Source organism: Arthrobacter sp. 001422645 (assembly GCF_059816125.1).
The window spans coordinates 170,818-212,921 of the sequence record NZ_JCBANT010000005.1 but is presented as its reverse complement, the minus strand read 5'-3'; the positions used below and the strand labels follow the sequence as shown (position 1 = coordinate 212,921).

Here is a 42,104-nt window from a genome sequence, read left to right as displayed (position 1 = left end):
GGGTCCCGGCGGTAGGCCGCGGCCCGGGCCGCGGCGATGATGCGCCGGTCCCCGGCGCCGTCGAACGTCCCGGTGTCAGCGGCGAGCTCCTCGTCGACGGCCGCCCGGTCCTCCGCGGTCAGGCACGCGGTCTCCCGGACCAGGAGGGTGGCGCGCCATTCGTTGATCTGCCCGGCTTCCAGCGCCGCCAGGGTGCGCGGCATTTCGGTGACCAGGGCTTTGGCCAGGCCGAGGAGCCTGCCGCCTTTGGCGGGGGATTCGCGCCGGGCCAGGGCGATCTGCGCGGCGACCCCGGCCCCGAGCTGGTCCGCGGGCATCCCGGCGGCGGCCTGTTCACGGCGCTGGGCCAGGTCAAAAGCGACGGACAGGCGGGCCTGCCGGGCGGACAGGGCAGATTTCTGGTCCTCGAGATCACGGATCTGGTCGATCAGCGCAGCACTCTCACAGCCCGTGGCCGTGCTGTCTGTCGATGCTTCTGAAACCCCGCCGGGCTTCTGCTCGCCGTCCATAAAACCAACGTACCGGGCACCACCGACAACCAATGGAAGCCCCCGGAACGGGCCGGTCGGCCCGACGCCCTCTGACACTAAACCGAGCGTGCGTCCGCGTGCTCGGGCGGCCAGACCACGGCGAAGCGCTCAAACACGATCTCGTCGTCTTCTGACCATTCACGCCCGGCGGCGGCGGAGACCCGCGTCCAGTATCGGCGGTGTTCACGCTGCCAACTTTCCAGCGTCATGTCGTCTTCGCCCTCATCACGAGCGAAGGCGCTGTCAGCGCTCGTGAAGGGGCCGATGCGGAGTTCCCTGCTGCGGATGATGATGCGGGGCAGCCCATCGCCGTCGCAGGCAATCCAGTGGGATCCGATCCGGGGCACCTGGTCGCCGCGGGCGATGAAGTCCGCGACGAGTTCCGCCGTCGCGCGTTTCCTTCCGCTGAGAACAATACCGAGGAGATCGTTGGCGAGCCGTTTCGAATCACCGAAGTGCTCCACGGTGTATTCGGGGGACGCGGCAACGGCTTCGGGATGCGCGGCGGCGTAAGCGCCCCACATGCGGTCAGCTGCCTGGACATCGGCTGCGGTGACTGGTTGAGATTCCACGTCACTATCGTCGCAGGCACGGAACGAAAGCCCTCGTTCTGATTGGCCAACTCCCGCCGCCCGGGTTAGCGTCAAGTCATGACTCCTGGACGCCCCGTACCGCCGCCCCTCGCCAAGCCGCTGCCCGATCTGTCCGCGGACGCCGCCGACACCGAAGGCGCCACAGGCACCGCGGACGTAACGGGAACGCCGGGCCCCCGCCTTGCCGCCGCCTACGGTGCCACAGCCAGCGACAGCGGCCTGGTTCCGCTGACGGTGGCGCGCCGCTCGCCGAAAGAGGACGACGTCGAGATCGCCATCGAGTTCTGCGGGCTCTGCCACTCGGACGTCCACGCCACCCGCGGTGAGTGGGGAAGCCAGAACTACCCGCTGGTCCCGGGCCACGAAATCGTCGGCCGGGTCAGCCGGGTGGGCTCCGCCGTCGACGACTTCACCCTTGGTGAGCTGGTCGGCGTCGGCTGCCTGGTGGATTCCTGCCGCGAATGCGACAGCTGCCTCGACGGCCTGGAGCAGTACTGCGAAAACGGCATGACCGGGACTTACGGCGCCAAGGACCGCCGGAACGGCGACGCCATCACGCAGGGCGGCTACGCCACCTCCGTTGTCGTCGACCGCCGCTACGTGCTGCACGTCCCGGAAAGCCTTGATCCCGCCGCGGCCGCGCCGCTGCTGTGCGCCGGCGTCACAACCTACTCTCCGCTGCGCCACTTCGACGTCGAGGAGGGCGACGTCGTCGGCGTCGTCGGCCTGGGCGGGCTGGGCCATATGGCCGTGAAGCTGGCCAAGGCCATGGGCGCCGAAGTGAAGGTCTTCACCACGTCGGAGTCCAAATTCGCCGCAGCCCGCGAACTCGGCGCGGACGAGGTCATCCTGTCCCGGGACGAGGCCGCGATGGACGCCGCGAACCGGAGCATCGACGTCATCATCGACACCGTCGCCGCGCCCCACGACCTCAACCCGTACTTCCGCACCCTGCGGGTGGACGGTGCCCTCTTCCAGCTCGGGCTGCCCTCGGAAAAGATGCCCCCGGTGAACCCCGGCGCGCTGATCCGGCGCCGCATCGCGTACGCCGGGTCGCTGATCGGCGGCATCGCCGAGACCCAGCAAATGCTGGACTTTTGTGCCGAGCACGGCGTCACCTCGGACGTTGAGGTGGTGCGGGCGGACCAGCTCAATGACGCCTACGACCGCATGGTGGCCGGAGACGTGAAGTACCGTTTTGTCCTGGACACCAGTACCCTCGGAACACCCTCGGAAAGGGCAGACGCATGAGCACTCTCTTCACCAGGATCATCAACGGCGAAATCCCCGGCCGCTTCGTCTGGCGGGAGGACGACGTCGTGGCGTTCCTGACGGTTGGTCCGCTCGCCGACGGCCACACCCTCGTGGTTCCCACCGAGGAAGTGGACCGGTGGACGGACGCGTCGCCCGAACTGCTGGCCCGCGTGATGCAGGTGGCGCAGAAGATCGGTGCCGTGCAGGTCGGCGTGTTCGGCGCGGCACGTGCCGGCCTCATCGTGGCCGGCTACGAGATCAACCACCTGCACGTGCACGTGTGGCCGTCCAACACGATGGCGGACTTTGACTTCGGTTCGGCGGACCAGCACCCTGATCCGGCACGGCTGGACGCCAACGCGGAGAAGCTCCGCGAAGGCCTCCGGAACGCCGGGCACGCGGCCCACGTTCCGGAGGCCTGAGGCCCGCTACGCCGGCGCCAGCGCCTTGTTGAGCACCGCGCGGATCCGCTTCTCGGAAACTGAATACGCTGTTCCGAGTTCGACGGCGAAGAGGCTCACCCGGAGCTCCTCGATCATCCAGCGGACCTGGGTTAACTCGGCGCCGGCCCGCCGGCCCGGGATAAGCGCCGACACGGCGTCGTCGTAGTCGTCCTCCAGGGCCTGGACCGCGGCCATGTGCTGCGCATCCCGCTGGACGTTCGTCGGGAGCTTCTCCAGGCGCTTCTCGATCGCGGCGAGATAACGCGGGAGCTGGCTGAGCTGGCTGTAGCCCGTGCGTGCCACAAAACCGGGGAACACGAGCTGCTCCAGCTGGCTCTTGATGTCGTTGAGGGCGCTGATCAGGGCCAGGCTGCTGGTTCCCTTGAGGGCCTTCTCGATCCGGCGGGTGCTGGCGAGGATGCGCTCCACGACCGCGGTGACGGTGAAGACCGTGTCGATCAGCTCGGCGCGGACCTTCTCGTAGAGTGCAGTGAAGGACGCCTCGTCCCACGGCAGTTCGGCCGGGGTGAGCTTGTCGATGGCGGCGAGGGCGCAGTCCGCGATCAGAGCCGTGACCGAGCCGTGCGGGTTCTGGCTAAAGGTCAGCTTCTCGGTGTTGTTCAGGTGCTCCAGGACGTAGCGGTCAGGCGGCGGCACCTTCAGGGCGAGCAGGCGGATAACTCCGCCGCGCATGGCCTGCTCCTGTTCGGAACTGGTCTGGAAGAGCCGGAGGGCCACGGACGTTCCCTCGTCCACGAGCGCCGGATAGCCGGTGACGGTGTGCCCTTTCACCGTGCCCTTGACCTGGCGCTGCAGCGTTCCGAAGGACCAGGAGGTCAGCCCCGACTTCTCGGCGAACCCGGTCGAGGCCGCCGACGCAGCCGCCGCGGAAGCTGCTGAGCTTGGTGCCGCACCGGCCCCGGCGGACTTCCCGCCGGACCTGCCGTTCGACGCGGGCGCCGTCGTCGCGGGCGTGGCGCCCAGCGACTCGGCGATCGCCCGGCGCGTGGCCGGTGCCAGCCTTTCCTGCAGCGCCGTCAGCTCCTTGCCCTCGTCCAGCACCTTCCCCCGGGAGTCCACGACGCGGAAACTGACCCGCAGGTGCGGCGGAACGGCCTCCCAGTTCCAGGAATTCGGCGGGATGACCTGGCCCCGGAGCCGGCGCAGCACCAGCTCGAGGGAGGCCTCCAGTTCGTCGGTGGCCGGATCGAAGTCGGCTTGCAAGGCCGCGACGGCCTGCCGGGCGACGTCCGGGGCCGGCACGAAGTTCTTGCGCACCTGCTTGGGTAGCGATTTGATCAGGGCGGTGACCAGCTCCACCCGCTGGCCGGGAATCAGCCAGCGGAAGGCCGCGTCGTCGAGCTGGTTCAAGAACAGCACGGGCACCTCGGCGGTGACGCCGTCGGACGGATTGGGCGGCGATCCGGGGGCCACGGGATGGAACTCGTAGCTCAGCGGCAGCTCAAATCCCTTGTGCAGCATGGCTTGCGGGTAGGCCGAGTCGTCCAGGGCGTCGGCGTCTTCGCTGATCAGCAGCGCCTGGTCGAAATCGAGCAGGGCGGGGTCCTGCTGCCGCGCGTCCTTCCACCACTTGTCGAAGTGCCGCTCGGACACAACGTCCTTGCCGATCCGGGCGTCATAGAACTCGAAGAGCGTCTCGTCGTCCACCAGGATGTCCCGGCGCCGCATCCGTGCCTCGAGTTCCTCGACCTCGTGGAGCAAGGCCCGGTTGCGGTGGAAGAACTTGTGGTGGGTCTGCCAGTCGCCCTCCACCAGGGCATGCCTGATGAACAGCTCGCGGCAGAGTTCCGGATCCACCCTTCCGTAGTTGATCCGGCGGCTCGGGATGATGGGAACGCCGTACAGCGTCACCTTCTCATGGGCCATCACCGAGCCCATTTTCTTGGACCAGTGCGGTTCGCTGTAGCTGCGCTTGACCAGATCCGGCGCCACCTGCTCAACCCACAGCGGGTCGAACTTCGCCGCCACGCGGGCCCACAGCCGGCTGGTCTCCACCAGTTCCGCGGCCATAACGAAGGTGGGGGACTTCTTGAACAGGGCCGAGCCGGGGAAGATCGCGAAGCGGCTGCCGCGGGCGCCGGCGTATTCACGCTTGCGCTCATCGAGGATGCCCACGTGGCTCAGCAGGCCGGAGAGCAGGCTGATGTGGATGCCCTCATGGTTGCCCACGGGATCGGCCAGGCGCTTGTTGTCCAGGCTGATGCCAAGCGGCCGGGCCAGCTGGCGCAGTTGGGCGAAGAGGTCCTGCCACTCGCGGACGCGCAGGTAGTTGATGAACTCGGCTCGGCAGAGCCGGCGGAAGGCCGTGGAGGAGAGCTCCTGCTGCTTCTCCTGGAGGTAGTTCCAGAGGTTCAGGAAGCCGGTGAAGTCAGAATTCTCGTCCCGGAAACGCGCGTGCTTCTCCGCGGCGAGCTGCTGCTTGTCGGTGGGACGCTCGCGCGGGTCCTGGATGGTCAGCGCGGCGGCGAGGATCATGACCTCGCGAACACACCCGCGCTTGCCGGACTCGACGATCATCCGGCCGAGCCTCGGGTCCACGGGCAGCTGGGCGAGCTGCTGCCCGACGGCGGTCAACCCGCCGCCGTTTCTGCCTGCAGCGCCCGCCGGCCGGCGGCCGGTGCGTCCGTCGCCGTCGCCCGTTTCTTCCTGCGGGCGCGCAGCGCTCAGGGCGCCCAGCTCGCGCAGGAGGGTGACGCCGTCGTTGATGGCGCGGGAGTCCGGGGGCTCCACGAACGGGAAGTTCTCCACGTCCTTCGGCCCGCGGGCCACGCCCATTGCGGTCATCTGCAGGATGACGGCGGCGAGGTTGGTGCGCAGGATCTCCGGATCGGTGAACAGCGGCCGGGACTCGAAGTCCTCCTCCGAGTACAGCCGTATCGCGATGCCGTCGGAGACGCGGCCGCAACGGCCCGAGCGCTGGTTGGCCGAGGCCTGCGAGACGCGCTCGATCGGCAGGCGCTGGACCTTGGTGCGGTGTGAATAGCGGGAGATGCGCGCGGTGCCGGTGTCGATGACGTATTTGATGCCGGGGACCGTCAGCGAGGTCTCGGCGACGTTGGTGGCGAGGACAATCCGTCGCTTGTTGCCGGGGTGGAAGACCTTGTGCTGTTCCTGCAGGCTGAGCCGGGCGAAGAGGGGGAGTACCTCCGTGCCGGCCAGTCTCCGGTTGGACTGGATCCTGCCGTTGAGCGCCTCGGCGGCGTCGCGGATTTCGCGTTCGCCGGAGAAGAAGATCAGGATGTCGCCGGGCGCTTCCTGCGCGAGCTCGTCGACGGCGTCGCACACGGCGTCCAGCGGATCGCGGTCCTCCTCCAGTTCGTCCTCGGAGGCGGCCACGTCATCGTCACCGGGGGCCCCGCCGGCCGGCTGGGACAGCGGGCGGTAGCGGATCTCGACCGGGTAGGTGCGGCCGGAAACCTCGATGATCGGCGAGGGATCTTCCTCGCTGCCGAAGTGCCTGGCGAATCGCTGCGGGTCGATGGTGGCGGAGGTGATGATGATCTTCAGGTCCGGCCGCTGCGGCAGGATCCGCTTGAGGTATCCGAGGATGAAGTCGATGTTGAGGCTGCGTTCATGCGCCTCGTCGATGATGATGGCGTTGTACTTCCGCAGCAGTTTGTCCCGCTGGATCTCGGCCAGCAGGATGCCGTCGGTCATGAGCTTGACCTTGGTGTTGCGGCTGACCTCCCCGGTGAACCGGACCTGGAAGCCCACCTCCTGGCCGATGTCGACGCCGAGTTCCTCCGCGATGCGTTCGGCGACCGTACGGGCGGCCAGCCGGCGCGGCTGCGTGTGGCCGATGAGGCCGTTCTCGCCGAGGCCAAGCTCCAGGCACATCTTGGGAATCTGGGTCGTCTTACCGGAACCGGTCTCGCCGGCGATGATGGTCACCTGGTTGGCCGCGATGGCGGCCATCAGGTCCTCGCGGCGCTCGGAGACCGGCAGCTCGGCGGGGTAGGAGATATGCAGTGTCATGGCTGCACACAGTCTACTGGGAACTGTCCCGGTGGCGGTTCCGCGGCAATCCTCCCGGCAGGGAAGTGCCCGGTCCCTGGCGGGGCCGGGCAGCGGGGGCGGGTTTGTTTCTTGGGTAAGCGTTTCGTTGGGTGCGGCGCGATCCGGCTGCAGGGCCGGATCAGAAAATCCGGAAGGTGTAGTTGCTGCTGGGGAGGTCCAGTGCGGACCAGTAGTCCTCCGAGCGGACCGGGGGGTTGTGGCCCAGGCCGTCCTTGCGGAGGGCTGCGACGGTGGCGGCGACGCCGACGACGATGAGGACGATGAGTGCGATTCCGATGAGTTCCATACCTCCATGGTTCTCCGGTGGCACGGGCAAAAGAAGTGGCAGAAATGCCCAAAAAGCTATAATTTCTGCCACTGTTTCTGCCACAATGGAGTCATGATCAAATCAGTGGCAATGATCGTGGTCCCCAACTTCTCGGTCTTCGAGTTTGCGACCGCGTTCGAAGTGTTCGGCATCGACCGCTCGGCGCGTGGCGACGGCGTCCCCGCGTTTGATTTCCGCGTCTGCACCCCGGTGCCGGGCGACGTCCCGATGAAGTCCGGGCTGTCCATGCAGGTGAGTCTGGGGCTGGACTCCGCAGCGGACGCGGACCTGGTCATCATGACCCCCTTCGGCCGTGACGAGGACGTCCCCGAGTCCGTCCTGGACGCGCTGCGGGATGCCCACGCCCGCGGCGCCTGGGTTATGTCCATCTGCTCCGGGGCGTTTGCGCTGGCCCGGGCCGGCCTGCTGGACGGCCGCCGCTGCACCACGCACTGGCACTACTCCCAGGAGCTCGCCAGCCGGTACCCCGCTGCGATAGTGGATGAGAACGTCCTCTACGTCGAGGACAGCAGGATCATCACCAGCGCTGGCACGGCCGCCGGCATCGACGCTTGCCTGCATCTGATCCGGGTGGAATTCGGCGCGAACGTGGCGGCGGGCATAGCCCGCGACATGGTGGTTCCACCGCACCGCGACGGCGGCCAGGCCCAATTCATCGACCGGCCGATCCCGCGGTGCGGTTCCGAGCCCATGGAGGAACTCCTGCAGTGGATGGTGCGTCATCTGGGGGAAGACCATTCGGTCAACGAACTCGCCGCGCGGGTCCACATGTCTCCGCGGACGTTTGCCCGGCGCTTCCGTTCCGAAACGGGAGCCACCCCGGCCGCCTGGCTCAACTCACAGCGAGTGTTGCGGGCCCAGGAGCTGCTTGAGACCACGGACCTCAACATCGACGAAATCGCCCGCGAATCCGGATTCGGCCACTCGGTGCTGCTGCGGCACCACTTCGCCAAGGTGCTGGACACGAGCCCCCAGTCCTACCGCCGGACATTCCGCGGGCACCTGGCCGCCGCAGTCTAGGGGAGGCGCGGCTCCGGCTCTGCCGCGGCCTGGGCTGTCTCGACGAGATCCCGCCACGGCCCGGTGACGGCCTGCTCGGGCAGGGTTGCACGGTGCTGTCCGGCTCGGATGTTGTACAGGAACCGGTCCGGCTGGCCCACGGAGGCGCCCCGGCCTGCCCGTGGGACGGCGTCCCACGGGCAGGCTTCGATCAGCGGCTGCCAGAGGTCCGTGTCCTCCGGTGGCGTGGGCTGCACGGTCCACGTCCGTTTCATGCCGGCTATGCCGCCGCTGCGCTGGACGGTGATTTTCATGGGACGGTGATTTTCATGGGGCGGTGATCTTACTGGGGACGGTGATTTTCAAGATAGTGATTTTCATGGGGCGGTGAACTTCACGGGTCCCGGATGGTCATGAGCTGGGCTTTCGCCGGGCTCCGGGGAGCTTTACCTTCACAGTTTCCCACGCGGAGCGCACGGCGTCATGCTCGGCGGAGTCCGCCCCGAAGAGCTCCTTGGCAGACGCGGCGGTGGCCTTGGCGAACGCGCCGAACGTGGCGGTAGGAGACAGGGTGCCACCTGTCAGGGTCTCGTACCAGATTCGGCCCGGCGCATCCCACGCGTTGCCGCCGAGGGTCGTGGCAACCAGATAGAACGCGCGGTTGGGGATCCCGGAATTGATGTGCACCCCGCCGTTGTCGGCGCTCGTGTGGACATAGCCGTCCATCGAGTCCGGCTGCGGGTCCTTGCCGAGCACGTCGTCGTCGTAGGCCGTTCCCGGGGCCTTCATGGAACGCAAAGCGGTCCCTTGGACCTGGTCCGTGAACAGGCCCTCGCCGATCAGCCAACCGGCTGCGGCCGCCGGCTGCTGCTGGACAAACTGCTCAACAAGCGCCCCGAAGACATCGGACATCGATTCGTTCAGCGCGCCGGCCTGGTTGCGGTACACCAGCCCCGCAGAGTACTGGGTGACGCCATGGGCGAGCTCGTGGCCGATCACGCTCAGTGACTTCGTGAACCGCTGGAACACCTGGCCGTCGCCGTCACCGAAAACCATTTGCTGTCCGTCCCAGAATGCGTTGTCGTACAGGCGGCCGTAGTGGACCGTGGCATCAAGGTGGAGGCCGTTGCCGTCGATCGAGTTTCGGCCGAAGGCTTCGGCGTAGAGGCGGTGGGTGTGCCCCAGCCCGTCATAGGCCTCATCAGCGGCGGGATCACCGGTGGGCGGTTCCCCCTCTTTGCGGACCGCGCTGCCGGGGAGCTGGTCGGTGAACTTGGCGTCGTAGACCGTCCGCTCCGGCGCGGCCGGCTTGGGCTCGCGCAATCCCGGGTGGCTGCCGGGACCGGGCATTGCCCGGGACGCCTGGAAGCTCGGGACGTGGTGCAGGGCTTCCTTCGCCGCGCGGGCGGCGTCGGAGAGCTCCGGCACGCGCTGGGCCGCCAGGCGGCGGAGCATGTAGGGCGGAATGATGGAACAGTGCATGTGAGACCCCTTTGTGCTTCGGCGGGATCCCGACGTGGTGCGGCAGCCGGCACCCAGTCCAGTCGCCCGGCCGCCGGAATCCCGCTGCCGATGCAGACAGCCTACGAGCGGGCGCCGACAATTGGCAGGGTGCCGCGCCCGCTCCTTCGGTCCGCTGTGCTGCGTCTTGCACTTCGTACTGGTGGCCGGCTGAGCCCGGACGTAAAATCACGCATGGAAAAGTTACGGTATTCGGTGACGATCAACGCCCCCGTGCAGGACGTGTGGACCACCATGCTGAACGAAGCCACGTACCGCGAGTGGACCAGCGTATTCGGCGAGTCCTCCTACGAGGGGGACTGGAACCAAGGGAGCGAAATCCGTTTCCTGGGGCACGACGGCGACGGTTCCGTGGCGGGGATGATCGCCACGGTGGAGGAAAACCGGCCGAACGAGCTGATCTCCCTGCGCTACACCGGGCAGGTCGTCAACGGCGAGGATGACACCACGAGCGAGGCTGCGAAGGCCTTTATGGGTTCCCACGAAAAGTACGCCTTCAGCGAGTTCCAAGGGGCAACCACGGTGGACGTGGAGCTTGACAGCGAGGACGAATTCGTCGCCATGTTCGACGACGCCTGGCCGCCTGCCCTGGAGAAGCTCAAGGAGATCGTCGAAACCCGGAACTGACGCCGTATCAACGGCCGACGCGCGGCATCAACGCCCGACGCCATCAACGCCCGACGCCAGGTCGGGCCGGGTCAGGCGGCCCGGCGGTCGAATGCGTCCTGCCACCGGGCATGCTCGAGGTCGGAGTCCAGCCGACGGCTGGCAGTCCACCTGGGCAGGTAGTCCGGCGTGGGCCTGACCTCTGGCCTGGTCTGTGCGGGCCTAGGTTTGGGCTTGACCTCCGGCCGGGTCTGGACGGGTTTGCGCTTGACCTCCGGCCGGGTCTGGACGGGTTTGCGGGGGCGGATCGGCTTCGGCTTCGCTCCTGCAGCGAACGCGATCCACCACCTGATGCAGGTTACAAGTGCCCAAAGGATGAGCCCCGCCAAGATGACTTGCCAGAGAGCGACCACTACCCCAAGGGCGAGCAGCACGACGATCCACATGGTTACACCATTGCATACGCAACGCGCCTGGAAATAGGGTCTTTTTGCCTTATCCCCAAAGCCGGAGACCAGCATCTCCCGCCACAAACACTGTCGGATGCCAAGAGGTGGTTGCCGGCAAGGTGCCGGGCATTTTCCGGGCAAGGGAAAACCCCGCCGTTTCACTGAAACGGCGGGGTTTTGTGTGTGCCCTCGATTGGAATCGAACCAACGACCTTCTGCTCCGGAGGCAGACGCTCTATCCCCTGAGCTACGAGGGCAGTCAGGGTTCCTGCCGTTACCGGCGGGACGTCCTAGAGCTTAGCAGGAAGGTGGGCTCCAAGGGAAAATCGACACTCCCGGCACCTCAGTACCCGGAGAAGGAGTCCACGCGGACCCGCCGCGCCCCGGCCTGGCGGGCGGCAGTGCGGAGGGAACGGACGCTCGCGGGCGAGCCGGACACGTAGACTTCACGGCCGGCGATGTCAGGGACCAGCTCCTTCAGCGCCGCGCCGTCGATCCGGGCCGCGCCGGCGTCCTGCATAAAGGCGGGCGGCGGGGAGCCGTCGGAAAGCCTCGCGATGACCCGCACCCCGGCACGTTCCAGTTCTTCGGCATAGGCGAGCTCGCCGGTGGTCCGGGCGAGGTACAGCAGGACCACGTCGCGGTCCCCGGCGGAGCCGTCGGACAGCTGGGCAAGGTATGGCGTGATGCCGATGCCCGCCGCGATGAGCAGCACCGGCGTTCCGGGATTCCGCGGCAGGACAAAGTCCCCGCCCACAGTCGTGGCCGTCAGCTCGTCGCCGGCCTCCAGGTCAAGGAGCGCCCGCTTGGCGGTGGACAGCGGACCGGCCGTTCCCACACCGATCCTGAGCTCGGCGGAGCCCGGGGGACTGGTCAGGCTGAACACCCGCCGCCGGCCCTTGTGGTCGGCCTTCCCGTGTGGCAGGTTCAGTTCGATGTACTGCCCCGGGGTGAAGCGGAGCGGGCGCTCGGGCTGGAAGCTGAACTCCGTCGTCGTCGGGGTCAACGGCCGGGAGCTGCGGAAGCGGAGCAGGACGCGGCCGCGCTGCCCGGCGATGAAGGCGAGCGCATTGCCCGCCAGCAGCGCAAGCTCCGGGGAGTTGGCCACGAAGCCCAGGTTGTAGGGGACGGCGAACAGCAGGCCGACGACGGCGGCCAGCGCCAGCTGCTGCCACCGGCGCGGCGGCAGGGTGAGCGGCTCGGTCAGCATAAAGCCGACGAAGAACAGCACCGGGCGCTGGGCGATGGGCTGCCATAGCGCTTCGCCCAGGGACATGCCGGCGCGCAGTAGTTCCACGGCCACGATTGACACCGCCACCAGCGTGAACACCGCCCCCATCAGCAGCTTCCGGACCCGGTACAGAACCAGCAGGGCCCCGGGCAGCACGAGCCAAAGCATCGCGGGGGTCGCGGCCCACCAGGTGGCGATATTGAGTCCCGTCAGCCCGGTGATGAAGGCTCCGGCCGCGGCGGGATTGAAAATGTGCCGGCCGCGCCAGGCCAGGGCGTACTTGGAGGCCGATGCGAGCACGCAGGCCAGGGCAACACCGGCCAGGTCCAGGTACTGCAGCCCTGCCGAGAACTGCGTCGGCCAGAAGAGGAAATAGAGCAGCAACCCCGTGATGAGCGAGGATTCAGAGTGCGGGCGCACGTGGAAGAGCGCTGCAATGGCACGGTTGGAGGCATACGTCAGGCCGAGGCAGAGCGCCAGATGGGCGATCATCTCCGGGAGCCCGAACGTCAGCCACCCGAGCACGTTCAGGAGCAGGCTGTAGCCGGCCAGCACGGCAAGGACCCAGAGGACCAGCCGGTACATCGTGAAGCGGCCCAGCGCCGTGTCCAGCCGTGAACCGATCGGAGTGGAAATTGTGGCGGTCATGAGAACAGCACCCCTTCAAAATCGGCCGAATACTCCGCGTGGCCGTCCGAGTAGACGGTCAGCCACGAACAGTCGAACTCCTGCTGGAGCCGGAACCCGTCGACGAAAAACAGGGCCGTTGCCAGCGCATCGGCCGTCATGGCGCTCGCCGCCATGGCCCAGCTTGCGACGACGGTGCGTACCGGCGCGCCGGTGGTGCCGTCCAGCACGTGATGCAGTCCGTCGCCCCAGGCCCGCCGGTTGGCGGCGGAGGCACAGAGTGCGCCGGTCCCGAGGCTGACGATTCCAATCGCCCGGGCCGGATCGTAGGGATGCTCGAGGCCCACGTCCACCGGCGCGGGCCCGGCGTTGAGCAAATCACCGCTCGCATCGATGAAGTGCTCTCGGACGCCTCCTTCGCGCAGCACGGCCGACAAGAGATCCGCCAGTTGCCCCTTTCCGGCCGCCCCGACGTCGATCACCACCGGGGCGCGGGTGGTCAGCACGGTGCCCTGCCAGTCCAGCACGTCGTCCCAGGGCGGGGCGGGCTGCGGCGGGCCATCCTGGCGCAGGGAGTAGCCGGCGTCGTAGCCGAGGTGTTCCAGGCTGCCGCCAATCAGCGGGGTCATGGCCCCGCCGCTGAGCCGGTACAGGGTTTCGTAGAGCGGCCCCAGGGCCGCGGCCCCGGCGGGAAGCTCGTAGCGTCCCGGCTGCCGCGCGGCGCCCGCGATTAGCGAGTCCGGCCGGAAACGGGACCAGGCGGCGTCGTAATCTGCCACGGTGTCCAGCAGCTGGCGGCGGTGCGCGCCGGAGAGCGGGGACGGCGTCGAGATCTCCCAGCGGGTACCAATCCCGTCGAAGCTGAAGCCCGTCCAGCCCGGATGCGGCACGTTTCCTCCTCCTGCTACTGGCAGGTTACGACTTGCTGCTACGCCTGGGCCTCGGACTTGATCTTTTCCACGGCCTGGTTGAAGCCGCCGCTGGTCAGCGACGAACCGGCCACCTTTGAGACCTTGATCTCGTCGAGCTGCTTGCCGACGATCTGGGACTGGATGCCGCCGGCGAACTCGCCCTGGAACTTCCGGGTGTTCGGGTTGGACGGGTGCTGGGTGATCTTGACGTCGGTCACGGCTCCGCCGGCAAGCGTCAGTTCGACGCCCACGGTCTCGTTGCCGTTCGGTGAGACGTAGTTTCCGTCGGCGCTGTAGGTGCCGTCCTGGTAGCTGCCGCCCGTTGCGGCAGACGGCGCGGCGGAGGTGTTCTGCGGGCCGGAGGCCTGTCCGGGCGCGCAACCAGCCGCGGAACCGGCCAAGGAAAGTCCGGCGATGCCGACGACTACGCTTTTTCGGAGAGAGGTGTTCATGCAGCGGCTCATTTCTCTGGCGACGATCGGATGGGGAGTGAACGCCGAAGCCCGCCAGGGGCGGCCCGCAGCTGACACTCCGATGACGACGTTTCTTTCAGCGTAGTGGTTCACCCTGTGATCCTGCCGCTACAAGCTGTGGTTTTTCCGCAGGCCGCCGGCGGGGTATGACGGGCGCCAAATTCCGCCACCCTGCGGGCCACCGGTAGGCTGGAACTGTGACCCCTGAAGAACTCTCCCTCGCCATATCCGCCTGCCTGAAGGACGCCGTCGCCGCCGGTGAAATCGGGCTTTCCGCATCCGACGTCCCGGATGAGGTGCGCGTTGAGCGGCCGAAGAACCGGGACCACGGCGACTGGGCCACCAACATCGCCCTTCAACTGGCCAAAACAGCCGGCACCAACCCTCGGGAGTTCGCCTCGGTCCTGAGCGCCCGGCTGAAGTCCATCGACGGTGTGTCCGCCGTCGACATCGCCGGCCCCGGGTTCCTGAACATCACCGTTGACGCCGCCGCCGCCGGCGCCCTCGCCAAGGCCATCGTCGAAGCCGGGCCGGCCTATGGCACCAACACCGCGCTCGCGGGCCACACGGTCAACATGGAGTTCGTCTCCGCGAACCCCACCGGGCCGCTGCACATCGGGCACACCCGCTGGGCTGCCCTGGGCGACGCGATCGCACGCGTCCTGCGGGCCTCCGGCGCGGACGTCACGGCCGAGTACTACATCAACGACGCCGGATCGCAGATGAACGTCTTCGCGCACTCCGTGCTTTCGCGGCTCCACGGCCGCGGCGTCCCGGAGGGCGGCTACCCCGGCGAATACATCGCCGATCTTGGCCACGAGGTACTGACCCAGCATCCGGACATCCGTGAACTGACCGACGTCGCCGCGCTGCCGGTGATCCGCGGCGCGGCGTACAAGGCCCAGCTGCACGACATCAAGCGCACCCTCGCCGAGTTCGGCGTCGAATTCGACGTCTACTTCTCCGAGCAGGAACTCCACGACGCCGGAGCGATCGAGGACGCCGTCGCACGGCTCCGGGAGCAGGGCCACGTCTACGACGACGGCGGTGCGGTCTGGCTGCGCACGACGGACTTCGGGGACGACAAGGACCGTGTGATGATCCGCGCGAACGGCGAGCCGACCTACTTCGCCGCTGACGCCGCCTACTACCTGTCCAAGAAAGACCGCGGCTACACGGAAAAGATCTACCTGCTGGGCGCCGACCACCACGGCTACATCAACCGGCTCAAGGCCATTGCCGCCGCCGCCGGCGACGACCCCGAGGTCAATATCGAGGTCCTGATCGGCCAGCTGGTCTCCGTCAACGGCGCCAAGCTCTCCAAGCGTGCCGGAAACATCATTGAGCTCAAGGACCTCATCTCCTGGCTGGGCAAGGACGCGGTGCGTTACTCGCTGGCGCGTTTCCCGGCCGATTCGCCGCTGACGCTGGACCCGGAGCTGCTGAAGAAGCACAGCAACGAGAACCCGGTGTTCTACGTCCAGTACGCGCACGCCCGTTCCCGCGGCACCGCACGCAACGCCGTCGCGGCAGGGGTGGAGCGCCGTGTGGACGGCAAAGACTGCTTCGAGGCGTCCCTCCTGGAGCACGCGACCGAGAACGAACTGCTGTCCCACCTGGGCAGCTACCCGTCGATCGTGGCCAGGGCCGCCGAACTGCGCGAGCCGCACCGCGTGGCCCGCCACCTCGAGGTCATCGCCGGCGCCTACCACCGCTGGTACGATGCCTGCCGGGTGGCTCCGCAGGGCGACGAGCCGATCACCGACCTTAACCGCACGCGGCTGTGGCTCAACGATGCCACGAGCCAGGTGCTGGCGAACGGACTGGAACTGCTGGGCGTCTCGGCGCCGGAACGGATGTAAGCGCCATGACCACGAACCCGTCCAACCCTGCCCCGTCCCACCCTGCCGGCGCAGCCTCCCCTCTCGCGCCGGAGTGGCTGCAGGTCCCCGAGGACCTCAATGCCCTGCACGAGCCGATGTGGGCGGCCGGGGTCACCCGGGACGACTCCGGCGAACTCGCCATTGACGGCATTCCCGTCAGCGAGCTCCAGCGCCAGTTCGGCACGCCGCTGTTCGTGATGAGCGAGAACGATTTCCGGGCCCGTGCCCGCGCCTTTTCCGACGCCTTCAACGACGCTTTCGCGGACATCTGTGGGGGAGTGGACGTCTACTATGCCGGTAAGTCCTTCCTGTGCACCGCCGTCGTCCGCTGGGTGGAGGAAGAGGGCCTGCGGCTGGACACGGCATCGGGCGGGGAACTCGCCGTCGCCGCGCGCGCCGGGATCCCCGGCGCCGACGTCGCGCTGCACGGCAACAACAAGTCCGACGGCGAGATCCACCGCGCGCTGGACCTGCAGCTGGGCCGGATCGTGGTGGACAGCCTCGCCGAGCTTGAGCGCGTCGCCAAGATCGCCGAAGCCCGCGGAGAAACCGCCAGGGTTATGCTGCGCCTGACCCCGGGCGTCCATGCCCACACCCACGAATTCATCGCCACGGCCCACGAGGACCAGAAGTTCGGCCTTTCCATGGCCGGGGACTCCACCGAACAGGCCGGCTTGTCTGCGGCAGAGGAGGCCGTGGCCGCGGCGTCGGCCTACGCCAGCATTGAACTGCTTGGCCTGCACTGCCATATCGGCTCGCAGATCTTCGAACCGGACGGCTTCGCCCTCGCCGCGGAAAAGCTGCTGGACTTCCTCGCCGCGATGCAGGCCAAGTACTCGATTGTGCTCCCCGAACTGGACCTCGGCGGCGGCTACGGCATCGCCTACACCCCTGTGGATACCCCGCGGCCGGCCGCCGAAATCGCCCAGGCGATGGCCGCCGTCGTCCGCTCCAAGTGCGCCGAACTGGGGATCACCGCACCGCGGATCTCGATCGAACCGGGGCGCGCGATCGTCGGCAGCACCACGTTCACCCTGTACGAAGTGGGTACGCTGAAGACCGTCCGGGTCGACGCCCCGGCGGCCGGCGAATCCGGCGACCCGGAGAAAAACGTTACGTACCCGCGCCGGTATGTGTCGGTGGACGGCGGTATGAGCGACAACCCGCGTCCGGTGCTGTACGACGCGGATTACTCGGCGATTCTGGCCTCGCGGTCCTCGGACGCGGCCCCGGAGCTGTCCCGCGTAGTGGGCAAACATTGCGAGAGCGGCGACATAGTTGTTAGAGATGTATATCTGCCCGAGGACGTGGCAGCCGGTGATCTGCTCGCTGTACCGGGTACCGGCGCCTACTGCTGGGCCCTGTCAAGCAACTACAACTATCTGGCCCGGCCGGGCGTAGTCGCTGTGCGCGACGGATCTGCCCGGCTCATTGTCCGCGGGGAAACCGAAGAAGATCTGCTCAACCGCGACATGGGAGTCTGAATGACCGAATTGCGAACCCTGAAAGTAGCCCTCTTGGGCTGTGGCAACGTCGGGGCCCAGGTTGCGCGGATTCTCCTTGACGACGCCGAGATGCTGGCGTCCCGCGCCGGCGCCCGCCTCGAGCTGGCCGGCATCGCCGTGCGCAACCTCGACGCACCCCGGGACGTCGAGCTGCCGCGCGGGCTGTTCACCACCGACGCCGAGACCCTGGTCAAGGACGCCGATCTGGTGATTGAGCTGATGGGCGGGATCGAACCCGCCCGGACCCTGATCCTGACCGCCATGCGGAACGGTGCCTGCGTGGTCACCGGCAACAAGGCGCTCGTGGCCAAGGACGGTCCCACCCTCCACGAGGAAGCGGACAAGGCCGGCGTGCAGCTGTCCTACGAAGCCGCCGTCGCCGGTGCGATCCCCATCCTGCGGCCCATCCGGGACAGCCTCTCCGGCGACCGGATCACCCGGGTGCTCGGAATCGTCAACGGCACCACCAACTTCATCCTGGACCAGATGGATTCCACCGGGGCCCAGTTCGCCGACGCCCTGGCAGAGGCCCAGCGCCTGGGCTACGCGGAAGCCGACCCCACCGCCGACGTCGAAGGCCACGACGCCGCGTCCAAGGCGGCGATCCTTGCCTCACTGTCCTTCCACACGCGCTTTTCCCTCGACGATGTGTACTGCGAGGGCATCAGCTCCGTCACCGCGGCGGACATCGCCGCGGCGAAGGACGCCGGTTTTGTGATCAAGTTGCTGGCGATCGCCGAAAAGCTGGAGGCCACAGGCGGGGAAACAAGCACGGAAGCAGCCGACGGCAACACCGGCGTCTCCGTGCGCGTGCACCCGACGTTGCTGCCGCGCGAACACCCGCTGGCAGCCGTCCACGGCGCCTTCAACGCCGTCTTCGTCGAGGCTGAAAACGCCGGCGAGCTGATGTTCTACGGCCAGGGCGCCGGCGGCAAACCCACCGCCTCGGCCGTGATGGGCGACCTGATCTCCGCCGCCCGCAGCATCGTCCTGGGCGGCCCCGGCCGCGCAGAGACCACAACCGGCCAGGTTGTTGCGCTTCCCATCACCTCCGCGGTCACCAGCTACTACATCGGCCTGGACGTCGCCGACCAGCCCGGTGTGCTGGCAAAAATCGCCCGTCTCTTCGCGGAGCACGGGGTATCCATTGAAATCATGCGGCAGACCATCCACCGCGATGCCGATTCCAACGTTGAATCAGCAGAACTTCGGATCGTGACCCACCGCGCAAGCGAGGCTGCACTGGCAGCCACCGTCGAGGCCGTCAAGGGCCTGGACGTCATCAATTCCGTTACATCCGTACTGCGGGTAGAAGGAGTCTAAGTGGCTCACCAATGGCGCGGCGTCATCCGCGAATACGCTGAACGTCTGCCCGTGACCGAGGAGACGACGGTCATCACCCTGGGGGAGGGTGGCACGCCGCTCGTCTACGCGCAACAGCTTTCCGCGCTCACCGGCAGTGACGTCTACCTCAAGGTCGAGGGGATGAACCCGACAGGCTCCTTCAAGGACCGCGGCATGACCATGGCCATGACGGCTGCGGTTGCCGCGGGTGCCAAGGCCGTGGTGTGCGCCTCCACGGGCAACACGTCCGCCTCCGCCGCCGCCTACGCCACCGCGGCCGGCCTCAAGTGTGTGGTCCTGGTACCCGAAGGCAAGATCTCGATGGGCAAGCTGAGCCAGGCGATCGCGCACGGCGCAACCCTGCTGCAGGTTGACGGCAACTTTGACGACTGCCTGGACATCGCCCGCAAGCTGGGGGAGTCCTACCCGGTGTTCCTGGTCAACTCGGTCAACCCTGCCCGGATCGAGGGCCAGAAGACCGGTGCCTTCGAGGTGGTCGATTGGCTCGGTGACGCTCCGGACTTCCATGTGCTCCCGGTTGGCAACGCGGGCAACATCACCGCGTACTGGAAGGGCTACAAGGAATACTGCGCGCCCTTCGAGTCCATCACCGCCGGCACGCTGGCCGCGGTCTCCACCCGGACCCCGGTTATGTGGGGCTTCCAGGCTGCCGGCGCGGCCCCGTTCGTCGCAGGCCACCCGATCACGGAACCCGACACGATCGCGACCGCCATCCGGATCGGCAATCCCGCGTCCTGGGACACCGCAGTCGCCGCGCGCGACGAGTCCGGCGGTGTGATCGAGGCCGTGACCGACGAGGAAATCCTGTCTGCCCACCGCTGGTTGTCCGCCCGTGAAGGCGTCTTCGTCGAGCCGGGCTCCGCTGCCGGCGTCGCCGGACTGATTAAGAAGCATGCTGCCGGTGAAGTGCCGTCGGGCAAGACCATCGTCATCACGGTCACCGGCCACGGCCTGAAGGATCCGCAGTGGGCGCTCCGCACCGAGGACGGCAGCGAAGTGCAGCCGGTCAAGGTCGCGAACGACGTGGTCACCGTGGCCACAGCCCTGGGACTGGAAGAAAAATAACCGTGGAAACCACCCTCACCATCCCGGCCGAGTCCGCCGCGGACACGCCGGCGGTTCCGGCCGGTCAGCTCGTGACGGTCCGCGTGCCGGCCACGAGCGCGAACCTCGGTCCCGGATATGACAGCCTGGGCCTGGCGCTGACGCTGTTCGACACCCTGACGGTGGAAACCCTGGACAGCGGCGAGCTGGAGTTCGAGCTCAGCGGGGAAGGCGCGGAGTCCCTGCCGCGCGACGCCAGCCATCTGGTGGTCAAGGCCCTCACGGAGGCCCTGCACCGCCTGGGCTTCCGGCACGAGGGCCTGCGAATTACCGCAGACAACATCAATCCGCACGGCAGGGGACTGGGCTCTTCGGCCAGTGCCGTGGTGGCCGCCGTGACCGCCGCCAATGCCCTCGTCCCCGAGGCATCGCGCCGGGACAGGGACTGGGTCCTGCAGCTGACGAGTGAGATGGAAGGCCATCCGGACAACGTCGCACCTGCGATTTTCGGCGGACTGGCGCTGTCATGGCAGGACAGTGACCAGTACAGCAGCACGTGTGCAGAGGTAGCCGCCGCGGTTGTCCCCGTGGTGGCCGTACCTGACTTTGAACTTTCCACCGAAGTGGCCCGGGCGCTGCTGCCCGCCTCGGTGGGCCACCACGCCGCGGCGATGAATTCCGGACGGGCGGCCCTGCTGATCCACGCGCTGACGCATAAGCCGGAATTCCTGCTGGCCGGCACCGAGGACTACCTGCACCAGAGCTATCGCGCGGAGGCCATGCGGCCCAGCGCTGACCTGATCGCCGCGCTGCGGCGCGCCGGCTTTGCCGCCGTCGTCTCCGGAGCCGGTCCCACCGTGCTGGTCCTGGCCAACGGAGAGGCCCAGGCCGAGGCCGCCGTCGAGTTCATCGGCTCCTTCACGGCAGGCAACACGCCGGGCGTGGGCTGGCGTGTGATGAAGCTGGCTGTGGACGTTGAAGGTGCTAAAGTGGAAGTGCACCGGCGGTAATCACGCAGGCGGTAGGTAAAATACCGTTCATAAGACCGCGATGTTGGCCTAGTTGCCTCTCTCATCTTTCACTGCGCAATATTTTCTGGTGCCACCTGCTTTTGGTCTGACGCAGGAATCCGCAGAAAACTATCTCTGCACCCCTGACACGTCAGCCCGCCGTTCCTTATGTTCCGGAACGCGCCAGGTGAATGCAGTATCCGGCCGTGTCGGCCAATATCCATCCGGCAAGGCCGAAATCGCGGCTGCAGATCTGAACTGCAGCCCGGATCAAAATCATCGCGTCCAGCTCCTAGCCTGGACGCCGTCGAGGGGGAAGGATCCTTCGTGACCGAAACCACTGAGCTGTCTTCAGCTGTGGAAACATCATCTTCTGCTGCCGGATCGTCAACGGCAGCACCCGCCAAGAGCAGCGGCCTCGCCGGCCTCAAGCTCGCCCAGCTCCAGGCTCTCGCCAGCCAGCTGGGGATTTCCGGCGGTTCCCGGATGCGGAAGGGCGATCTGGTGACCGCCATTTCCGCCCACCGCGCCGGCACTCCCGTGAGCAAGGCCCCGGCCCGCGCTGCTGAGAAGGCGACCGACAACGGCACCGTCTCCCAGTCCGCGGCTCCGGCTGTTGCACCCGCCACCGACTCCGAGGCCCCGGCCCAGGAAAACCCGCGTGCCCGTGGACGCGGCCGCAGCCGCCGCGCCGGCAGCGACGGCGTCATCACGGCCCCCGCCGCCGAGGCAACATCCGCTCCGGCAGAGGCCCCGGCGGCTCCCGCCGAGTCTGTTGAAACCGGTTCTGCCGCCGAAGTCGGCGAACGCACCCGCCAGCCGCGCACCCGCAACCGCCGCCGCGGCGAAGTGGCCGAGCAGACCGGAGGTCAGGGGACTGGCCAGGGGACTGCCCAGGGGACTGCCCAGGGCACGGCAACCGAGGCTCCTGCCGAGCAGGCGTCCGGCGATCAGCGCCAGGCCGAGCGTGCGGAACAGCGTTCCGAACAGCGTTCTGATCAGCGCACCGAACAGCGTTCCGATCAGCGCCAGGCCGAACAGGGCAGCGAAGACGGCCAGCGCCGTGAAAACACCCGCACCCGGGGCGGCCGCGACGAGGTTGCCGGCAGCCGCGACAACGCCCGCGATAACCGCGACAACGACGACAGCGACGGCGGCAGCCGCCGGAACCGCCGCAACCGGCGCGACCGCAACGACCGTTCCGACCGCTCCGGCGGGCAGGACAGCCGCGACAACACCTCGCGCAACGACCGCTTCCGCGACCGCAACGACCGCCGTCGGGGACGCGCCCAGGGACCGGACGTCGACGACGTCGAGGTCACCGAGGACGACGTCCTGCTGCCCGTCGCAGGCATCCTGGACGTGCTGGAGAACTACGCGTTCATCCGCACCTCCGGCTACCTGCCCGGCCCCAACGACGTCTACGTCTCCCTCGCCCAGGTCAAGAAGTACAACCTGCGAAAGGGCGACGCCGTGGTCGGCGCCATCCGTGCACCGCGCGAAGGCGAGTCCCAGCAGGCAAACCAGCAGCAGTCCGCCCGCCAGAAGTTCAACGCGTTGGTCCGCGTCACCTCGGTCAACGGCAAGACCCCCGAGGAACTCAAGGACCGCGTCGAATTCGCGAAGCTCGTCCCGCTGTACCCCTCCGAGCGCCTGCGCCTCGAGACGGACCCGAAGAAGATCGGCCCCCGCGTCATCGACCTGGTTGCTCCGATCGGCAAGGGCCAGCGCGGCCTGATCGTTTCGCCGCCGAAGGCCGGCAAGACGCTCATCCTGCAGTCCATCGCCAACGCCATCACCACCAACAATCCTGAGGTCCACCTCATGATGGTGCTCGTTGACGAACGTCCCGAAGAAGTCACGGACATGCAGCGCACCGTCAAGGGTGAGGTCATCGCCTCCACCTTCGACCGGCCCGCCGACGACCACACCACCGTGGCCGAGCTCTCCATCGAACGCGCCAAGCGCCTGGTCGAGATGGGCATGGACGTAGTGGTGCTCCTCGACTCCATGACCCGCCTGGGCCGCGCCTACAACCTGGCGGCACCGGCTTCCGGCCGCATCCTGTCCGGTGGCGTCGACTCGGCCGCGCTGTACCCGCCGAAGCGCTTCTTCGGTGCAGCCCGCAACATCGAAAACGGTGGCTCGCTCACCATCCTGGCCACCGCGCTCGTCGAGACCGGTTCCAAGATGGACGAGGTCATCTTCGAAGAGTTCAAGGGCACCGGCAACATGGAACTGCGCCTGTCCCGCCAGTTGGCCGACAAGCGCATCTTCCCGGCCGTGGACGTCAACGCGTCCGGCACCCGCCGCGAAGAGAACCTGCTTTCCGCCGAGGAAGTCAAGATCATGTGGAAGCTGCGCCGCGTCCTCTCCGGACTCGAAACACAGCAGAGCCTTGAACTGCTGACGAACAAGATCCGGGAGACCCAGAGCAACGTCGAGTTCCTCATGCAGGTGCAGAAGACGACGCTTGGTGCGAAGTCCGATAACGACAAGTAGCTGAGCTCACCGCTCGATAGTGGCGGTGCCGCGCGCTAACGCCGCACGGATTCTTCCGCCCCCGCCCCTACGCCGGGTGGCTTGCGATCTACGATCGCAGGCCACCCGGCTCCGGCAGGCCCGATGCCACTCCCGGGGCGGAAGAATCCGTGCGGCTTCGTCGTTAACTCGCCAGCCGCGCTCCAGTTTTGTTGGCGTAACTAGACTTGTAAGAGTCGAAAGAGGTTTTGAAAATGTTTGAGTCCGTACAGGGCCTGTTGGATGAGCATGATGCTATCCAGGCGCAGCTTGGGGATCCTGCTGTCTACGCTGACCAGAAGCTTGCCCGGAAACTGGGGCGGCGCTCGGCTCAGCTTAATGGCATCGTTGAGGCGTACCATGCCTGGCACGGCATCCAGGATGACCTTGCGGCTGCCAAGGAAATGGCGGACGAGGACCCCGAGTTTGCCGCGGAGGTGCCGGAGCTTGAGGCCGCGCTGGACTCTGCTGCGGCGAAGCTGCGCCGGCTCCTGATTCCCCGCGATCCCGACGACGCCCGCAACGTGATCCTCGAAGTCAAGGGCGGCGAAGGCGGCGACGAGGCTGCCCTGTTCGCGGCCGACCTGCTGCGCATGTACACCCGGTACGCGGAATCCCGCGGCTGGAAGACCGAGATGATCTCTGCCAACGAATCCGACCTGGGCGGCTACAAGGATGTCCAGGTGGCCATCAAGGGCACCTCGAACGATCCCGCCGAGGGGGTCTACGCGCGGCTGAAGTTCGAAGGCGGCGTGCACCGGGTGCAGCGTGTGCCCGTGACGGAATCCCAGGGCCGTATCCACACCTCGGCCGCCGGCGTGCTGGTGCTCCCGGAAGTGGACGAGCCCGAAGAGCTCGAGATCAACCAGAACGACCTGAAGATCGACGTGTACCGTTCCTCCGGCCCCGGCGGCCAGTCCGTGAACACCACGGACTCCGCCGTCCGGATCACCCACCTTCCCACCGGCATTGTGGTGGCCATGCAGAACGAGAAGTCGCAGCTGCAGAACCGCGAGGCCGGCATGCGCGTCCTCCGCGCCCGCATCCTGGCGCACCAGCAGGAGCAGATCGACGCCGAGAACTCGGCCCAGCGCAAGTCGCAGATCCGCACCATGGACCGCTCGGAGCGCATCCGGACCTACAACTACCCGGAAAACCGGATCGCGGACCACCGCACCGGTTACAAGGCCTACAACCTGGACCAGGTCATGAACGGCGACCTGGAGCCGGTCATCCAGTCGGCCATCGAGTTGGACGAACAGGCCCGGCTCGACGCCATCGGCGACTAGTCCGGCCGCCGTCGTGATGACAGAAGGAACCGGGCAGAGCCTCGCGGAGGCAGTCCGCGAGGCCGCCTCCACGCTTGCCGCCGCCGGCGTCCCGAGCCCCCGCGTCGACGCCGAACTCCTGGCCGAGCACCTCCTCGGCGTCGGGCTCGGCCGGCTGCGCGCCCTGATGCTGGGCGACACGCCGGCGCCGGAGGGGTACCAGGACCTCATCGCCGAGCGGGCCCGGCGCATTCCGCTGCAGCACATCACCGGCGTCGCGCATTTCCGCTACCTGGAACTGGCCGTCGGACCGGGAGTCTTCATTCCCCGGCCGGAAACGGAATCCGTGGTGCAGCTGGTGATTGACCGGCTGCAGGGCATGGCGCATCCCAAGGTGGTGGATCTTGGCACCGGGTCCGGGGCCATCGCGGGATCGATCGCGCACGAGGTCCCCGGCGCGGAGGTCCACGCCGTCGAGTTCAGCGAGTTTGCGCACGCCTGGGCCGCAAGGAACCTGTTGCCACTCGGGGTCCACCTCATCCGCGGCGACCTGCGTGACGCCTTGCCCGGGCATAACGGGACGTTCGACGTCGTCGTCTCCAATCCTCCGTACATCCCCGCCGAAGCCATCCCCAACGAACCCGAGGTGGCGCTGCACGATCCGCCCGAGGCGCTGTACGGCGGGGGAGCGGACGGCATGGAACTTCCGACGGCGGCGGCCACCTCCGCGGCCCGGCTGCTGGTCCCCGGAGGGTACTTCGTGATGGAACACGCCGAAGTCCAGGCCGGCTGGATCGCCGCCATGCTTGAGCGCTCCGGGCTGTGGGACGCAGTGACCACGCACCACGACCTCAACGGCAAGGACCGGGCCACGAGCGCCGTCCTGGCCGGGCCGGCCGCCTGAGCGTGGGCCGGGCAACGCACGAAGTGATGAAAGAATAGGCCAGTGACCACTAGCTACGATTGCACGGCAGCCGAGCAACGCGCTGCCGGACTTGAACATGCCCAGCGGGCCATCCGGGAGCACAAATGCGTGGTCTTCCCGACGGACACCGTGTACGGGATCGCCGCCGACGCGTTCTCGCCCCTCGCCGTGACCCTGCTGCTGGCGTCGAAGGGCCGCAGCCGCAAGATGCCGCCGCCCGTCCTCATCCCCAGGCTCAATGCCCTCGACGGCCTCGCCACGGATGTCCCGGCCGAGGCGAGGCGCCTCGCGGAGGCCTTCTGGCCCGGGGGACTGACGCTCATCCTGCACGCCCAGCCGTCCCTGGACTGGGATCTCGGTGAAACCAAGGGCACCGTCGCCCTGCGGATCCCGGCCGACGACGTCGCCCAGGACCTGCTCACGCTCACCGGGCCGCTGGCCGTCTCCTCGGCGAACCGCACGGGCCAGGCGGCGGCGCAGACCGCCGCCGACGCCGAAGCCCAGCTTGCCGAATCGGTGGAGGTCTACCTCGAAGGCGGACCCCGCCCGGCCGAGGGCGCCGAGGCCCTGCCCTCCACCATCGTTGATGCCACCGCCGTTCCGCTGCGGGTGGTCCGCCACGGCGCCATCAGCCTTGAGCGGCTGCGTGAAGTTGTCCCGGGCGTGCTGGGCGTCGGCGAGGAGCCTTCCGCCGTCGAACCGCCTGAAACCCCCGAAACCGCTGAAACCTCCGAGACCGCCGAAACCCCCGAAACGCCCGCCGTCGACGATTCCCCGAGGAACTGACATGCAGCCCAAAGTCGCCGTCGCGGCCGTAACGTTTGACCGCCATGAGGAACTCGCCCTCCTCCTCAAGGGGCTGGCCGAACAGACCGCCGCCATCCACTCGATCGCGCTCGTTGACTCGGGCACCGTCCCTGCCACGGACGTAGTCCGCGCCGGCGGGGACAACATCAATTACCTGCGCTCCGAGGCGAACCTCGGTGGTGCCGGGGGATTCGCCTACGCGATCCTGGCCGCGATGGCCAGCGGCGCGGAGTGGATCTGGATGATGGATGATGACGGCCACCCCGAGGATGCAAGCTGCCTCGCCGAACTGCTCACGGCCGCCGAGGAGCACCAGCTCGATATCGTGAGCCCGCTCGTCGCCGCCACCGCAGACCCCAACCGGCTCTCCTTCAACTTCCGGATCAACGGGCTGTTGACCAACGACCGCACCCGGCTGGCGCCGATGGGCTACCTCCCGGACATGGTGCACTTCTTCAACGGCGCACTGATCCGCACGGAGGTCTTCTACAAGATCGGAATCCCCGACGTGAAGTTCTTCATCCGCGGCGATGAAGTCGATTTCCTCTCGCGGGTCAAAAAGGCCGGCCTCAAATACGGCACGCTGGCCACCGTTGCCGTGCAGCACCCCGCCACCTGGACCGAGATGAAGCCGGTCTTCGGCGGCTTCATCACCCCGGTCATCCCCGAAGGGGACTTCAAGCGGTACTGCTACTTCCGCAACCGTGGCTACCTCACCCGGAAGTACCGCAACGTTCGCTGGTTCGGCGCGGACATCGTCGGCTTCCCGTTCTACTTCCTGAAGACCCGCGACCTTAAAGGCCTCGCGCACTGGTTCCGGGCCTATTCCACCGGCTTCCGCGGAAAGGGCTTCGGCTCACCGGCCCAGCTCATGTCCACCAACAGCTAGGCCGGACATGAAAAACCTGTTTGCCGTCGTCGTCACCTACAACCGGGCCGACTTCCTGCAGAACCTGCTCGAGTCCTTCAGCCGCCTGAGCACGCGCCCGGACCGGATCGTGGTGGTGGACAACGCCAGCGACGACCACACCGCTGACGTGGTCGCACGCGCCGTTGCCGCCGGCGGAGTGCCGGTCCACTACGAACGCCTGTCCGCGAATGTGGGCGGCTCCGGCGGGTTCTCCCGCGGCGTGGAGCTCGCACTCGGCGCCGGCGCCGAGTGGCTGTGGCTTATGGACGACGACGTCGAGGTGCTCCCCGGGGCGGTCGAGGCGCTCGATAAGTTCACCCCGGACTACTCGTGCATGATTGGCCGCCGCTACGACGCCGCCGGCAAGCCATTCTTCTGGCAGCACCACTTTGTCGAAGCCCTCGGCGTGTTCCTGCCCGTCACCGGCGACGTCTTCCGCAAATCCGACGTTTTCCGCACCAACGTCGGAAACTTCGAAGGCATGCTGATCAAGGCGTCCCTGGCCCGCAGCATCGGGCTACCGGACCCGCGGTTCTTTATCACCTGGGACGACCTCATCTACGGCTGGCTGGCGGCGCAGCAGACCCCGGTGGTCTACGTCAACGCTTTTGTCATCAAGAAGGTCCGGGCCCAGCGCCAGGTGGATCTGGGCGTGCGCCACCTCAACGATTCGTCCGACCTGAGCCGCCGCTACGTGATGCGCAACCGCGGCCACGTGGCGCAGTACCTGCGCGTCTACGGCAAGTACAACCGGTTCGGATTCGGGGCCGGTACGGCCCTGACGTATCTGAAGGAAATTGTGCGCCTGGTGCTGGTTGAACGCCGCCTGAAGGGGACCGGTGCCCTGTGGCAGGGGTGGCGCGAATCGCGCGGCATCCTCGCCGATTCCAACTGGCTACCCATGCCGCCGGTGCCTCCTGCAACGGCCGGGGATCAGGGCTGACCCAGGCGCGGATCCGGGTGAACCACCCCCTCGCGGACGACGCGGACCCGGGTTGCCGGCGCGATACCTATTAGTATCGTCTGAGACCCGGGTGCCGTCCGACAGTTGCACGGCGGGTAATTTTTGAAACAGGCGCATGGCCGCCGTGGTAGTGGAAGTCGGTTGCAATCTCTGTTGACTACGAAATCTGAAGCGCGCGAACCTGCCGCGGCACTGGACGAGAAGAAGCCGCCGCTCTGGATCTGGATCCAGCTTTTCCTCGACTCGATGTCGTGGGTCGTGGCGATCGTCCTTGCCCTGCTGCTGCGCTATGAAATGGGCATCCGGGAAGAACAGCTTGCCAGTGCCATCATCATCATGGCCATTGCCATCGTTGTGCAGGCCGCGGCCGGCTACGCGCTGGCGCTGTACCGCGGCAGGTATCCCTTCGGCAGCTTCCAGGAGGCCAAGGCCCTCGTCTTCGTCACCGTGATCGTGGCCGCCTCCATCACCCTGAGCCTGCTGGTGCTCTACGAGGCCATCGGCATCGGCCGCAGCGTCGGGCTCATCGCGTTCCCGTTCGCCTGCCTCTTTATGGGAGCCGCCCGTTACGCCAAGAGGCTATATGTCGAGGGCAAGAACCGCCCCGGCGAGGGCGCCCAGAACACCCTGATCTACGGTGCGGGCTTCCTGGGCAACTCCCTCCTGACTCGCATGCTGCAGGACGCCGATTCACCGTATTTCCCGGTGGGCCTAATCGACGACGATCCCGGCAAGAAGCACCTGCGGCTATCCGGAGTCCAGGTCCTGGGCCGCGGCGACGACCTGCCGGCCCTCATCCGGCGCACCCGCGCCACCGTGCTGGTGCTGGCCTTCGCCAACGTCGAGGCGTCCGTTGTCCGGCGGATCTCCGACGCCGTCGCAGGGCTGAACGTCAGGGTGCTGGTCCTGCCTCCGCTCCGGGACATGCTCGGCCGCGGCGCACCCGAAGGTTTCTCCGATTTCCGTGACGTGGCGGTGGAGGACCTGATCGGGCGCCGGCCGGTGGACATCAAGGTCGACGAGATTGCGGGCTACATCAAGGGCAAACGCGTCCTGGTCACCGGCGCCGGCGGATCCATCGGCTCCGAGCTGTGCCGGCAGATCGTCCAGTTCTCTCCGGCGGAACTCATCATGCTCGACCATGACGAAACAGGGCTGCAGCATACCCAGATCTCCATCACCGGCCGGGGACTTCTCGCCGGCCGCGACACCGTCCTGGCCAGCATCCGTGACGGCGCCGCCCTGCAGGAGATCTTCCAGGACCGCCGCCCGGAGGTGGTGTTCCACGCCGCCGCCCTCAAACACGCTCCCTTGCTGCAGCAATATCCGGTGGAGGCCTGGAAGACAAACGTCCTGGGCACCCTCAACGTGCTGCGCGCGGCCGAGCGTAGCGGCGTTTCCCACTTCGTGAATATCTCCACGGACAAGGCAGCCAACCCGACGACGGCGCTGGGCCATTCCAAGCGCGTTGCCGAGAAGCTTGCGGCCTGGATGGCAGGCCAGACGGGCCGCAAATTCGTCTCCGTCAGGTTCGGCAACGTGATGGGAAGCCGCGGTTCCATGCTGCCGCTGTTCACGGAACAGATCCGCGTGGGCGGTCCGGTGACGGTGACGGACCCCGAAGTCACCCGTTTCTTCATGACGATCCCGGAGGCCTGCCAGTTGGTCATCCAGGCCGGCGCGATCGGTCGGGGCGGCGAAGTCATGATCCTGGACATGGGGGAGCCGGTCAAGATCCTGGACGTCGCCCAGCGCATGATCGCGATGTCCGGCAAGAAAGTCGACATCATCTACACCGGGCTTCGGCCCGGCGAGAAGCTCCACGAGGAACTCGTGGGAACCGGCGAGCTGGACGAGCGGCCCCTGCATCCCAAAATTTCCCACACCCGGGCCCACGAGCAGGACCCTGCCGGGCTGGACCTTAATGTCTGGCTGGCCCGCTGCGAGGCCGAGCAGGGCCTGGACATCGAGTCCATCCCCGACGACGAGGCCGATGAACCGGGCGAGAGCATCAGGGCGGCAGCGTCGTGATGCCCCTGTACCTCACGGCCGGCATCACCCTTCTTGCGAGCATCCTGCTGCCGTTCGCGGTCAAGCCGTGGCTTGTCAGGATGGGCGTCGTCGACGTTCCGTCGGCCAGGTCCTCCCACAGCCGGACCACCATCCGCGGCATGGGCGTGGCCGTATCCCTGGCCACCGCCGTCGGATACGCGGCCGCCCTCCTGCTGGGGGCGGTGACGGTGGACCGCTCAGTGTTCCTGGTAGTTTTTGCGGTGATCGGCGCCAGCGCGGCCGTGGGATGGATCGAAGACCTCCGGGGCCTCTCCATCCGAGGCCGCGCCGCCGCGCAGCTGGGGATCGGTGCGGCCGGGTCGGCGGCGCTGCTCGTCCTCACCGGGCAGTCCTTCTGGTGGCTGCCCCTGGCAGCGGTGGCCATCGCGGCCTACATCAACATTGCCAACTTCATGGACGGCATCAACGGCATTTCCAGTTTCCACGGAATCCTGACCGGCGGCGCCTATGCGGTGGCCGGTGTGCTCGCCGCACAGCCGTGGCTCACCGCCGGCGGCGCCGTGCTGGCCATGGCCTTCCTGGGATTCCTGCCCTGGAACCTTTCCCGGGGATCCGTTTTTCTCGGCGACGTCGGCAGCTACCTCCTCGGCGCCTCGGCCGCGGCCCTGGCGGTGGCGGGGTTCCTGAGCGGCGTCTACGTCGAATACCTCCTGACACCGCTCCTGGTCTACCTTGCGGACACCGGCTATACCCTGCTGCGCAGGATCAAGGCCGGCGAACGGTGGTACGCATCGCACCGGGAGCACGTTTACCAGCGCCTGACCGACGTCGGCTTCTCTCACCTGCAATCGGCCGCCACGGTCTCAGTCTGCACCGCGGCAGTGATTGTCCTTGGCTTCATCGCCGCCACGGCGCCGCTGGCCATCGTGGTGCTCTGCGCCGCCGGGAGCCTGGCCGTGCTGGTGCTCTACCTCGCCTCCCCGGACCTGATCCGGCGCTTCCGGCGCCGGCACAAGGTCACCCGGGTGCCCGCCTCATAAGCCCCCAAGCACCGCCTGGCCCGGCCGCGGGCCAGGTTATGTTCTATCTCGTGTAGAATTCAGGTGCGGGTTGACGCCCGCGACTTCTGAACAGCAGCCAACTCCTCGACGATTGGGATCCAATGACCTCCAACGCCGAACCCGGACCCGTGTCCGGCGCCGGACCCGTTGGTGTCTCAGGTCCCACGAAATCCTTGTGGCTGCGCCTGCTGGCCATCAGTTCGGCCGTTGGCGGCGGAGCGCTGCTGCTCACCGCCCTGGCGGCACTTATGCTCGACGGCGCGGAGGCTGCGCTTTCGTCCGTCTTTGGCGGGGCCCTGGTGATTGCCTTCTTCGCGATCAGCCTCCTGGTGGGCCACTTCGGCGGCCGAAACCATTCCTCCGGTGCCATCGGCCTGTTCGCGGCCACGTATTTCATCAAGGTCGTCGGCTTTGCCGTGGTGCTGTTCGCCATCGGCAGTCCCGAGTGGCTGAACGGGCGCTGGTTCCTGGCCGGCGCCGTCGTGACAGTGGTCCTGTGGCAGGCCGCAGAAATCTACGGTTTCAGCAAGGCGCGGCTGCAGCTCTATAACGACCCCGAGACTCCGGAAGGCGGCACCGATGTTTAGCCGCAAAGACCGGCAGAAGAACAAGCCCGGCACCCCTGAAACCACCGCCGGAGCCCCCGGTGTTTCGGACAACGGACGCGACGGCGGATACAACGCCGGCATCGCCGTCTTCAGCTACATTGTTGGCGGAATCCTCGTCTGGAGTTTGATAGGGTGGGGTCTGGATAATCTGTGGGGAACCCGCTGGATTGTGCTCGCAGGCGCCCTGCTGGGAGCCGCGGGAGGGTTCTATCTTTCTCATATGCACGGCCTCACCAGCCCGGATAATTCCGCTGGCGGGGACAATGCTGCACGTGGCCCGTCCGAGGACGAGGATCAGTAATGCCAAATAATTTCACAGGGGGAGAGGCTGGCCGCAACGCCGCCTTTCACCTACCAACGCCCAATGATGGACACTGCAGAGAGGAAACGCGTTGATCGCGCTTGCGCTCCCGGCCCAAGATTCAGGAACTTTTACGCCTCCTGGAATTGAAGAAATCCACCTGCCGGCAATCGTGCCGTGGGGGGCGGCCGACGGATTCTCCAAGCAGATGCTGCTGGTAATCCTTTCGGTCGTTATTATCGCCGCATTCTTTCTGATGGCTGCCCGCAAGGGCCAGCTTGTTCCCGGCAGACTGCAGTTTGCAGGTGAAGCCGCCTACGGCTTCGTCCGCAACGGCATCGGCAAGGACATCATCGGCGGCAAAGACTTCATGAAGTACGTCCCGCTGCTGTTCAGCCTGTTTTTCTTCATCCTGGTGAACAACATCTACGGCGCCATTCCGTTGATCCAGCTCCCCACCTTCTCGCATGTCGGCGGCGCCTACGTGATGGCCGGGATCGTGTATGTCACGTGGATCGCCATCGGCATCAAGAAGAACGGCCTGAAGTACTTCAAGCTGGCAACTGTGCCGTCCGGAGTCCCGGGCTACATTCTTCCGATCGTGATTCCGATCGAGATTATCTCCAACTTCCTGGTCCGCCCGGTTACGCACAGCCTCCGTCTGTTCGCGACCATGCTGGCCGGCCACCTCATCGTCATGATCGCCGGTTCCGGAATCGAGTACCTCGTCACGCAGGAAAACCTCCTGCTGAAGGGCGCGTCGGTTCTCGTTCTTGGCGGGGCGATCGCCATGTACATGCTGGAAGCGTTGATTATGGTCCTGCAGGCGTACGTGTTCACCCTGCTGACCGCGATCTACATCGAAGGCGCGCTGCACGCGGACAGCCACTAGGCACCCCAAAATCTTCCCCTCTGGGGATGAAGCACACCAAACAACCTGCCACATAGATGGCATCTTGAAAGGAATAAAATGGAAGGCAATCTCAACCTCGTAGGTTACGGTCTGTCCGCAATCGGCGGTGGTATCGGTGTTGGTCTCGTGTTCGCCGCTTACATCAACGGCGTCGCACGTCAGCCGGAGGCACAGCGTGTGCTCCAGCCGATCGCATTCCTCGGCCTCGCGCTGACTGAAGCCCTCGCCATCCTCGGCCTGGTCTTCGCCTTCGTTCTCTAGTCTGATCTTTAGAACTAAGCGAACATCCAGAACCGAGTAGATAAGGACGGGTGAATTATGAATCAGCTGATCATCTCAGCCGCCACGGAGGGCGCCAACCCTCTGGTTCCCAATCCCTGGGAAATGCTTGTCGTCTTCGCCGGCTTTGCTGTTCTTATGTTCATCGTGGTCAAGTACGTTGTCCCGATGTTCGAAAAGACCTTCGCAGAGCGTGCTGAGGCCATTGAAGGCGGCATCGCCAAGGCTGAAAAGGCACAGGCAGAGGCTTCCGCTGCACTCGAAGAGTACAAGCAGCAGCTCACCGATGCCCGTGCCGAGGCAAACCGCATCCGCGAGGAAGCCCGTGCCGAAGGCGCTCAGATCCTTGCGGACCTGAAGGAGAAGGCAGCTGTAGAGTCTGCCCGCATCACGGCGCAGGCCCACGCGGCGATCCAGTCCGAGCGTCAGGCGGCCGTTGTGTCGCTCCGCACGGAGGTGGGCACCCTTGCCACCACGCTGGCTGGCCGCATCGTCGGCGAGTCGCTCGAGGACGACGCGCGTTCGGCCCGTGTGGTTGACCGCTTCCTGGCAGATCTGGAGAACCAGAACGCAGGTGCAGCTAAGTAATGGCAGGTGTATCGAGCGAATCGCTGACCGCGGCGCTGGTGGCGCTGGAAGCCAAGCTTCCTTTTGCCTCGCTGCAGTTGGCTAAGGAACTCTTCGGAATCCTGGGAACGGTGGACAGCTCGGCTGGCTTGCGCCGCGCCCTGACTGACCCGTCCCGCAGCGGCGACGAAAAGTCAGCGCTTATCAAGCAGCTCTTCAGCGGGAAAGTCTCCGCGGATGCTGTGGAAATCGCGAGCGGACTGGCCGGCTCGCGCTGGGCTTCCGCCCGGGATATCGGCGATGCACTCGAGACTCTTGCCGCTTCGGTGGTCATCGCCGTTGCTGAGAACAAGTCTGCCGTCTCTGCCTCGGGAATCAGCGGCCTGGAAGCGTTGGAGAACGATCTGTTCTCCTTCAACCAGGCTGTGGAGTCCAACCACGAGGTCCAGCGTGCTGTGTCCGAACCCCAGGCGAGCCCGGCTGCCAAGGTTGCCCTCGCTGAAAAGCTCGTACCCAGTGCCAGCGAGGAAGCGAAAGTCCTGATTGGACAGGCAGTGTCGCAGCCGCGTGGCCTCAAGGCGACCAAGCTCGTCCGTCGCTTCGCCGAGCTTGCAGCCAAGCGCCAGCAGCGCTGGATTGCAACGGTCAGTGTCACCCGTCCGCTGACGGAAACGCAGACCAGCCGCCTGCAGGCGGGGCTGAATGCCCTTTACGGGCGGGAGCTCAAGATCAACATGAATGTTGACCCGGCGCTCATCGGTGGCATCCGGATCCAGGTGGGTGACGAAGTGGTTGACGCTTCGGTTCTTGCCCGTCTGGGCCAGCTTCACCGTCAGCTTGCCTAGCAAGCCGGACAAGCACAACTTAACTGATAAAACCCCGGTCATCGTGAGCAACGATGATCACGAAAACAGGAGAGCAGGGACTGCAGATGGCCGAATTGACCATCAACGCCGACGACGTCCGTAATGCGTTGAACGAGTTCGCGGCGTCCTACGAACCCGGAAACGCAGAGCGCGTAGAGGTCGGCCGTGTAACAACCGCAGGTGACGGCATCGCCCGTGTTGAGGGCCTTCCCTCGGTCATGGCGAACGAGCTGCTTCGCTTCGAAGACGGCACGCTGGGCCTGGCCCAGAACCTCGACGTCCGCGAAATCGGCGTCATCATCCTCGGTGACTTCACCGGCATCGAAGAAGGCCAGGAAGTTCACCGCACCGGACAGGTTCTGTCCGTGCCGGTGGGCGACGCCTTCCTCGGCCGCGTAGTCGACCCGCTGGGCGAGCCCATTGATGACCTCGGCGAGATCAAGGCCGAGACCACCCGTGCGCTGGAACTCCAGGCGCCCGGCGTGACCCAGCGCAAGTCGGTCCACGAGCCGATGCAGACCGGCCTCAAGGCTATCGACGCCATGATTCCGATCGGCCGCGGCCAGCGTCAGCTGATCATCGGTGACCGCCAGACCGGCAAGTCGGCAATCGCGATCGACACGATCATCAACCAGAAGGCCAACTGGGCTTCCGGGGATGTCAACAAGCAGGTGCGCTGCATCTACGTGGCCATCGGCCAGAAGGCATCCACCATCGCGGCTGTCCGCCAGACCCTCGAGGACAACGGCGCACTGGAATACACGACCATCGTGGCTTCCCCCGCATCCGACCCCGCAGGCTTCAAGTACCTGGCACCGTACGCCGGTTCGGCAATCGGCCAGCACTGGATGTACGGCGGCAAGCACGTCCTCATCGTGTTTGATGACCTCTCCAAGCAGGCCGAGGCCTACCGTGCAGTGTCACTGCTGCTGCGCCGCCCGCCGGGACGCGAAGCCTACCCGGGCGACGTGTTCTACTTGCACTCCCGTCTGCTGGAGCGTTGTGCCAAGCTCTCCGACGAGCTCGGTGCAGGTTCGATGACCGGCCTGCCGCTCATCGAGACCAAGGCAAACGACGTCTCCGCCTACATCCCGACCAACGTGATCTCCATCACCGATGGCCAGATCTTCCTGCAGTCGGACCTCTTCAACGCCAACCAGCGTCCCGCCGTCGACGTGGGTGTCTCCGTGTCCCGCGTTGGTGGCGCCGCCCAGGTCAAGTCCATGAAGAAGGTCTCCGGTACCTTGAAGCTGGAACTGGCCCAGTACCGCGACATGCAGGCATTCGCAATGTTCGCGTCGGACCTCGACGCCGCATCGCGCCAGCAGCTGACCCGTGGTGCACGCCTGATGGAACTGCTCAAGCAGGGCCAGTACTCACCGTTCCCGGTTGAGAACCAGGTCGTCTCCATCTGGGCCGGCACCAACGGGCACCTCGACAACGTTCCGGTTGAGGACATCAACCGCTTCGAGACCGAGTTCCTGGAGCACCTCAAGCACAAGTCCTCCATCCTGACGACGCTGGCCCAGACCAACGTCATGAGCGATGACACTGCAGAAGCGCTGAAGACCGCGATCGTGGACTTCAAGAAGGGCTTCTTCGGCGAGGGAGACAACCACCTGGTTGGTGCGGGGCACGAAGAGCACGCCGCCATCGACGAGGCACAGGTCGACCAGGAAAAAATCGTCAAGCAGAAGCGCTAGTTTCGCTGGCAGGGACTGCCGGAACCCCACCGGGTTCCGGCAGTCCCGGCCACCGGGATCTTAGGAAAGGATAAGTATGGGAGCCCAGATCCGGGTCTACCGCCAGAAGATCAGCTCGACGACGTCGATGCGCAAGATCTTCAAGGCGATGGAACTGATCGCTACCTCGCGCATCGGGAAGGCCCGAGCACGCGTAGCAGCTTCACTGCCTTACGCAAACGCCATCACGCGTGCCGTTTCTGCTGTCGCAAGCCAGAGCGAAATCGACCACCCGCTGACCACCGAGCCGGAGCAGATCCGCCGGGCCGCCGTCCTGGTAATCACCTCGGACCGTGGCCTTGCAGGTTCGTACTCCGCGAGTGTGCTCAAGCAGGCGGAAGGCCTCAACGAGCTGCTCGTCGAGGAGGGCAAGGAAGTCAAGTTCTACCTGGTCGGCCGCAAGGCGCAGGCCTACTTCGACTTCCGGAACCGTCCCTACGGGCGCGTCTGGACCGGCGGCACGGACGCACCGGAGTTTGCCACCGCGCAGGAAATCGGCGAGGCATTGCTGGCCGACTTTGCGACGGATTACGCAGAGGGCGGCGTCGACGAGATCCATGTCGTCTACACCCGCTTCAAGTCCATGGTCACGCAGGAGCCGACGGTAGTCCGTCTTCTCCCGCTTGAGGTTGTCGAAGAGCAGGCTGCGTCCGAGTCGGACCTCCTGCCGCTCTACGAGTTCGAGCCGGAAACGGAGCAGGTTCTCGATGCTCTGCTGCCGCGCTACATCGAATCACGTATCTTCGCCGCGATGCTGCAGGCAGCAGCTTCGGAACTCGCTGCCCGCCAGCGGGCAATGAAGTCCGCCGGCGACAACGCCACGGAGCTCATCAAGAAGTTCACGCGTCTGCGCAACACGGCCCGCCAGGCTGAAATTACGCAGGAGCTTTCCGAAATCGTGGCCGGTGCCGACGCCTTGAACGCGTCCTAGCCTCCCCGAGCGCGGAACCAGCTGTACCTGCACCAAAGTAAACTTAACCCCAACGCCATCTACTGAGTGAAGTGAGAGAGATGACTGCCACTGCTACCGAACACGTAGCCGCGACGACCGGTGCTACCGGCCGTATTGCACGTGTTATTGGCCCGGTTGTCGACGTCGAATTCCCGGCTGACGCAATCCCCTCGATTTACAACGCACTCACCACCGAGATTACTCTCAACGGTGAGACCAAGACGATCACCTTCGAGGTTGCGCTGCACCTCGGCGACAACGTCATTCGCGCCATCTCCCTGCAGGCAACCGACGGACTCGTCCGTGGCACCGCCGTAGTGGACTCGGGTGCCCCCATTTCCGTGCCTGTCGGCGACGTCGTCAAGGGACACATCTTCAACGTCCTCGGACAGCCGCTTGACGTGGCTGAGTCGGAACTCGAGATCACCGAGCGCTGGCCCATCCACCGCAAGGCTCCCGCCTTCGCGACGCTTGAGGGTTCCACCGAGATGATGGAAACCGGCATCAAGGTCATCGACCTTCTCACCCCGTACATCAAGGGTGGCAAGATCGGTCTGTTCGGTGGTGCCGGCGTCGGCAAGACCGTGCTGATCCAGGAAATGATCACCCGTGTGGCCCGCAACTTCGGTGGCACCTCGGTGTTCGCCGGTGTCGGCGAGCGTACCCGTGAAGGTAACGACCTCTGGGTTGAAATGGAAGAGGCAGGCGTCCTCAAGGACACCGCCCTTGTCTTCGGCCAGATGGATGAGCCGCCGGGAACGCGTCTGCGCGTGGCGCTGTCCGCCCTGACCATGGCGGAGTACTTCCGCGATGTGCAGAACCAGGACGTGCTGCTTTTCATCGACAACATCTTCCGCTTCACCCAGGCGGGCTCCGAGGTCTCCACCCTCCTCGGCCGCATGCCTTCGGCCGTGGGCTACCAGCCCAACCTGGCTGACGAGATGGGTCTCCTCCAGGAGCGCATCACGTCCACCAAGGGCCACTCGATCACCTCGATGCAGGCCATCTACGTCCCCGCAGATGACTACACCGACCCGGCCCCGGCCACGACCTTCGCACACCTCGACGCGACCACGGAACTTTCCCGTGAAATCGCTTCCCGTGGTCTGTACCCGGCCGTTGACCCGCTGACGTCGACCTCCCGCATCCTGGATCCGCAGTACATCGGCAACGACCACTACAATACGGCCGTCCGCGTCAAGCAGATCCTGCAGAAGAACAAGGAACTCCAGGACATCATCGCCATCCTCGGCGTTGACGAGCTTTCTGAAGAAGACAAGATCGTCGTGTCGCGTGCACGCCGCATCCAGCAGTTCCTGTCGCAGAACACCTACACCGCCAAGCAGTTCACCGGCGTCGAAGGCTCCACCGTGTCCATCAAGGACACCGTTGAAGGCTTCACCGCGATCTGCGACGGCGAGCTGGACCACATCGCAGAGCAGGCGTTCTTCAACGTCGGCGGCCTCGATGACGTCGAGCGCCAGTGGGCCAAGATCCAGGAACAGACCAAGTAATATGGCTGAGCTTGAGGTTGAGATTGTCGCAGCGGACCACTTCGTGTGGTCCGGAGCGGCCCAGATGGTCAAGGCCCGCACCAGCAATGGTGAAATCGGAATCCTGCCCGGCCACTCGCCCCTGCTGGCGATTCTGGCCGAAGGTGAACTGGCAATCCAGCCGGTGTCCGGTGACCGCATTGCTGTAGTTGTCGACGGCGGCTTCTTCTCCGTCGACAACAACCGGGTCGTCATTGTTGCTGACAACGCCCAAATGGGCGACGCGGCTACTGCGGGGATCCGCTAGCACGACCTTGATGAACGATACTGTTATTCCGTTCATCGTCCTGGCAACGATCTTTGCGTTGCTGGTACTTGCACTGTGCCTTTCCGGGGTGCGCCGCTTCAATCTGCGGCGCGCCCTGGGCACGGTGGACGCCTCCATTTGCACGGCTGGAAACAGCTGGCAGATGGGGGTTTGTCGTTATCAGGACAACGACCTTGAGTGGTTCCGCCTTGCTTCGCTGAGCATGCGGCCCAAGCACTCATTCCGGCGGAGCTCCCTGGAACTGGTCGGCCGGCGCAAGCCCACCGAATCCGAGCTCGTCAAGGTCCAGCCCGACGCCGTGATTGTAGAACTCCGGTACGAAGGGCAAGACGTCCTGCTCGCGATGCGGTTCGACGCCTACACCGGGCTGTCCTCCTGGCTTGAGGCCGGGCCGGTCATCGGCGTCGGCACCTGGCGCTAACCCGGGTGCATTACATCGAAGACCTCCGGCTCGTGGACGGGCCGGTGGTGTGGATCGCCTGGGCTGTGGGTGCTGCGGGCGCGGCTTACCTCGTCCGGCATGCGGGACGGCGCCGCAGCCGGGACGCGGCCGGCCCCCGCTGGCCGGAACTCCTCCTTCCCGTCGCCGTTGCCATCCTGTCCGCCGCCGCGTTGCTCGCCGGTGCGCACTGGCTGATGATCTACGTTTTTTCCGTCGTCCCCGGGGAACTGCCGGGTGAGGTCCTGGCTTGGTCCCTTCCCGCGGTCACGGCGCTGCTGCTCTGGCTCACGCGGCTGTGGGGAACCTGGCGGCCCGGATACATCCGGTCCCCTGGGCGCGGAGACCGGCCCCGCCCGGCGCGGATTGCCGCGCTGTCAACGGGCGCCCTGCTGGGCGTGATCATCCTCTCCGCCGTCCAGACGAACATCTACTTTGGCCTCAACCACACCGTCAGCGACCTGCTGGGCACTGCCGTGGCGCGGGTCCAGCCACTGGAAGACGGGCTGAAACGCACGCCGGGAGCCCCTGCCGGCAGCAGCCTGGCCGGGTGGAGCCCGCCGGCCGGGCTGCCCGACGGCGGCGTGCTGCGGCGCGCTGCAATCCCCGGCACAACTTCCGGCTTCGAGAGCCGCGAGGCCTACATCTACCTCCCGCCGGCCTACCGGGCCAGCCCGCGGCCTGCCCTTCCCGTACTGGTCCTCTTCGCCGGCCAGCCGGGCGCGCCGGCGGACTGGCTCACAGGCGGCGCACTGCGTGGCCGCATGGACCGGTACGCGGCGGAGCACCACGGTGTGGCCCCGGTGGTGGTGGTGGTGGACCCCAACGGTTACTCCTCGGGCAACACCCTCTGCATGGACAGCAGGATCGCCCGGGCCGACACCTTCCTCTCCGTGGACGTGCCTGGCTGGATCAAACAGACCCTGGACGTGGATCAGGACCCCTCGCGGTGGGCGGCCGGCGGCTTCTCCTTCGGCGCAACCTGCGCGATGCAGATGGTGACCCGGCACCCCGACATCTACAGTTCCGCGCTGGCGTTCTCCAGCGAGAAGGAACCCGCCCTCGCCAAGGAGCGCGAAAAAACCATCGCCGCCTCCTTCGACGGAGACACCGAAACCTTCGACCGCCAGACACCGCTGCGGCTCATGCAGGACCGCCGTTTCGACGGGCATGCCATCTACTTCGGCGCCGGTGAACGGGACCCTGAATTCATCGGCTACATGGAGATCCTGTCCCACGCCGCGCGCGCCGCCGGGTTCACGGTGGAGTCTCGCCCCGTTGCCGGTGCCGGGCACTCCTGGGACACGGCGTCCCAGGGGCTGACCTCCGGGCTCGACTTCCTTGCGTCCCGCTGGGGAATCCGGCAGTGAGTCCGGGGGCAACGCCACAGCCGCGGGGGACCGGGGCCACTTCCCTCCAGGGCCTGGGACGCGAGGGCCTGCGCCAATCACTGGGGCATCTGCGCGCCGTACCGTTCACCCTGACAGTCCTGGCGGTCTTCCTGGTCACTGGTGCGGCCACCGGAAGCTTTCTCTCCGGGCCGCCGGAATCGCTGTTGGACGTGGCCTCCGTCAGCGCCCCCGCGCTGAAAGCCGGACAGTGGTGGTCGCTGTTCACCTCCCTGTTCTTTGCCACCAACCTGCTGGCCTACGCCGCGGCCGCGCTGATGATCCTGCTTCTGCTGGGCCTGGCCGAGCGGAAGTTGGGGACCCGGCGCACCGCCATGTTCTACTTCGCCGCCCAGTTCGCCGCGGTGACGCTGTTCCTGCTGCTGACGCAGCTTGCCCGCTACGCCGACGACGGATGGCTCAGCCGGATGGTTGACGCGCGGCTGATGGGCCCGTACGCGGCGGTCCTCGGCGTCTCGCTGGCGTCCAGCGGTCTGCTGCCCACGCTGTGGCAACGCCGACTGCGCACCGCGGTTGTCTCCATCTCCCTCATGCTCGTGCTGTATGTCGGGCACGCGGAGACCGTCGTCGGGTTCGCCGGTGCACTGGCGGGGCTGGCGGCCGGCTGGTGGATCCAAGGCGACCGGGGCACGCTGCACCGCCACCGCTCCACGGGACGCGAAACCCGCAATCTCCTGGCCCTGACCGTCGCGATTTTCGCCGTCGGTCCCATCCTGACGGCCATGGTCCGGACCCCCACCGGGCCACTGGCGCTGCTGCGGGACGTCGTCCTGAATCCGCTCCCCACGCTGACCCAGATGGAACGATATTGCGGGGGCAGCGTCGACGTCACGTGCCTGGAGGCCGGACGCGCCGGTTTCGCGGGGCCGCTGGGCCTCGCACTGGCCGTGGTACCGGTGGTGCTGCTGCTCATCTGCGCCGACGGCATG

General features: G+C 66.5%; 39 protein-coding genes, 1 tRNA gene and 1 pseudogene (1 of these 41 running past the window's edge). 30 read left to right on the top strand and 11 right to left on the bottom strand.

Annotated elements, in window-relative coordinates; translation table 11 throughout:
- Both AC6EUH_RS08190 and AC6EUH_RS08185 read right to left on the bottom strand, forming a co-directional pair.
- Nucleotides 1-509 (bottom strand): annotated as a pseudogene (locus AC6EUH_RS08190) (HNH endonuclease); the annotation flags it as partial.
- Between the two features lie 77 nt (nucleotides 510-586).
- Nucleotides 587-1,054: an ASCH domain-containing protein gene (locus AC6EUH_RS08185; protein ID WP_056426036.1), complete on the bottom strand. Its 468-nt coding sequence runs from the start codon at nucleotides 1,052-1,054 to the stop codon at nucleotides 587-589.
- Between the two features lie 126 nt (nucleotides 1,055-1,180).
- On the opposite strand from AC6EUH_RS08185, the gene AC6EUH_RS08180 reads away from it, so the two are divergent.
- Both AC6EUH_RS08180 and AC6EUH_RS08175 read left to right on the top strand, forming a co-directional pair.
- On the top strand, nucleotides 1,181-2,374 hold the full coding sequence (locus tag AC6EUH_RS08180) for an NAD(P)-dependent alcohol dehydrogenase (RefSeq protein ID WP_056426039.1): 1,194 nt from the start codon (nucleotides 1,181-1,183) through the stop codon (nucleotides 2,372-2,374).
- Nucleotides 2,371-2,799 (top strand): HIT family protein, encoded by a 429-nt coding sequence (locus AC6EUH_RS08175; protein WP_056426042.1) that lies wholly within the window; start codon nucleotides 2,371-2,373, stop codon nucleotides 2,797-2,799. Before AC6EUH_RS08180 ends, AC6EUH_RS08175 begins: the two co-directional genes overlap by 4 nt.
- Nucleotides 2,800-2,805: 6 nt before the next feature.
- Here the strand turns inward: AC6EUH_RS08175 and hrpA are convergent, their stop codons facing one another.
- Complete coding sequence (hrpA, locus tag AC6EUH_RS08170) at nucleotides 2,806-6,816, bottom strand: ATP-dependent RNA helicase HrpA (protein ID WP_499738314.1); 4,011 nt, start codon at nucleotides 6,814-6,816, stop codon at nucleotides 2,806-2,808.
- Between the two features lie 160 nt (nucleotides 6,817-6,976).
- Entirely contained in the window at nucleotides 6,977-7,144 is a 168-nt protein-coding gene (locus tag AC6EUH_RS08165) for a hypothetical protein (RefSeq protein WP_200912976.1), read from the bottom strand.
- A 93-nt stretch (nucleotides 7,145-7,237) separates the two neighbouring features.
- Here AC6EUH_RS08165 and AC6EUH_RS08160 point away from each other — a divergent pair, with 93 nt between their 5' ends.
- Nucleotides 7,238-8,206 carry a GlxA family transcriptional regulator gene (locus tag AC6EUH_RS08160; protein ID WP_056426048.1) on the top strand — a complete coding sequence of 323 codons (969 nt, stop codon included), beginning with the start codon at nucleotides 7,238-7,240 and terminating at the stop codon, nucleotides 8,204-8,206.
- On the opposite strand, the gene AC6EUH_RS08155 is transcribed toward AC6EUH_RS08160, so the two are convergent.
- Nucleotides 8,203-8,499, bottom strand: coding sequence for a protealysin inhibitor emfourin (locus AC6EUH_RS08155; protein WP_056426051.1), 297 nt, complete (start codon nucleotides 8,497-8,499; stop codon nucleotides 8,203-8,205). The two genes, AC6EUH_RS08160 and AC6EUH_RS08155, sit on opposite strands and share 4 nt — an antisense overlap.
- Before the next feature lie 97 nt (nucleotides 8,500-8,596).
- A complete protein-coding gene (locus tag AC6EUH_RS08150; RefSeq protein WP_056426054.1) occupies nucleotides 8,597-9,667 on the bottom strand; it encodes a M4 family metallopeptidase in 1,071 nt (356 codons plus the stop codon).
- Nucleotides 9,668-9,880: 213 nt separating this feature from the next.
- On the opposite strand from AC6EUH_RS08150, the gene AC6EUH_RS08145 reads away from it, so the two are divergent.
- The gene (locus tag AC6EUH_RS08145; protein WP_162238811.1) at nucleotides 9,881-10,333 is read left to right on the top strand and encodes an SRPBCC family protein; all 453 of its coding nucleotides are present in this window, start codon (nucleotides 9,881-9,883) and stop codon (nucleotides 10,331-10,333) included.
- Between the two features lie 71 nt (nucleotides 10,334-10,404).
- Here AC6EUH_RS08145 and AC6EUH_RS08140 read toward each other — a convergent pair whose 3' ends face one another.
- From AC6EUH_RS08140 to AC6EUH_RS08120, 5 genes are all read right to left on the bottom strand, one after another.
- The gene (locus AC6EUH_RS08140; RefSeq protein WP_056426062.1) at nucleotides 10,405-10,758 is read right to left on the bottom strand and encodes a hypothetical protein; all 354 of its coding nucleotides are present in this window, start codon (nucleotides 10,756-10,758) and stop codon (nucleotides 10,405-10,407) included.
- A gap of 187 nt (nucleotides 10,759-10,945) precedes the next feature.
- Nucleotides 10,946-11,018: transfer RNA gene (locus tag AC6EUH_RS08135), tRNA-Arg, on the bottom strand.
- Between the two features lie 86 nt (nucleotides 11,019-11,104).
- Nucleotides 11,105-12,640, bottom strand: a complete 1,536-nt coding sequence (locus AC6EUH_RS08130; RefSeq protein WP_499738313.1) for a ferredoxin--NADP reductase — start codon at nucleotides 12,638-12,640, stop codon at nucleotides 11,105-11,107.
- Entirely contained in the window at nucleotides 12,637-13,509 is an 873-nt protein-coding gene (locus tag AC6EUH_RS08125; protein ID WP_056426068.1) for an FAD:protein FMN transferase, read from the bottom strand. Before AC6EUH_RS08125 ends, AC6EUH_RS08130 begins: the two co-directional genes overlap by 4 nt.
- A gap of 38 nt (nucleotides 13,510-13,547) precedes the next feature.
- Nucleotides 13,548-13,982, bottom strand: coding sequence for an FMN-binding protein (locus AC6EUH_RS08120; RefSeq protein ID WP_056426071.1), 435 nt, complete (start codon nucleotides 13,980-13,982; stop codon nucleotides 13,548-13,550).
- A gap of 218 nt (nucleotides 13,983-14,200) precedes the next feature.
- Between AC6EUH_RS08120 and argS the strand changes: the two genes are divergently transcribed.
- The 26 genes from argS to AC6EUH_RS07990 form a co-directional block, all read left to right on the top strand.
- On the top strand, nucleotides 14,201-15,865 hold the full coding sequence (gene argS / locus AC6EUH_RS08115) for an arginine--tRNA ligase (protein ID WP_056426077.1): 1,665 nt from the start codon (nucleotides 14,201-14,203) through the stop codon (nucleotides 15,863-15,865).
- Nucleotides 15,866-15,870: 5 nt separating this feature from the next.
- Complete coding sequence (gene lysA / locus AC6EUH_RS08110; RefSeq protein WP_499738312.1) at nucleotides 15,871-17,370, top strand: diaminopimelate decarboxylase; 1,500 nt, start codon at nucleotides 15,871-15,873, stop codon at nucleotides 17,368-17,370.
- On the top strand, nucleotides 17,371-18,714 hold the full coding sequence (locus AC6EUH_RS08105; RefSeq protein WP_056426083.1) for a homoserine dehydrogenase: 1,344 nt from the start codon (nucleotides 17,371-17,373) through the stop codon (nucleotides 18,712-18,714).
- Complete coding sequence (thrC, locus tag AC6EUH_RS08100; protein WP_499738311.1) at nucleotides 18,715-19,821, top strand: threonine synthase; 1,107 nt, start codon at nucleotides 18,715-18,717, stop codon at nucleotides 19,819-19,821.
- Nucleotides 19,822-19,823: 2 nt separating this feature from the next.
- A complete protein-coding gene (gene thrB / locus AC6EUH_RS08095) occupies nucleotides 19,824-20,810 on the top strand; it encodes a homoserine kinase (protein WP_499738310.1) in 987 nt (328 codons plus the stop codon).
- 327 nt (nucleotides 20,811-21,137) lie between these two features.
- Nucleotides 21,138-23,312: a transcription termination factor Rho gene (gene rho / locus AC6EUH_RS08090; RefSeq protein ID WP_499738309.1), complete on the top strand. Its 2,175-nt coding sequence runs from the start codon at nucleotides 21,138-21,140 to the stop codon at nucleotides 23,310-23,312.
- A 233-nt stretch (nucleotides 23,313-23,545) separates the two neighbouring features.
- On the top strand, nucleotides 23,546-24,619 hold the full coding sequence (gene prfA / locus AC6EUH_RS08085) for a peptide chain release factor 1 (RefSeq protein WP_056426093.1): 1,074 nt from the start codon (nucleotides 23,546-23,548) through the stop codon (nucleotides 24,617-24,619).
- 16 nt (nucleotides 24,620-24,635) lie between these two features.
- Nucleotides 24,636-25,502 carry a peptide chain release factor N(5)-glutamine methyltransferase gene (prmC, locus tag AC6EUH_RS08080; protein WP_499738308.1) on the top strand — a complete coding sequence of 289 codons (867 nt, stop codon included), beginning with the start codon at nucleotides 24,636-24,638 and terminating at the stop codon, nucleotides 25,500-25,502.
- A gap of 42 nt (nucleotides 25,503-25,544) precedes the next feature.
- Nucleotides 25,545-26,309, top strand: coding sequence for an L-threonylcarbamoyladenylate synthase (locus tag AC6EUH_RS08075; RefSeq protein ID WP_499738307.1), 765 nt, complete (start codon nucleotides 25,545-25,547; stop codon nucleotides 26,307-26,309).
- A 1-nt stretch (nucleotide 26,310) separates the two neighbouring features.
- Nucleotides 26,311-27,219, top strand: coding sequence for a glycosyltransferase (locus AC6EUH_RS08070; RefSeq protein WP_499738306.1), 909 nt, complete (start codon nucleotides 26,311-26,313; stop codon nucleotides 27,217-27,219).
- A 7-nt stretch (nucleotides 27,220-27,226) separates the two neighbouring features.
- Entirely contained in the window at nucleotides 27,227-28,183 is a 957-nt protein-coding gene (locus tag AC6EUH_RS08065; protein WP_499738305.1) for a glycosyltransferase, read from the top strand.
- Nucleotides 28,184-28,357: 174 nt separating this feature from the next.
- Nucleotides 28,358-30,235, top strand: a complete 1,878-nt coding sequence (locus tag AC6EUH_RS08060) for a polysaccharide biosynthesis protein (protein WP_056426104.1) — start codon at nucleotides 28,358-28,360, stop codon at nucleotides 30,233-30,235.
- On the top strand, nucleotides 30,235-31,257 hold the full coding sequence (locus AC6EUH_RS08055) for an MraY family glycosyltransferase (RefSeq protein ID WP_056426107.1): 1,023 nt from the start codon (nucleotides 30,235-30,237) through the stop codon (nucleotides 31,255-31,257). The genes AC6EUH_RS08060 and AC6EUH_RS08055 overlap by 1 nt, the downstream gene beginning before the upstream one ends.
- Before the next feature lie 122 nt (nucleotides 31,258-31,379).
- Nucleotides 31,380-31,865, top strand: coding sequence for a hypothetical protein (locus tag AC6EUH_RS08050; RefSeq protein ID WP_499738304.1), 486 nt, complete (start codon nucleotides 31,380-31,382; stop codon nucleotides 31,863-31,865).
- Nucleotides 31,858-32,187, top strand: a complete 330-nt coding sequence (locus tag AC6EUH_RS08045; protein WP_056426111.1) for a hypothetical protein — start codon at nucleotides 31,858-31,860, stop codon at nucleotides 32,185-32,187. The genes AC6EUH_RS08050 and AC6EUH_RS08045 overlap by 8 nt, the downstream gene beginning before the upstream one ends.
- A 91-nt stretch (nucleotides 32,188-32,278) precedes the next feature.
- Complete coding sequence (atpB, locus tag AC6EUH_RS08040; RefSeq protein ID WP_056426113.1) at nucleotides 32,279-33,079, top strand: F0F1 ATP synthase subunit A; 801 nt, start codon at nucleotides 32,279-32,281, stop codon at nucleotides 33,077-33,079.
- A 78-nt stretch (nucleotides 33,080-33,157) separates the two neighbouring features.
- A complete protein-coding gene (gene atpE / locus AC6EUH_RS08035) occupies nucleotides 33,158-33,361 on the top strand; it encodes an ATP synthase F0 subunit C (RefSeq protein ID WP_009356484.1) in 204 nt (67 codons plus the stop codon).
- A 57-nt stretch (nucleotides 33,362-33,418) separates the two neighbouring features.
- Nucleotides 33,419-33,967 carry a F0F1 ATP synthase subunit B gene (locus tag AC6EUH_RS08030; RefSeq protein ID WP_056426116.1) on the top strand — a complete coding sequence of 183 codons (549 nt, stop codon included), beginning with the start codon at nucleotides 33,419-33,421 and terminating at the stop codon, nucleotides 33,965-33,967.
- Nucleotides 33,967-34,791 (top strand): F0F1 ATP synthase subunit delta, encoded by an 825-nt coding sequence (locus tag AC6EUH_RS08025; RefSeq protein WP_056426119.1) that lies wholly within the window; start codon nucleotides 33,967-33,969, stop codon nucleotides 34,789-34,791. Before AC6EUH_RS08030 ends, AC6EUH_RS08025 begins: the two co-directional genes overlap by 1 nt.
- Before the next feature lie 86 nt (nucleotides 34,792-34,877).
- Complete coding sequence (gene atpA, locus AC6EUH_RS08020; RefSeq protein ID WP_056426670.1) at nucleotides 34,878-36,515, top strand: F0F1 ATP synthase subunit alpha; 1,638 nt, start codon at nucleotides 34,878-34,880, stop codon at nucleotides 36,513-36,515.
- Nucleotides 36,516-36,591: 76 nt separating this feature from the next.
- The gene (locus tag AC6EUH_RS08015; RefSeq protein WP_056426122.1) at nucleotides 36,592-37,485 is read left to right on the top strand and encodes a F0F1 ATP synthase subunit gamma; all 894 of its coding nucleotides are present in this window, start codon (nucleotides 36,592-36,594) and stop codon (nucleotides 37,483-37,485) included.
- Between the two features lie 80 nt (nucleotides 37,486-37,565).
- Nucleotides 37,566-39,020, top strand: a complete 1,455-nt coding sequence (gene atpD, locus AC6EUH_RS08010) for a F0F1 ATP synthase subunit beta (RefSeq protein ID WP_056426125.1) — start codon at nucleotides 37,566-37,568, stop codon at nucleotides 39,018-39,020.
- Nucleotide 39,021: 1 nt separating this feature from the next.
- The gene (locus tag AC6EUH_RS08005) at nucleotides 39,022-39,306 is read left to right on the top strand and encodes a F0F1 ATP synthase subunit epsilon (protein WP_056426128.1); all 285 of its coding nucleotides are present in this window, start codon (nucleotides 39,022-39,024) and stop codon (nucleotides 39,304-39,306) included.
- A 10-nt stretch (nucleotides 39,307-39,316) separates the two neighbouring features.
- On the top strand, nucleotides 39,317-39,748 hold the full coding sequence (locus AC6EUH_RS08000; RefSeq protein ID WP_056426131.1) for a DUF2550 domain-containing protein: 432 nt from the start codon (nucleotides 39,317-39,319) through the stop codon (nucleotides 39,746-39,748).
- A gap of 5 nt (nucleotides 39,749-39,753) precedes the next feature.
- Nucleotides 39,754-41,136, top strand: a complete 1,383-nt coding sequence (locus tag AC6EUH_RS07995) for an alpha/beta hydrolase (RefSeq protein WP_056426134.1) — start codon at nucleotides 39,754-39,756, stop codon at nucleotides 41,134-41,136.
- Nucleotides 41,133-42,104: the 5' portion of a bifunctional lysylphosphatidylglycerol flippase/synthetase MprF gene (locus AC6EUH_RS07990; RefSeq protein WP_056426137.1), read on the top strand. Its footprint extends 1,584 nt past the window's final position; 972 of the gene's 2,556 nt are visible here — the first part of the coding sequence; it begins with the start codon at nucleotides 41,133-41,135; the stop codon falls past the right edge of the window. Before AC6EUH_RS07995 ends, AC6EUH_RS07990 begins: the two co-directional genes overlap by 4 nt.

Bases quoted from the DNA above. Each gene is read 5' to 3' on its own strand.
- AC6EUH_RS08130 (WP_499738313.1), bottom strand. From the start codon at position 12,640: ATGACCGCCACAATTTCCACTCCGATCGGTTCACGGCTGGACACGGCG.
- AC6EUH_RS08140 (WP_056426062.1), bottom strand. From the start codon at position 10,758: ATGTGGATCGTCGTGCTGCTCGCCCTTGGGGTAGTGGTCGCTCTCTGG.
- prfA (WP_056426093.1), top strand. From the start codon at position 23,546: ATGTTTGAGTCCGTACAGGGCCTGTTGGATGAGCATGATGCTATCCAG.
- AC6EUH_RS08150 (WP_056426054.1), bottom strand. From the start codon at position 9,667: ATGCACTGTTCCATCATTCCGCCCTACATGCTCCGCCGCCTGGCGGCC.
- AC6EUH_RS08005 (WP_056426128.1), top strand. From the start codon at position 39,022: ATGGCTGAGCTTGAGGTTGAGATTGTCGCAGCGGACCACTTCGTGTGG.
- atpA (WP_056426670.1), top strand. From the start codon at position 34,878: ATGGCCGAATTGACCATCAACGCCGACGACGTCCGTAATGCGTTGAAC.
- AC6EUH_RS08120 (WP_056426071.1), bottom strand. From the start codon at position 13,982: ATGAACACCTCTCTCCGAAAAAGCGTAGTCGTCGGCATCGCCGGACTT.
- AC6EUH_RS08070 (WP_499738306.1), top strand. From the start codon at position 26,311: ATGCAGCCCAAAGTCGCCGTCGCGGCCGTAACGTTTGACCGCCATGAG.
- prmC (WP_499738308.1), top strand. From the start codon at position 24,636: ATGACAGAAGGAACCGGGCAGAGCCTCGCGGAGGCAGTCCGCGAGGCC.
- AC6EUH_RS08045 (WP_056426111.1), top strand. From the start codon at position 31,858: ATGTTTAGCCGCAAAGACCGGCAGAAGAACAAGCCCGGCACCCCTGAA.
- AC6EUH_RS08160 (WP_056426048.1), top strand. From the start codon at position 7,238: ATGATCAAATCAGTGGCAATGATCGTGGTCCCCAACTTCTCGGTCTTC.
- atpD (WP_056426125.1), top strand. From the start codon at position 37,566: ATGACTGCCACTGCTACCGAACACGTAGCCGCGACGACCGGTGCTACC.
- AC6EUH_RS08030 (WP_056426116.1), top strand. From the start codon at position 33,419: ATGAATCAGCTGATCATCTCAGCCGCCACGGAGGGCGCCAACCCTCTG.
- AC6EUH_RS08165 (WP_200912976.1), bottom strand. From the start codon at position 7,144: ATGGAACTCATCGGAATCGCACTCATCGTCCTCATCGTCGTCGGCGTC.
- AC6EUH_RS08025 (WP_056426119.1), top strand. From the start codon at position 33,967: ATGGCAGGTGTATCGAGCGAATCGCTGACCGCGGCGCTGGTGGCGCTG.
- AC6EUH_RS08015 (WP_056426122.1), top strand. From the start codon at position 36,592: ATGGGAGCCCAGATCCGGGTCTACCGCCAGAAGATCAGCTCGACGACG.
- AC6EUH_RS08105 (WP_056426083.1), top strand. From the start codon at position 17,371: ATGACCGAATTGCGAACCCTGAAAGTAGCCCTCTTGGGCTGTGGCAAC.
- AC6EUH_RS08145 (WP_162238811.1), top strand. From the start codon at position 9,881: ATGGAAAAGTTACGGTATTCGGTGACGATCAACGCCCCCGTGCAGGAC.
- atpE (WP_009356484.1), top strand. From the start codon at position 33,158: ATGGAAGGCAATCTCAACCTCGTAGGTTACGGTCTGTCCGCAATCGGC.
- AC6EUH_RS08175 (WP_056426042.1), top strand. From the start codon at position 2,371: ATGAGCACTCTCTTCACCAGGATCATCAACGGCGAAATCCCCGGCCGC.
- AC6EUH_RS08180 (WP_056426039.1), top strand. From the start codon at position 1,181: ATGACTCCTGGACGCCCCGTACCGCCGCCCCTCGCCAAGCCGCTGCCC.
- AC6EUH_RS08185 (WP_056426036.1), bottom strand. From the start codon at position 1,054: ATGTGGGGCGCTTACGCCGCCGCGCATCCCGAAGCCGTTGCCGCGTCC.
- hrpA (WP_499738314.1), bottom strand. From the start codon at position 6,816: ATGACACTGCATATCTCCTACCCCGCCGAGCTGCCGGTCTCCGAGCGC.
- lysA (WP_499738312.1), top strand. From the start codon at position 15,871: ATGACCACGAACCCGTCCAACCCTGCCCCGTCCCACCCTGCCGGCGCA.
- AC6EUH_RS08050 (WP_499738304.1), top strand. From the start codon at position 31,380: ATGACCTCCAACGCCGAACCCGGACCCGTGTCCGGCGCCGGACCCGTT.
- AC6EUH_RS08155 (WP_056426051.1), bottom strand. From the start codon at position 8,499: ATGAAAATCACCGTCCAGCGCAGCGGCGGCATAGCCGGCATGAAACGG.
- AC6EUH_RS08000 (WP_056426131.1), top strand. From the start codon at position 39,317: ATGAACGATACTGTTATTCCGTTCATCGTCCTGGCAACGATCTTTGCG.
- AC6EUH_RS08065 (WP_499738305.1), top strand. From the start codon at position 27,227: ATGAAAAACCTGTTTGCCGTCGTCGTCACCTACAACCGGGCCGACTTC.
- AC6EUH_RS08055 (WP_056426107.1), top strand. From the start codon at position 30,235: ATGCCCCTGTACCTCACGGCCGGCATCACCCTTCTTGCGAGCATCCTG.